The organism is Neorhizobium alkalisoli, from assembly GCF_007829835.1.
Taxonomy (GTDB): domain Bacteria; phylum Pseudomonadota; class Alphaproteobacteria; order Rhizobiales; family Rhizobiaceae; genus Neorhizobium.
Window position 1 is genome coordinate 225,126 of sequence record NZ_VIWP01000003.1, and the last position, 57,671, is coordinate 282,796.

Below are 57,671 nucleotides of genomic sequence, written 5' to 3' on the forward strand. Positions count from 1 at the left end.
CAGGCCGTCATGCCCATCGCTGCGCCCGAAAGCACCAACGAGACGAGCGCCAGCCTTGCTGTTTTACGCATTCCTACAGACTTCGCATTCGTCATTCGACAGTTCCCGATGTCCCGCCCATTCCAGCCGGCTGTGAGAGCAGGCCGTTTCTAGCCATAAAAGCAATGGCAGGGCAACGCAATGATGACGCATTAATGCATTTTTGTGGCGGGCGACCGCCCTATATGCCTGTCATCCAAGAAAAAACCGCTTTCCATCATGGAAAGCGGTCAAGGTTCACTGGAGGTGAATTCAGGCGAAGGACGGCGCCGCTTCCGAGACGCTGACCGGGACGAAGTCCCCTGCCCTCAGCCGCGCCACGCGCGAGGTCGGAGCCTCGACGATTTCATAGGCGGTCGGATCGCTCAGAAGAGCCTTCAGGGCATTGGCATTCATCTTGTGGCCGCCGCGATAGGAACGGTAGCAACCGATAAACTGGGCACCGGCAAGCGCCAGATCGCCAACGGCGTCGAGCGTCTTGTGGCGAACGAATTCGTCCGTGTAACGCAGGCCTTCGACATTGACGACCGAATCATCGTCGGAAATGACGACGGAATTTTCGAGCGAGGAGCCGAGCGCGTAACCGGCTGCCCAGAGGCGCTCGACATCACGCATGAAGCCGAAGGTACGAGCGCGGGAAAGTTCCTGCTTGAAGCGCGGCGCGGTGAGTTCGCCCTTCCAGCTCTGGCGACCGATCAGCGGCGAGGCGAAATCGATCTCGACTTCGAATCGCGTGCCGTCATGCGGGCGGAACTCCGACCAGGACGCACCCGAATCAATCCGCACCGGCTTGACGACGCGAATGTAGCGACGCTTGGCCGACAGGTTGACGATACCGGCCTGTTCGATCGCTTCGATGAAGGCAAAGGAGCTGCCGTCCATGATCGGCATTTCGCCGCCATCGACTTCGACCATGACGTTGTCGACGCCAAGCGCATAAAGAGCGGCCATCACGTGTTCGATCGTCGCGACCCAGCGGGACGGCGAGGTGCCGAGCACGGTGCAGAGATCCGTTGCGCCGACCTGCGAGGAAACGGCGCGATATTCGGCAGAGGTACCGTCGGCGAACTGGCGCGAAAACACGATGCCGGTGCCGGCTTCGACGGGCTGGAAGGTGATGCTGACGGGCGCACCAGAATGAACGCCGATGCCGGCCAATGTAACCGGGGCGGCGATGGTGGTCTGGAACCCGAGCAATCCGATGGTCATTCTCACTGCTTTCTTCTCGCGGCCCCCAATCATCGGGGCCGTATTTTCGAATGTCGCGGCGCCTGTATCCGACAGGCAATGCGACGTCTCTTAGCTTCCTACATACGCAGCGATTTGGGACATTCCAAATCACTGTTCGTTTCGGATTGTTACGGCGTTAACTCTGCCCTGCTAGCCGCCTCGCTCCGCGCTGGCGAATCGCGATTTCCGTTTCGCAAACCATTGATAAGAAATCGCTTATTCAGACCCTCGCGAGACCCCGCTCTTGTTCGGCGCAATGCTTAAACGCGCAAGGCCCGGGTCTGTCGACCCGGGCCCCATTCACAAATTTTATCGACCGTTAATTCAGTTCGACTGGCGGCGCAGGAAGGCCGGAATTTCGAGCTGATCGTCTTCGTGATGCGAGGACTGCGGCTGGGCACGACCATGATCGTCTAGGTTGCCGCGACGCGGTGCGTAGAGGCTTGCTTCCGGCGAAAGCGGGCGGCGCTGCTGCGGTGCCGGGGCCTGAGCCTGCGGCGCCTGATCAACGACGTCGTCTTCGTCACGACGGCCAAGCGAGTTGGTGATGCGCTTCAGGAGACCCATCGGGCCGCGCTCTTCCTGAACATGCTGTACAGGCTGCGTACGGTGATCCATCTCGGCCTTGACGACCGGCGGGAAGTCTTCGACCTTCGGCATGCGCACCGGTTCGATGACCGGCGAACGCGACATGACAGGCTCATGCTGCATCGGCTGTGCCATGCGCGGAGCCGGAGCCGGCTGCGAGATGACCGGAGCGGACGGCTGCATGTGCTGGACAGGCGCCGGCTGCGGGGCCGGACGCTGCATGACCGGGGCTTCGACCGGAGCGGACGGCGTGAACAGGCGGCTCTGCGGGCGGAAGGTTTCTTCCTGCATGACCGGCTGCGGTGCCGGAGCGACCGGCATCGGTGCCGGGATGGCCAGTTCGCGTTCCATTTCAGCTTCCGCCTGACGGATGGTGTCGGCGATCGGATCAGCGGCCTTGATGACCGGAGCGGCCTGCATCATGACAGGCTGGGGTGCGGCCGGAGCCGGAGCAACGGCCGCAGAAGGACGGATAATCGGCTTTGCGGCTGCGCGCATTTCAGCGGCACGCAGGTCGATATCACCATGGCCATGTGCACGGTCGATGCCGGTGGCAACGACCGAGACGCGGATGATGCCTTCAAGCGATTCGTCGAAGGTTGCGCCGAGGATGATGTTGGCTTCCGGATCGACTTCTTCGCGGATGCGGGTCGCAGCTTCGTCGACTTCGAACAGGGTGAGGTCGCGACCACCGGTGATCGAGATCAGCAGGCCCTGTGCGCCCTTCATCGAGGTTTCGTCGAGCAGCGGGTTGGCGATGGCAGCTTCAGCAGCCTGCATTGCACGGCCCTGGCCAGAAGCTTCGCCGGTACCCATCATCGCACGGCCCATCTCGCGCATGACCGAACGGACGTCGGCGAAGTCGAGATTGATCAGGCCTTCCTTGACCATCAGGTCGGTGATGCAGGCAACACCCGAGTAGAGAACCTGGTCGGCCATGGCAAAGGCGTCCGCGAAGGTCGTCTTGTCGTTGGCGATGCGGAACAGGTTCTGGTTCGGGATGACGATCAGCGTATCGACCGACTTCTGCAGCTCGGCAATGCCCTGCTCGGCAAGGCGCATGCGGCGCTGGCCTTCGAAGTGGAACGGCTTGGTGACGACGCCGACGGTGAGGATACCCTTCGAGCGTGCAGCCTGCGCGACGACCGGAGCAGCACCGGTGCCGGTGCCGCCGCCCATGCCGGCGGTGACGAAGCACATATGCGTGCCGTTCAGGTGATCGACGATCTCATCGAGGCATTCTTCGGCAGCAGCACGGCCGACTTCAGGCTGCGAGCCGGCGCCGAGACCTTCGGTAACCTGCACGCCCATCTGAATGATGCGTTCGGCCTTGGTCATGGTCAGTGCCTGGGCATCCGTGTTGGCGACGACGAAGTCGACGCCTTCCAGCCCGGCCGTGATCATGTTGTTGACGGCGTTGCCACCGCCGCCACCGACGCCGAATACCGTGATCCGAGGCTTCAGCTCGGTAATGTCAGGCTTTTGCAGCTTGATCGTCATTGTACCTGTCCTTCTTCTTCTGGCCGCGTCGCCGAGCTGGCCAATTCATTGCAACTTATCTGAGATGATCCCACCGGTAGCAAAAGCTGGGCGGCCGTCTCAAAAACTCTCTTTCAACCACTGTCCGACACGGGCGAGACGCCCGTTGCCGTTTCCGAGCGAGCCGATCAGGCCGCCCTGCGAAGCATGCGTTTCCATGTCGGCGACCTGCGGATAGATCATCAGGCCGACGGCGGTGGAAAAGGCCGGTCCCTTGGCAGCAGCAGGCAGGCCCGAAATTCCCATCGGGCGGCCGATCCGGACGTTGCGGGCAAGGATGCGCCGTGCGGTTTCGGAAAGGCCGGTCAGCTGGCTTGCGCCACCGGTCAGAACGACACGCTTTCCGACAATCGGGCTGAAGCCGGATTTCTGGATGCGGTCGCGGATCAGTTCGAGCGTCTCTTCGATACGGGCCTTGACGATCCGGGTAACGAGAGCGCGTGGCACCTGGGTCGGCAGATCGCGGTCGTCTTCGCCGATCGGCGGAACCGCGATGATGTCGCGCTCGTCGGCGCCGTTGGAAACGGCCGAGCCATGCACGACCTTCATCCGTTCCGCATCCTCGATGCGGGTGGAAAGGCCGCGAGCCAGATCGGTCGTCACATGATGACCACCGAGGCTGATCGCATCGGTATGGACGAGACGTCCTTCGGCAAAGACCGAGATCGTCGTCGTGCCACCACCCATGTCGATCGCGGCGCAGCCGAGTTCGACTTCGTCATCGACCAGGGCAGCAAGACCGCTGGCATAAGGCGTCGCGACCATGCCCTCGACCGAGAGATGAGCGCGGTTGACGCAGAGTTCGAGGTTCTTGAGCGTCGCACGTTCGGCCGTCACGACATGCATGTCGACGCCGAGAACGTCGCCGAACATGGCAAGCGGATCACGCACGCCGCGCTCGCCGTCGAGCGAAAAGCCGGTCGGCAGCGAATGCAGGGTGGCGCGGTCCTGGCGCAGCGAGCGCTGGCTGGCAGCGCCCAAAACCCGCTTCAGATCGGAAGCTTCGACTTCCTGGCCGCCGAGGTCGATCGTCGCGGTGTAGACATCGCTGGACAGACGACCGGCGGAAACATTGACGATCAGGCTGTCGACCGTGAGGCCCGCCATGCGCTCTGCCGCATCGACGGCAAGACGCACGACGCTTTCGGCCGCATCGAGATCGGCAACGACGCCAGACTTGACGCCACGCGAACGCTGATGGCCGATGCCGATGATCTCGACATTATGAGTGCGGCCCGGAAGGATCTGGCTTTCCTGGCGCGGGGTCAGACGGGCGATCATGCAGACGACCTTGGTCGATCCGATGTCGAGCACCGATACGATATGGCTCCTCTTGGAGGAGAGCGGCTTCATCCTGGGAAGCCCGAAATGGGAAGAACCGAATACGCTCACGACTCTCCTGCCTTCTTCAACGCCTTGGTTCTTGCTTCGACGGCATCATTGCGGCGTTCTGTAGCCGCAGCCGTCAGTTCGATTGTGGTCCGGTCCTGGAGACGAAGATCGACGGCGGCGATATCGCGCTCGAGGATCCGCTGTTCCTTTTCAAGGCGCGCCAGCACGGCGAGCGCCTTGTCGACATCGCTTTCCGGCAGCTTCAGCACGACGCCATTGTCGAGGTGCAGATCCCAGCGACGACCGGCGACCCGGACATAAGCCTTCACCCGCGACCGCAGGTCGGGCCATGCGGCCATCGAGTCAACGAAGCTCGCCGCCTGCTTTTCCGCATCACGGCCGACAAAGAGCGGCAAGGATGCAAACTTGCTGTCACGCAGGGGAGCAATCACTTCGCCGCCCTTTTCGATCAGCGACAGATCCGAGCCATGCTGCCAGATGCCGAACGCTTCACGCTCCTTCAGCATCACCTCGATCGTCTTCGGATAGACCTTGCGGACTTCGGCATAACGAACCCAGGGAAGCTCTGCGAGCTTGCGGCGCGCAGCATCGACATCGAGCGCCACGAGCGACGTGGTGCCGTCGAGGCCGAGGAGCTGGAGAATATCGATCTCGGACGTCTGGTCGTTGCCCGACACCTTGACGTCTTCGATCGCAAAACCGGCAGCTGCCGTGGTCGCCTGGGCGACGTCCTGCGTATGGCCGCCGAGCGACATGCCATAAAGGCCGACCACAGCGAAAAAGCCGAAGGTTGCGGCAGTGCCTGCATGCTCCGGAATATGGATCCGACCCGTTGCCAGGCTGATGCAGAAGCGAACGATGCGGCGCAGAGGACGCGGCAGGACACGACGGTCATCGGCGCTAAGATACTGCGCCTGACCATGCCCCCGCGGTCCGCCCGCTCTTTTGCCGTTCAACGCAAGCACGATGCGTCCTCCACCATCCAACGGACGAGTTCACCAAAGGAATGGCCAGCATGAGCGGCCATTTCGGGCACAAGCGATGTAGGGGTCATGCCGGGCTGGGTATTGATCTCCAGCCAGACAAGCTCGCCATTTTCCGAGAATCGGTCGTCGTAACGGAAGTCCGAGCGACTGACGCCACGGCAGCCCATCGCCTGATGCGCCTTGAGCGCCAATGTCTGACATTTTTGGTAAATAATCGGTGAAATTTGCGCCGGGATGACATGCTTCGAACCACCGGCTGCATATTTGGCGTCGTAATCGTAGAAGGCGTTACCCGTCGGAACCACTTCCGTGACACCAAGGGCGACATCACCCATGACACCGCAGGTCAGTTCGCGACCATAGATGTAACGCTCCACCAGAACCCGGTCGCCATACTTCCAGTCCGAAGAGGTAATGACCTGCGGCGGATGCGACTGATTCTCCTGAACGATAACGACGCCGAAGGACGAACCTTCGCAAACCGGCTTAACCACATAAGGCGGCTTCATCGGATGGACCGAGGTGAAATCGAACCGGTCCATGACCTTGGCCTCAGCAACCGGCACGCCGGCCGCTTTCGCCACATGCTTGGCCTGCCCCTTGTCCATGGCAAGCGCGGAAGCGAGCACGCCGGAATGGGTGTAGGGAATTTCGAGATATTCGAGGATGCCCTGGATCGTGCCGTCTTCGCCGAAAGGACCGTGCAGCGCATTGAATGCAACGTCAGGCCTCAACTCCGAAAGGACGGCAGCAACATCGCGCGAAACATCGACGCGCGTTACCCGATACCCCTCGCCCTCAAGCGCGGCAGCACAGGCATTGCCAGAAGACAGGCTGACAGGCCGCTCGGAGGAAAATCCTCCCATCAAAACGGCCACGTGCTTGTCTGTCATTCACCACTCCCAGGAAAAGGGCTTCAGTCTATCGATCGGCGCTTGCGCCAAACTTGCTCGACTGAGCGAATCCGGCACTTTGAACCACGACTTCATGGTGCACCGAAATGGTTAACAAATCGTTTATCTTTGTTAATCCGAAGTACCAAGCATATGAAAACAATGGCTATTTTTGATGATGAAATGGTTAACGCAAAAGCTTAGGACAGGATGCCCGCGTTAACCGGCGGCACCACATCCAGGGAATCGCTCATAAGGAACGAATTCAAAATGCGCGAAAAACTTGTATTTTATTGCGCGATTCCTGTTTTCTTCGTCAGAAAATTACTGTAATGCCGACCCGGTTCTTCATTAAAGATCCACATGAACATCCTTCTGAATTGGAATCAGTATGACAAACGCGATGCCCTCCGCCTCGCCGTCTGCTGAGCCGTTAGCGCCTGTTGCAACGAATTCGCCTGCACGCGTCCTGACGGCCAGCCTGGTCGGCACGACGATCGAATTCTTCGACTTCTATGTTTATGCGACCGCTGCGGTTCTCGTCTTTCCGACGCTGTTCTTCCCGAACAGCGATGCGACGACGGCGCTACTTGCCTCCTTTGCGACCTTCTCGATCGCATTCTTCGCCCGTCCGCTTGGCGCCATCGTGTTCGGCCATTTCGGCGACCGCGTCGGCCGCAAGACGACGCTGGTGGCAGCCCTCCTGACCATGGGTATCTCCACGGTCGTGATCGGCCTTCTGCCGTCCTATAGCCAGATCGGCGTCCTTGCTCCGCTGCTGCTTGCTCTGTGCCGCTTCGGCCAGGGTTTTGGTCTCGGCGGTGAATGGGGCGGTGCAGTTCTGCTCGCAACCGAAAACGCACCTCCGGGCAAGAAGACCTGGTACGGCATGTTCCCGCAGCTCGGCGCTCCGGTCGGCCTGTTCCTGTCTTCGGGTGTCTTCTGGATCCTTCTGCACTTCATCTCGCAGGAAGCGCTTCTCTCCTGGGGCTGGCGCGTTCCGTTCCTCGCCTCGATCCTGCTGATCGCCATCGGCCTGTGGGTCCGTCTCTCGATCACCGAAACGCCGGCCTTCCAGAAGGCCATCGACAAGCATGAGCGCGTCGAAGTTCCGGTTGCCGAGCTGTTCCGCAAGCACAAGCGCAGCCTGTTCCTCGGCACCTTCGTGGCGCTTGCCACCTTCGTGCTTTTCTACATCGGCTCGGCCTATCTTCTGTCCTACAATATCAAGGTCCTGAAGATGCCGTTCCTGGATGCACTGGAAGTGCAGATCCTCGGCTCCATCGTCTTCGGTCTGGCCATCCCGGTCATTGGCAAGCTCGGCGATCGCTTCGGCCGCCGCGAAATGCTGATCCTGACGACCGTCCTGATCGGCCTGTTCTCGTTCATCCTGCCGTCCCTGATGACCAATGGCGAAGGCGCGATCTTCATCTTCGTGGTTCTCGCCATGGTGCTGATGGGCATGACCTACGGCCTGATCGGTACGGCGCTTGCCGCTCCCTTCCCGACCGCGGTCCGCTATACGGGTTCGTCGATCACCTTCAACCTGGCCGGCATTTTCGGCGCCTCGCTAGCACCCTATATCGCCACCTACCTGCAGGCCAATTACGGCATGACCTATGTCGGCTACTACCTCGGTCTCTCGGCGGTCATAACGCTCGCCTGCATCCTGCTTTCGGGCAAGGACGAAGTCTGATCCCAGACTGAATCAACAGCATCGAAAAGCCCGCGAAGCCTTTGGCCTCGCGGGCTTTTTCTTTGGAGAATTGGACGGTTATTCGCCGGGATGAAGTCGATCCTTCCGGCGCTCCTGCCACTTGTCGTAGACAAGCCATACAAGGCAGGCTGCTGAAATCGCCAACGGCAGGATGTACATGTAAAAGGCTTGCAAGAAGGTCATAACCTCAGCTTTCCCAACATTTGCCTTGCGGTAAAATGTAATAGGAAAGCCGCAACAAGCCAAGTCAGCGTCGATACTGCGACCGACTGCGTAATCGCCGCCATGGAACCTGTCGCGGATGAAGATGCGATCGGCCCGATGAGGCCGGCAACGACCGACGCTGTCGAAAGCCGATCGAGCGAACCAGCGACCAGCTTGGTCCGCTCGTTGAAAACCAGTGCCTGGCGCCGTTCTATCCTTTCGAAAAGCTCGGCGCCCGACATGACTTACTCCGTCGTGACACCCTGGAAAGGCTTTACCTCACGACCCGGCATGAAAATGCCCAGCCGCTTGATTTCCCATTCCAGCTTGATGCCGGCATGTTCGAACACCCGCTGGCGGATCGTCTCGCCGAGATATTCGAGATCGTAACCGGTGGCATGGCCGATATTGATCATGAAATTGCAGTGCAGCGACGACATCTGTGCGCCGCCATTCATCAGGCCGCGACCGCCCGCCTCGTCGATCACCTTCCAGGCCGAATGATCCGGTGGGTTCTTGAAGGTCGAGCCACCGGTCTTTTCCTTGACCGGCTGTACCGTTTCTCGGTGCTGACGGACCGCGTCCATCTCGGCGCGGATCTTTGCGCGGTCTTCCGGATAACCTTCGAAGATCGCATGCGTGAAGATCAGGTCCGGGCTGACCGACGAATGGCGGTAGCTGTAACCCATCTCGGCATTGGTGAAGACGTGTTTATTGCCCTGGCGATCGACCGCATGCACTTCGACGACACGATCCTTCGTCTCGGTGCCGTTGGCGCCCGCATTCATACGCAGCGCCCCGCCGATCGAGCCGGGAATGCCATAATAGAAGGCGAAACCGCCAATGCCGTTATCCATCGCCATGGCGGCGATATACTTATCCGGGCAGATGGCACCGGCCTGGATGCGGTTTTCGCCGACCAGTTCGAGCCCGCCAAAACCTTTTGCCGAAAGACGGATCACAACGCCCGGAATACCGCCGTCGCGCACCAGAAGATTGGAGCCGACACCGACCACGGTCAGCGGCACATCCGCGGGCAGAAGTTTCAGGAAGGTCACGAGATCGTCGACATCATGCGGCTGGAACATCAGTTCGGCGAGCCCGCCGGCCTGGAACCAGGTGACACGATCCATCGGAGCATCAGGCGTCAGGCGCCCACGCAATTCCTTGACGCCGTCCCCGAGCGACGCCAGCAGCTTTTCCCCATTTACCTGCTTCATTCTCACTGTCCCGAAATACCCTCAAGTTCCCTTGGCAACGACGCAGCCCATTGCGTGATATTGCCAGCCCCCAGAAGAACCACGAAATCACCCGGTTTAGCAATGCCGGCAACGATAGACGCCAGTTCCGTCGGGTTCTCCATATAACGCGCATCGCGATGCCCGCCCGAGCGGATCCGCGACACCAGCGCCTCCGAATTCACCCCTTCGATCGGATCTTCGCCTGCGGCATAAACCGGCGCCAGAATGATGCTGTCGGCGTCATTGAAGCAATTGGCGAAATCCTCGAACAGGCTCGACAGGCGCGAGTACCGATGCGGCTGGTGAACCGCAATGATCCGGCCCTGGCACGCTTCGCGGGCGGCGCGCAGCACCGCCTTGATCTCGACCGGATGGTGGCCGTAATCGTCAAAAACCTGCACGCCGTTCCAGGTGCCGGTCAGCGTGAAGCGCCGCTTGACGCCGGAAAAGTTGGCAAGACCCTTGCGGATATCCTCTTCGGAAATCCCGAGCCGGTTGGCGACGGCGATCGCTGCGGTCGCATTGGAAACATTGTGGCGGCCTGGCATCGGCAGCACCAGATCCTTGAACGAAAACACCCGGCCGGTGCGGCGGCGACGGATTTCAACGTCGAAGATCGACTTCGTGCCTTCCATGCGGATGTTGGAGAAGCGTGCGTCGGCCTGCGGGTTTTCACCATAGGTGACGACCTTGCGGTCCTCGATCTTGCCGACCAGCACCTGAACTTCCGGGTGATCGAGGCAGAGCACGCCGAAACCGTAGAAGGGCACGTTCTCGACGAACTGCCGGAAGGCGGCGCGCACAGCATCGAAATTGCCGTAATGGTCGAGATGCTCCGGGTCGATATTGGTGACGACTGCTACGTCGGCCGGAAGCTTCAGGAAGGTACCGTCCGATTCGTCGGCCTCCACCACCATCCATTCGCCCTCGCCCATGCGGGCATTGGTGCCGTAAGCGTTGATGATGCCGCCATTGATGACGGTGGGGTCGAGATTGCCGGCTTCGAGCAGCGCACCGACCATGGACGTGGTCGTCGTCTTGCCATGCGTGCCGCCGATCGCGATCGCATTACGAAAACGCATCAGCTCGGCCAGCATTTCGGCGCGGCGAACGATCGGCAGCTTCTTTTCGCGGGCAGCAATCAGTTCCGGATTGGTCTTCTTGATCGCGGTCGAAACGACGACGACTTCGGCATCGCCGAGGTTGTCACCCTCGTGGCCGACAAAGACCGGAATGCCCTTGGCGCGCAGGCGCTGCACATTGGCGCTGTCCGACTGGTCGGAGCCCTGAACCTTGTGGCCGAGATTGTGCAGCACTTCGGCAATGCCGCTCATGCCGATCCCGCCGATGCCGATGAAATGGACGAGGCCGATGGCCTTCGGCATCTTCATGCCCTTACTCCCTTAAATTCCGATAGAGATTTGCGTTCCGCGACCGCTACGACGAGATCCGCCAGCGCCGCCGCCGCATTCGGCCGGCCCGCCTGTTTCGCGGCCGCCGCCATTTTTTCGAGCCGCTCCGGCTCCTTCATCGCCGAAGCGATCATCGAGGACAGCCGTTCCGGCGAAAGTTCTGACTGCGCCACGACTTCCGCACCGCCCGTCGCGACCAGTGCTGCCGCATTGGCCGCCTGGTCATGATCCAGAGCATAGGGATAGGGCACGAGGATGGCAGGACGGCCGATGACGGAGATTTCCGACACGGTCGAGGCGCCGGACCGGCAGATCACCAGATGCGCTTTCGCAAGACGCTCGGCCATGTCCGAAAAGAACGGCGAGATATCGCCGGATGCATTCAGCTTGCCGAAGCAGGAGGTCACCCGCGCCTCGTCCTCGGGACGGGCTTGCTGGGTCACCGAGAGCCGTGCGCGCTCCGTGGGCTCAAGAAGGCTGAGCGCCGTCGGCACGGCAGAGGAAAAGAACTGCGCGCCCTGGCTGCCGCCGAACACGACGAGCCGGAACGGATCATCTCCACGCGACGCGACATAAGGCGTCTCTGCCGCGTCGAGAACGGCGGGGCGCACCGGATTGCCGGTCGTCACGGTCTTTGCCGCAAACGGTCCGTTGGTCTCCGGCAGAAAGCCGCCGGCAATTGCCTGAACGCGGGATGCCAGCATTTTGTTGGCGCGGCCCATGACGGCGTTCTGTTCATGAATGAGGCTCGGCACGCCCATGCCGGTCGACGCCATCAAAGGCGGCACGGTCGGGTAACCGCCGAAACCGACGACGGCGATCGGCTTAAGTCGCGAAATCAAACGGCGTGCAGCGCGCATGCCGGTCCACAGCTTCCATCCGGTCTTCAGCATGGCGACCGGATTCTTCGACGCGAAGGTCGCGGACGGCACGACATGGATTTCGTCGGCCGGGAATTTGCCGGCAAAACGCTCGGCGCGGCTGTCGGTGACCAGATGCACGGAAAAGCCACGCGCTTTCAGCTCGTGGCCCAGCGCTTCGGCCGGAAACAGATGACCGCCGGTCCCGCCGGCGGCTAACAAGATAATACCCTTACTCATAGTCCTACTCCGCCGGAACTCCGGATGCGACGCGGAAGAGGCTTCGCTCCTGCGCCCGCCGTTCCGGCCGGTGACGTGTCAGTGCCAGAATGAAGCCTGCAGTCACACATATGGCGATCTGAGACGATCCGCCATAGGAGATCAACGGGAGCGTCATACCCTTTGCCGGCATCAACTCGAGATTGACGCCGATATTGATCATCGACTGCATGCCGATCTGCAGGACGAGGCCCGCGACCGCGAAGCGGTTGAAGTCGTTGCGCTCGTTGAAAGCGTGTTTCAGGCCGCGCAGAACGATGAAGGCGAAGATGGCGACCAGCGCCATGCAGAAGATGATGCCGAATTCTTCCGCCGCAACGGAAAACACGAAGTCGGTATGGCTGTCCGGCAGGATGCGCTTGACGATACCCTCGCCCGGTCCCTGACCGAACCAGTTGCCGCGCACGATGGCCTCATGCGCCGTCTCGACCTGGAAACGGTCGCCCTCGCCGGTCAAGAACTTGTCGAAACGGGCCGTGACGTGCGGCAGCATGTAATAGGCCGCGACCAGACCGCCCGCACCAAAACCGCCGAGAAGCACGATCCACAGCCAGGGCATGCCGGCCATGAAGAACATGCCACCCCAGACGACGCTGGTCAGAATGGTCTGGCCAAGGTCGGGCTGAGCGACGAGAAGTGCTGCGACGATGCCGAACAGGATGATGGCAAACAGATTGCCCGGAATTTCCGGCTGGCGCGCATGCTCGGAAAACAGCCAGGCGCAGACGACGACGAAGGCCGGCTTCATGAATTCCGACGGCTGTACGGAGAAAGCGCCAACACCGATCCAGCGGCGCGCGCCCTTGACCTCGACGCCGAAGAACAGCGCCAGCACCATCAGTGCCAGCGAGATGGTGAGCAGTACGATCGCCGTTCGGCGCACCTGACGCGGCGTCAAGAAGGAAAGCCCGACCATCACAATGATCGACGGAATCAGGAACATGGCGTGGCGCTGGACGAAGTGGAAATCGTCGAGGCCGATGCGCTGGGCCACCGCCGGCGATGCGGCGAAGGACAACATGAAGCCGATGCCCATCAACAGGATGAAGGCCGCCAGGAAGAAGCGATCGATCGTCCAGAACCAGTCTGCGAGCGGCCCACGGTCTGCGCGGCTTACCATCTTCAGTTTCCTTTTCCGGTGTCGATCAGCATTTTTATGCCGTCGAGGGCTGCGACCAGGCCGACAAAGGCATCGCCGCGAACTTCGAAATTCTTGAACTGATCGAAACTTGCGCAGGCCGGCGACAGCATGACCGCCGAGGCGGCACTGTCTTCTGCGGCATCTGCGGCGGCGTGCGTCACGGCCTGTTCCAGCGTGCCCGAAATCTCATAAGGCACCGCCTCACCGAGGGTCGCAGCAAACGCAGGAGCTGCCTCTCCGATCAGATACGCCTTCCTTATATGAGGGAAGAGTGGTGCGAGGCTTGCGATGCCGCCTTCCTTGGGAAGACCACCGGCAATCCAGTAGATCCGGTCGTAGCTGGACAGTGCCGGCGCCGCAGCATCGGCATTGGTCGCCTTCGAATCGTTGACAAACACGGCCTGCCCACGACGCCCGACAGGCTGCATACGGTGTTTCAGGCCGGGGAAGGATTTCAGGCCAGCACGGATATCGTCTGCAGAAACACCGACTGCGAGGCACGCGGCAATCACAGCGGCGGCGTTCTGGGCGTTATGGCTGCCCCTCAGCGTCGCGATGCCGTCGAGATCGATCAGCAGCGAAGACTTTCCACCTTCGGCCTCGATGATCCCGCTTCCCTCGGCATAGATCCCGTCGGCAACGACATTGCGCTTGGAAATCCGCTTCACCTTGACGCCGGCCCGCTCGATACGGTCGGCAATCAGCGCGCAAAATGTGTCATCGATGCCCACGACCGCGGTCTTCGACCCGGCCACCAGACGTTCCTTGATATCGGCATAATGCTGCATCGTCCCATGCCGATCGAGATGGTCGGGTGTCAGGTTGAGCAGGATGCCGGCGGTCGGGTTCAGCGTCGGGGCAAGATCGATCTGGTAGGATGAGCACTCGACGACATAATAGCGTTCCGCCTGCGGCGGATCGAGCGTCAGCACCGCCACGCCGATATTGCCGCCGAGCTGCGTGTCGCGGCCGCTCGATTTGAGGATATGCGCGATCAGCGCCGTCGTGGTCGACTTGCCATTGGTGCCGGTGATCGCGATCAGAGGGCAATCAGGGGCATGGGCACGACGTTCGCGGACGAACAGCTCGACATCGCCAATGATCTCGACATCGGCTGACCGAGCCAGATCCACACTCCAATGCGGTTTCGGATGGGTAAGCGGCACGCCCGGAGACAGAACGAAGGCAGCCTGTGCGGACCAGTCGATGGTCCGCAGATCAGCCGTCGTCACGCCCGCAGCTTGGGCCTTGGCCACGCTGTCGGGATTGTCATCCCAGGCCGTGACCTTGGCACCGCCGGCGACCAGCGCCTGCGCGGTCGCAAGACCGGAGCCACCAAGGCCGAAAAGGGCGACGTTTCTGTCCTTGAAGGTCGTGACCGCGATCATCGAGGTTTTACCGCAGCTTCAGGGTCGAGAGGCCGAGCATGGCGAGGCCAACGGCGATGATCCAGAAGCGGATAACCACCTGGCTTTCCGTCCAGCCGAGCTTTTCGAAATGGTGGTGGATCGGCGCCATCAGGAAGACGCGGCGGCCGGTCAGCTTGAAGAAACCGACCTGGATGATGACCGACAGGGTCTCCATCACGAACAGGCCGCCGATGATCGCCATGACGATTTCGTGCTTGGTGGCAACTGCCACCGAACCGATCAGGCCGCCGAGTGCCAGCGAACCGGTATCGCCCATGAAGATGGCGGCCGGCGGCGCATTGAACCACAGGAAGCCGAGCCCCGCCCCGATCACCGCTCCCATGATGACGGCAAGTTCACCGGTACCGGGCACGAAATTGATCTGCAGATAGTTCGCAAACACCACGTTGCCGGCGAGATAGGCGATCACGCCGAAGGAGGCGGCCGCGATCATCACAGGCACGATGGCGAGACCATCGAGACCATCGGTCAGGTTCACCGCATTGCCGGCGCCGACGATGACGAAACCGCCGAACAGGATGAAGAAATAGCCGAGGTTGATCAGAAAGTCCTTGGCGAAAGGGAAGGCGATCGAGGTGGCCAGCTGGTGGTTGGCTGACTGTTCGGTGACCATGGCAAGCCGCATCATGAAGAACACGGCGATACCGGCGATCAGGAACTCGATGCCGAGACGGGCCTTGCCCGAAAAGCCCTTGTCGGTCTGCTTGGTGACCTTGAGATAATCGTCATAAAAGCCGATCGCGCCGAAGCCGAGTGTTACAAGCAGCGTCGCGACAACGTAGATGTTGGAAAGGTCCGCCCAGAGCAGCGATCCACCGACAATGCCGGCCAAAATCATCAGGCCGCCCATGGTCGGCGTACCGGCCTTCTTGAAATGCGTCTGCGGCCCATCGGCACGGATCGGCTGGCCTTTGCCCTGACGCACGCGCAGGGCGTCGATCATCCGCGGGCCGAACAGGAAAACGATCAGCGCAGAGGTGAAGAGGGCAGCACCGGTCCGGAATGTGATGTAGCGGAACAGATTGAAGAATTGGAGTTTGTCCGACAGTTCGACAAGCCAGATCAGCATGGAAGCCCTTTCTCGAGCGGGGTATTCTTCACGGGTTGCGCTCCGTGTCGGCAAATGGAGGATAGTTGTCAAGCAAAGCGGCGATGATCTTGCCAAAACCAAGGCCGAGCGAGGATTTTACCATCACCACATCGCCCGGCTGGACGGATTGCACGACGAAATCGACGAGTTCGGCAGTTGTTTCGCGATACTGGCTGTCGACGCTGTCAGGCAGGGCATCACGTAATGCCGCCATTTCCGCGCCGGCCATCCAGACATGCTCGATGCCGGCAGCGAGCAGCACGCCTGCGAGCTCCTCATGCAGCTGCGGCGAAAACGTGCCCATTTCGAGCATGTCGCCGAGTACGGCGATACGGCGGCCGGAAATTTCCGGCTCGGTTGCGGCAAGCAGCGCGATTGCTGCGCGCATCGAGGCCGGATTGGCATTATAACTTTCGTCGATCAGGGTCAGGTGCCCCTCGCCGATGCCGAGCAGATGGCGCTCGCCCCTGCCCTTGACGGCCTTCAGCCCGGCAAGCGCTGCAATCGCACCTTCCATATGGGCGCCGACGAGGCTTGCAGCTCCGAGGACCGCCATGGCGTTTTCGGCGATGTGGCGGCCGGGAGCGCCGATCTGCACTTCCACCGTCTCGCCGCCAAGCACGGCCCAGACGACGGAGCCGGTCGCATTGCCTTCGTAATCCGCAAGCCGGAAATCCGCCTTCGCATGTTGGCCGAACGTATAGATCCGTTCGACGCCAACTTCTTGCGCGCGCTCTTCGAGAAAGCCGAACTGCGCATTGTCGCGGTTGAGAATGGCCGCGCCGCCCGGCTCAAGGCCTTCGAAAATCTCGGCCTTGGCGGCAGCGATCTCTTCGAGGTTCTTGAAATGGCCGAGATGGGCGGCGGCGATCGTGGTGATCACGGCCACATGCGGCCGCACCATCTTGACCAGCGGCCGGATCTCGTCGGCATGGTTCATGCCGATCTCGAACACGCCGAATTCGGTTTCCGCCCGCATGCGGGCAAGCGTCAGCGGCACGCCCCAGTGATTGTTGAAGGAGGCAACCGCGGCATGCACCTGACCTGAGGGCGATAGAGCATTGCGCAGCATTTCCTTGGTCGTCGTCTTGCCGACAGAGCCGGTGATCGCGACGATGCGGGCCAGGCTGCGCTCACGCGAGGCGATGCCAAGTTTGACGAGCGCCGCCAGCACGTCCTCGACGACGATCATCGGCACGGTAAGACGGCCGAGTGCGGGGATCTTGGCTTCGCTGACAACGATCAGGGATGCGCCATTGGCGACCGCGAGGCTGGCGAAATCATGCCCGTCGACCCGATCGCCCTTGATCGCGAAAAAGGCTTCGCCGGCGCCGACAGAACGGCTGTCGATGGAAATGCCGGTAATGCCGGTCGGCAACTGCCCGAAAGGCCGGCCGCCCATGGCAGCGACCATGTCCTGCGATGTCCAGAGCCAGCTCACGATGCGACCTCCTCGCCGACATCCGCCAGCGCCTTGCGGACCTCGACATGATCGGAGAACGGCAGAACCGTCGTACCGATCGTCTGGCCCTCTTCATGTCCCTTGCCGGCGACAATCAGCGTATCGCCGGATTTCAGAAGCGAGACGGCATGGCGGATCGCCTGCGCCCGGTCAGCGATCTCGATCGCGCCGGGTGCCGCCGCCATGATTTCCGAGCGGATCTGCTCGGGCACTTCCGAGCGCGGATTGTCGTCGGTGACGATGACGATATCGGCAAGCCGCGTGGCGATTTCGCCCATGATCGGCCGCTTGCCCTTGTCGCGGTCACCGCCGCAACCGAAGACAACAACGATGCGGCCGGTGGTGAAAGGACGAACCGAGGAAAGCACGTTTTCCAGCGCATCCGGCTTGTGGGCGTAATCGACGTAAGCGAGCGCGCCGTCCTTCGTCTGTCCTACCAGTTCGAGACGGCCGGGGGCGCCGACCAGCTTTTCGAGCGCCGCCATCGCCACCTTGGCCGAAACGCCGGTGGACATGGCAAGCCCTGCCGCGACCAGGGCATTCGCCACCTGGAAATCGCCGGCAAGAGGAATATCGACTTCAAAAATCTCGTCGCCGACGACGATTTCGGCAGTCTGCTTGTGACGGAAATGCTCGACGCGCTTGAGGCAGAGATAACCGCCCTTGCGACCGACCGTGCGCACATCGAGGCCGGAGGCGATCGCAACCTCGATCGCGTGTTCGGACCATTCCTCGTCATCGGCAAAGATGATCGCAGGCGCGCCGGATGGCGTCAGCGTATCGAACAGCCGCATTTTTGCAGCCATATAGTCGCCGACCGTCGGATGGTAATCCATGTGGTCGCGGCCGAGATTGGTGAAGGCGGAAGCGACAAGGCGCACGCCGTCCAGGCGGCTCTGGTCGAGACCGTGGCTGGAGGCTTCCATCGCCGCATGCGTGACGCCTTCCGACGCAAGCTCGGCCAAGAGCTCCTGCAGCTTGATCGGGTCCGGCGTGGTCAGTGAACCGTAGTCGTTGCGGGTCGGAGACACGACACCGGTCGTGCCGATCTGCGCTGCGGCATAACCGGCATGCGCCCAGATCTGGCGCGTGAAAGAAGCAACAGAAGTCTTGCCGGCAGTACCGGTGACGGCAACCATGGTTTTCGGCTGCGCACCGTAAAACCGAGCAGCGGCCAGCGAGAGAAAACGGCGCGGATTGGAAACGGCGAGAACCGGAATGCCGGCTTCGGCAATATGGCCGGAAACGGCGGCAACGGCGCCGCGAGCAGCAGCATCGCCGATATAACCCGCGCCATCGGCCTTGGTGCCGGCAAGGGCGGCAAACAGCATGCCCGGCTCGACCTTACGGCTATCCGAGGAAAGTCCGGTAATCTCGATATCGCCCGCGGGTCCTGCGATCAGTTCGGCGATCTCGGGAAAGTCATTTCCCGCCAGATCTCGCAATTTCATTGGTCTTGTTTCCATACGCACGGGCTCCCTGACGAATCGTCCCCGTCGTTTCTTATCGCTCAATAAGACACAAGCAGGGCAGAACCGTCATTGCCGAATTTTGGCTTTACACCGAGAATCGGGGCGGAACGGCTGATGATCTCCTTGACCATCGGTGCCGCAGACATCGCCGCAAGTGCCGCGCCATTGCCCTTGTCCGTCTTCGGTTCGTCGGAAAAGGACAGGACGACATATTGCGGATTGTCCATCGGGAAGGCGGCAAGGAAGGCGTTGAAATTCTTGTCGTGGGCGTAACGGCCGTTGACGACCTTGTCGGCCGTGCCGGTCTTGCCGCCGACGTCGAAACCGGCGACGCGCGCATTGCGGCCCGAACCGTTGATGCCGTTCCAGTCGAACAGGAAGCGCATGTCCTTGCTGGTCGTCGGCTTCAGAACCTGAACGGCCATTTCGTCCGCCTGCGCACGGCTACGCGGCAGGAAGGTCGGCGGCAGATACTTGCCGCCATTGACGAGCGAGACACCGGCAACGGCCGTCTGCAGCGGCGTCGTCGAGACGCCGTGGCCGAAGGAAATGGTGACCGAGTTGATCTTCTTCCATTCGCGCGGCTGGCTCGGCATCGCGACCTCAGGCAATTCGGTCTTCATGCGAGACAGAAGGCCAAGCCTGGTGAGAAACTCCTTGTGGTTCTCGATACCGACCATATCGGCGATCTTGGCCGTGCCGATATTCGACGAATACTGGAAGATTTCCGGAACGCTGAGGATACGGCCCTTGCCGTGAAAGTCCTTGATGGTGAAACCGCCGAGCTTGATCGGGAAACGGGCGTCGAACGTGCTCTGCAGGCTCATCTTGCCGGAATCGAGACCCATGGCGATGGTGAAGGACTTGAAGGTCGAGCCCATTTCGAACGTGCCGTTCGACATGCGGTTCATCCAGCCCTGCTCACCGCCGGCTGCGGGATCGTTCGGATCGAAGTCGGGAGCGGACGCCATGCCGAGAATTTCGCCCGTATGCACGTCGATGACGACGGCGCCGCCGGCGATCGACTGGTATTTCTTCAGCGATTCGACGACGACATCATGCACGATCGACTGGACGCGCAGGTCGATGGACAGCTTGACCGGTTCGAGCGGCTGGTCGGAAGTCATGCCGACAGAGGCGAGATCCGCCAGGCCCTGGGTGTCGATATAACGCTCCATGCCGGCGACGCCGCGGTTGTCGATATTGACGTAGCCGACAATGTGAGCTGCGGTCGAGCCACCCGGATAGAAACGGCGCTTTTCCGGGCGGAAACCGATGCCTGGAATGCCGAGTGCCAAGATCTGGCTCTGCTGCTTCGGCGTCAGCTGACGGCGCAGCCACTGGAAATGCGAATTGGATTTCAGACGCGAATAGGTCGTCTTGACGTCGAGATCCGGCAGAACCGTCGCAAGCTTTTCGATCACCTCGTCCGTATCGACGATCTTGTGCGGCTCGGCAAAGAGCGAAACGGTACGGATGTCGGTCGCAAGGACGGCGCCGTTGCGATCGACGATATCCGGGCGGGATGCCAGAAGGCGATCCGGCGGCAGTATGCTGGAGGTCACTTCCGGATGGGCCATGCCGTATTGCACGAGGCGGCCGCCGATGACGCAGTAGAACACCGCGAAACCGAGAATCAGCAGGCCAACGCGGTTTTTCGCCTGCGCCGACTTGCGCTTGCGAGTGCCTTCGAAAGCGGAATTATGGGACGGACGCGTACGGCCACCGGCCGAAAAATGCGCCCTGCTCTTCAAAACCATCACGCGCGAAAGAAAAGACATCAGCGTTTCACCGATCCGGTAGAGTTGATATCGACGGGCGAATGGCGGAGCGCCGGCACGGGGATTTTCGGCGCCGGCTTGGCCTTGGCGGCCTCGACGCCCTTCAGAGCGGCGGCAACCTCGGTATTCTTGCCGGCAATAATGTCCTCGATCGTCGTCGACGGCTGCGGCAGTGCCGACTTCAGCATCGGCAGTTCCTTCGGCATGGCGAGCTGCGTCGTATCGGTCGGCGCAAGGCTGAGTTCGCTGTCATAAACGCCGATCAGACGATTGAGCCGGTTCGGCTGCGTCAGCAGCGCCCAGTCGGCCTTCAGAAGGTCGATCGTGTCCTTCTCGAGCTTGATCTCGGATTCCAGATGCCGAACCTCGGCCAGCTTCTGGTCGGCACGGTGCTTGATCGAATAGGTCACGACCGCCGTCGCGGTCATGATGCCGATCAACACGAGGTCGAAGCTTCTCAGCATCCGTCAGGCTCCCATCTTGGCGAGGCTTGCGAGGTTGGGCAGGTCGAAGATCGACATGTCGGGAGCGCGCGAAGCAGCTTCCGTGCGCAGGCCGGCGCGCAGTTTTGCCGAGCGGGCGCGCGGGTTGAACTGCGCTTCCTCCTCGCTGGCGACGATCATCGACTTGCCGATCGGATCGAAGATCGCCGGCTTCGCTTCGACCATCGGCAGATGGCGCGAGCCGGAAGCCTTGCCGGAGCGGTCCGAGAAGAACTGCTTGACGATCCGGTCTTCGAGGGAATGGAAAGTGACGACGACGAGGCGACCGCCCGGCTTCAGCGCACGCTCGGCAGCAAACAGCGCCTCGGCCAGTTCACCCAGCTCGTCATTGACGAAAACGCGCAGCGCCTGGAAGACGCGCGTCGCCGGATGGATCTTGTCCTTCGCCTTGCGGGGATTGACGCTCTCGATCAGATTGGCCAGCGCCCGCGTGGTGGTAAAGGGCTCAAGCAGGCGCTTCTTCTCGATGGCGCGGGCAATGCGGCTCGCCTGCTTTTCCTCACCGAGAAGGCCAAAAATGCGGATAAGATCGCCGACCTTGGCATTATTGACGACATCCGCCGCAGACACGCCGGAAGCCGACATCCGCATGTCGAGCGGACCATTCTTCTGGAACGAAAAGCCGCGATCGGCTTCGTCGATCTGCATGGAAGAAACGCCGATATCGAGCACGACGCCGTCGAGCCCGCCTTCCGGTGCATGGTCTGTAAGCTGCGAGAACTGCGAGTGGATGAGCGAAAGCCGGCCACCATGCGCCGCGACCATCGGTTGGCCGGCGGCGATTGCCGTCGGGTCGCGGTCGAGCGCAATCACGTTTGCACCGGCGGAGAGCAGGGCGGACGTGTAGCCGCCCGCCCCGAATGTGCCATCCAGAATGACTTTACCCTGGCCGGGCTGAAGCGCCTCGACCACTTCTTTCAGAAGAACCGGAATGTGGCGTGTTGGTCCGCCTTCGGGCTCGGTTGTTCCTTCGCCTGAATTCGCCGCCATGCCGTTCCCCTGTTCTACAAGGGACGAAAACTCGCGCGCCCCTCTCTTGCTGCCGACTGCGCCTCGTGAAACGCCTTCGGCTGCCAAAGCTGAAAATGATCCGAACGCCCCACGAAGGTGACGTCCGAGCTTATTCCCGTGAAATCCCGGATGAAATCCGTGACCATCAAACGGCCCTCCGCATCGAGCCTCATGAAAACGCCGCCACCGTGAACCAGCAGCGACATCCGATTGGCTTCCGGCGAAAACGGATCCACGGAGGCGATCTGCCGTTCGTAACGATCGAGCAGCTCCGGCCCTCCGACGCTGATCGCCGGATAGACGAAATCCTGGAGACAATAAAGCTCCTGAATTCCTCGCTCCGAAAGAACCGAACGAAAGCCCGCCGGCACGGAAACCCGCCCCTTCGCATCGATTCTGTTCGTCGCATTCGACAGGAAGCGGCTCATGACGCCAAACATCCGCCCCATTCTGATCAGAGGCGAAAATCCGCCCGACAAAACGCTCCGCCCCAGACACAGCTTCGCCGCCCGGATGGACGCAAGGCCGTCCGGTCAAAAGACCGAAGCTCTGGGAAAGGTGGGCTTCCAAAGGCCCTATCGGAGTGCGATTTTGGGATACCATGGGACCATATGGGCGTCAATGGGAGAGGCCCCGCTAGCCTTCCCCAAACCGGATTTATTTATAAGCTGTTAAGTTTAACAAAGGGTTACCGACGCCCTTGGAGAAACTGCCTTGGCCGCCCCCGACAAGTCGCCTTTCACCACCCCTTAAGCGATGGAAATTGAAGGCGCATTCAAAGCCGCTGATATAATTTTCCGAGGCGGAAAAACGCCCGTTTTCGCCCGCGAGCAATCGCCCACGAACGCGTGGTTCGTTACGAATCAGGAGGCATTCGGAAGGTGATTTGACCAGTTGGCCTGTAAGCCGGGTTCTGTATGGCCCCGGTGCAAGCACCGGAACGTGGCAGCCATTCATCTGGGACGGTATTTGCATACCGCCTCGCGCAACCCACCCGGATGACTGGCTCGGAAACCAGCTGTAGCCCGGACTTGCGCCCAGACCCACGTCATCCCTATTCGGTCTTGCTCCCGGTGGGGTTTGCCTTGCCGCCGCTGTTACCAGAAGCGCGGTGGGCTCTTACCCCACCCTTTCACCCTTACCCCGCTATCTCTCCGCTGCGAAACCATGCAGCGGACAGAAAGCGGGGCGGTTTCCTTTCTGTGGCACTTTCCCTGGGGTCGCCCCCGCCGGACGTTATCCGGCACCGTGTTTCCGTGGAGCCCGGACTTTCCTCACCCTATCGCCTTTCGGCATTGATAAAGCGCGGCTGCCCGGCCAACTGGTCGGGCGTGCCATAACCGAGATGCAGCCGGATGGGAATAGCCGCCCGATAAATAGATCAGACGTAGTTGGCGGCAAAATCGACGGAATAGGCCTCGTCGACGATGCGGCCGTTGAAAATCAGCTCGGCGCCGAGCCTGCCGATCTCGTCGGAGCTTTTCGCCGCAGCCCCGCATCCGCCGGTCAGGACGCCGATCCGGTTGGCCTCGGTCATCGCGATCGCCGGATAGTCGGTCGGCGTGAACGAGGTCACGCAGGCCGCCATCGAAGACCGGGAAAGATCGAAATCCGGCATCAGCCGGCTCATCACCTCGGTCAGATGCCGTTTCGTCGACTCGCGTCCGCCGGAACGGAACCACTCGCGGATTTTAGGCTCGGTCGGCAGGATGAGATCATCCGGATCGCCGCCGATTTTGAGGTAGGTCTTGCCATCCGGATAACGCACCGGCGGCAGGAAATAGATGCCGTCCTGCTCTTCGTTCCATTTCCAGATCAGCGACGGAACGGCAGCCAAAGCCGGCAACTCGCTCTCGCTCACCTCGAAAAAAGCGACCGTGCGCGCATAAACTTCCAGATTAATTCTTCGCGGCAAGAGATTCTCGTTGATGGAGAAACCGCCGGCAGCGACCAGAACCTTGTCGGCCACAAACGTGTTGCCCTCGGCCGTCGTCACGGTCACGGTATCGCCGTCCTGCTTCATCGCCGAGACGGTCTCAGTGATGCGCTCCACGCCCTGGCGTTCGGCCAAAAGGTTCTGCGCCTTCACCAGCCGGCGGGGATTGATATGGCCGGCATTCTTCGCTTCCCAGACACCTTCGCTCTCTTTCGGGAATGAAAAATAATCAAAGCGCTGCGCCAGTTCCGGCTCGGTCAGCGTCTCGGTCGAGACACCCAGCCTTCCGGCGGCACCCAGCACATTGGCGACATAGGACGGACCTTCACCCCGCTTCGGGCCGACGATCAGGCATCCGACCTCGGAATAGAAGTCAACGCCGCTCTCGCTGGCAATCTCGCCGTAACGCTCGATCGAACGGTTGGCGAGGCGCGCCCAGACCGGATCGGAATCGATCGTCCTGGTAATCCGCGCCTCATCGTAATGGCTGGCGAAAACGCCCTCATGGCTTTCGTAGTTTGCAGGTTCGCCGGGGCCGATCAATGCGATGCCATCGGTCCACTTGGAGAGATGCCGCGCCGCCGCGGCACCCATCATGCCTGCCCCGACCACGATATACCTGAACCGCTTCGCCATGCCCTGCCCTTCCGATTCCATTGGTCAAAAATGCTTTTGCAATCAGCATTTCTAGCCGTTTCCGGAATCAGAATACCAGAGGCACCGTGGTTAAAAATGATGAAGACGGAAGCCCGTAGGCGATCGTTATGCCCAGCACCGGCGGCTCGTTTTTGGCGATGACCGCCTGAACCTTCTCGCAATACCGTTTCGAGGTCGGGTTCATCCGCTTCGCCGCATGGCCGGCATTGTATTTGAGGATCGTGCCGCAAAGCTTGCCGCCACCGAGATCATGCGCACCGGCCAGATATTTCATGCCGTAGCGGATATTGGTCTCGGGATCATAGAGGCCGTAATCGGGGCCGTCATAACCCATCAGCCGCGCCGTTGACGGCTTGACCTGCATAAGGCCGATCTCGCCGGCCTTGCCCTTCACGGTCGGGCGAAAATTGCTTTCGATCTGCACGACGGCATGCGCCAGATCATCCGGCACCCCATATTCCTCGGCGTATTTCGAAATCAGCCTCGTATAGTGGAGCCGCCGCACCAACCGCTTGTCCTCGTCATCCGGGGCGGCAAAGCCGGTATCCCGTGTTTCCCAGGGGGTGATCGCCTGGGGGATAGAAGTCGTGACCAGCGGCTTGGTGTAAATCACCGCCTCGCCACCATCTTCAGCGCATGCGGGCGCGCATTCCGCGACCAGCATGGCAAGGCCAGCCGCGACCAAAAAGGCAAAATTTCGCATTAAGAACAGTCGTCTCCGGAACAACAGGTCTGCCGGGCACAAAATACGCAAGTGCCCACCCGCCGCGCTGCCGGACTGACGGCGCGACGCTTCCGCAAAACCTGAGCGTTTATCTTGGCAGCCCCCGCCCTACACTGGAAGCCGCGTTAACAGCTCCTTTAGACCGGGCTAATGAGGTGAACATGTGGCGCCGCAGCAAAGGCCGGTTTTCAGGCCTTTCGGGGCAATTTGCGAAGCTTGCGCCTAGCTGTATTTCGGCAGTGCTTTCAGGAGCCGATGCAGCGTATCGATCGTCGAGAAATCAGCGATCCCGTCCACCTGCGCCGGCCGGAAATGCCGCTGGAAAGCTTCAACCACGCCTTTCGTGCGTTCGCAGAAGCTGCCTGAAATTTCAACATCGTAACCATAGAGGGACAGCATGGACTGCAGCGCCTCGATCGGCTGACCGCTTTCACCGAGCTGGAAGAAGCGACCGCCGCTGATCGGTGCCGGCTCGACAAAATGGCCGATACCGTCAAGATACAACTTCTGCCAGGGGAAATTTTCGCCCGGATCGACCTTGCGGATAGGGGCGACATCCGAGTGTCCAAGCACCCTTTCGGGCACGATATCCCAGCGTTTGCCGCAATCCCGACACAATTCGACGACCGCTTCGATCTGCTTTTCCGGAAAGGACGGCAGGCCGCCGGGATGGCCGGCATTGGCGATCTCGATGCCGATCGAACAGGAATTGATATCCGTCTCGCCGCCCCAGGCGCTTTTGCCGGCATGCCAGGCACGCCGGCTTTCCTCGACCAGTTGCACGATCCGGCCATCCTCGTGGACGAAATAGTGGCTGGAGACCTGGCTCTCGGGATTGCACAGCCAGGACAGTGCCTGCTCCGCAGACGGCATGCCGGTATAATGCAGGAGGATCATGTCGGGCCGCCGAGCCCCTGCCCTTTCGCCATGGTTCGGCGAAGGCTGCACGGATGCGCCGGGACAGTCGGCTGCAAAGGACGTCATGCGGCGCGGCGCTCTTTCTCGATCGCCTTGTAAGCGGCGTTCAGGGCGGCCATCCGCTCATTGGCGGCATGATGCAGCGTCGCCGGAACGCCGCGGGCGATCAGACGGTCGGGATGGTGTTCCGAAACGAGCAGACGATACTGGCGGCGGATTGTCGCGAAATCATCGTCACGCGACACGCCGAGCACGAGATAGGGATCACGGCCTTCGAGATGCACGTGGCGCGCCATGATGCGGCGGAAATGGTCTTCGTCGATCCGGAAGATTTCCGAGATGCGGGCAAGGAAAGCCAGTTCCTTCTCGTGCACTAGGCCGTCTGCCTTGGCGATGTGGAACAGGCCATCGACGACGTTTTCGAGCATCGGGCAGTTGCAGGCTTCACCGGCACCCGGGCTGCAGAGATTGGCGAGCTTCTTCGCATAGGCCTCGTAACCGGCGACGTCCTGACGCGCCAGATTGTAGAGACGCGCGACGTTGCGGGCTTCCTCGTCCGGAAAATCGAAGATCTGCTGGAACGCTTTCACCTCGGCCTCGGTGACGATTCCATCCGCCTTCGCCATCTTCGCAGACAGCGCAATGATAGCGACCGAGAACGACACCTGACGGCGGGTTTCCGGATCACCTTCGAACATGGTGCGAATGGCTTCGATGACGCGGTTAAGCGTGCTTTCGGCGGCATCGCCGATAGCGCCGAGCAGCCTTTCCCAGAGGGAGGACAATTGCAGGCAGGCAAAATCGAAAATCATGTCTGCAAATGACCAGAAATGGCGAAATTTTGCAAGCTGTGCGACCGCCCGTGCGACATTAAACTATGTTCATGTTTTTGGAACAATCAACGTCCTTAACCGCAAGCACCATCCCTGCCCGAACACTGGCGCGCATTGAAACGATTAGGACGGATCGACATTCATCGCAGCCATATCATTGCGGCCACCCTGTTCGCGCGTTGCTTCGAACGCCTCGCAGGCCAGGAGATAGCGCGAGAGCTGGTCGGTGACCGTCAAAGGGTAACAGTATCGACCGTTGCCCAGCTTGAACTCGCCCTTGAAATCGACGCACCAGAGCTCGTTGGGCATGAGTGACCGGCCCGTGGCGATCCAGGATGGCGTGGATCGTGCTTGTCGAGGGGATGCGCACGTCGCCAGCGAGTTTGCGCACCAGCAAGTTCCCGGATCTTGCGCGCGCCCCAATGCGGCTTGTTCTTCTTGGACGTGACGATCAGCGCCTCGACCTGAGCCGGCAACTGGTTGGCATAGCGCACCGGCCGCCGCGACCGGTCCGTCAGGGCCTCCAGCCCGTCAGCCTTGTAGCGATTGAAGATCTTGTAGCCGGTTTTGCGCGAGATCCCGAAATCCCGGCAAACCTCGCTCATCCCTTCGCCCTCCAGCAGTCGGGCGACAAAGCCTAGACGTTCCTCCATGACCGAAGTCTCTCTCCACGGCATCGACACGTCCCAAAAAGCGAAAAGTGTTACCCATGTCTCCGGTACAAAGCGTTACCTATCTCTTCGAACCGACAAAACCATGCGCCCATGACGCAATAGCGCAGCCAGTCGGCTGCCGCGCGAAACGCCCTATTGTGCCGCCACCGACAGGACATCCGCGGTCGCCGCTTCGTGCGCCACCGCGAAGCGGATCGTGCAGACGACGCCCTCCGGCGCCAGCCGGTGCTCCAGACGCCCGCGCATCTGCCTTTCGACCAGACGCGACAAGAGGCCGCTTCCTTCGCCTGCCCGGCGGCCGATGACCACGGGCGGCCCGCCCCGCTCCTGCCAGAGGACGGCGATACGGCCGGCCATGCGCGACCACGAAATCGCCACCGTGCCGCCCTCGGCCGACAGCGCCCCGTGCTTTAAGGCGTTGGTCGCCAGTTCGTTGATCGCAAGGCCGAGCGGCAAGGCCAGTTCGCCGTCGATCGTCAGCGCCGGTCCGTCCAGCAGAAAGCGCTCCGACCCGGCCAGCCGATAGGGCGAGATTTGCAGAGCGACGAGGTCGCGCAGATCAACGCCCGACGTCTTCGACAGCCGGTCGTCAAGAAAGGCCTGGGCCCGCGACAGCGCCTGGATACGGCCCGTCACCTCCTCCGAAGCCTGCCGCCCGAGCGACATCCTAACGAGGCTCTCCGCTCCCATATAGGCATTCTTGACCCGATGGCGCAGCTCGTCCCGGGCAAGCTCGGCCGTATCCAGAGCGGTCGACAAGGCGGCTATCAGCCGGACATTCTCGATGGCGGTCGCCGCAGCGCTGGCCAGCGCCTCGAGCATTTCCACTTCGGATCGCGACGGTGCATAAGGCATCGCCCAATAGGCGCCGATCGCACCGATCGGCTTGTCGCCACCGATCGGCGCCATCACGATCGCCCGCACAAACGTGCTGTGATAAAGTTCGTGTGGAACCCGCGGTTCGTCGTCGATATCGGGGATGACGATCGTCCTGCGCTCCGCCATCGCCCAGCCGCTGACGCAGGCCGAGGCCGGAAACTTCTGCCCCTTCCACAGCGCGCCGATCGCGTCTTCTTCGATATAGTGGCAGAGATCCGCGTCCTTGCGGATCACGGCAATGCCCTGGCATCCCATCATCCGCCTGGCCGTCGTGCGAAGGATCTCGACCACATCCTCCGCACCGCGCGCACCGGCCAGCCGGGCGATCGCGTGGGTGAGAACAGAAAGCGGCGTCGCCGCCGGCACAGATCCGCTGTCGGCCATCACGGCCCTCCCTTCCCGAAAGCAGCCATGATCAGCCGCGTGCGAATCAATATGTGTCTTTATATTACATTTTACTAAGTGAGCCGTAGGAAAAATTCCAGCGGACCCTAAATAGGTCCGGCTTGATGCGCAAAGCCTGTGCATGATCGATACAGGCAAGCTGGAAGCAAAGGATTTTCTTGAGAAATTCACTTTACACCGCGCCTTGCGTATCGCATCCATTCCTTCGGTTTTGAGTTGCGCTGAAAGCGCCAAGGAGGATCGATGGCGAAGCAGAAAATAGCCCTTTTGACCGCAGGCGGCCTTGCCCCTTGCCTGTCCTCGGCCGTGGGCGGACTGATCGAGCGTTATACGGATATTGCCCCGGAAGCGGAGATCATCGCCTACAAGTCGGGCTATCAGGGCGTCCTCCTCGGCGACAGGATCGAAGTGACGAAGGAGATGCGCGAGAAGGCATACCTTCTGCATCGCTTCGGTGGCTCGCCGATCGGCAATAGCCGCGTCAAGCTCACCAACGCGGCCGACTGCGTCAAGCGCGGCCTCGTCAAGGAAGGCGAAAACCCGCTGAAGGTTGCGGCCGAACGGCTGGCAGCCGATAGCGTCACCATCCTCCACACGATCGGTGGTGACGATACCAATACGACCGCAGCCGACCTCGCCGCGTATCTCGCCGGCAATGGTTACGACCTGACGGTCGTCGGCCTGCCGAAGACGGTCGACAATGACGTCGTGCCGATTCGCCAGTCGCTCGGCGCCTGGACGGCGGCCGAAGTTGGCGCACAGTTCTTCGAAAATGTCGGCAACGAGCAGACCGCCTCGCCGCGCACACTCGTTATCCACGAAGTCATGGGCCGCCATTGCGGCTGGCTGACCGCGGCAACTGCCCGCGCCTATATTCAGAAGACCCGCGACATCGAATATGTCGACGGCCTGATGATGAATGCCGACCTGAAGAAGATCGACGGCCTTTATCTGCCGGAAACGGGCTTCAATCTGGAACGCGAATCCGCCCGCCTGAAAAAGGTCATGGACCAGCGCGGCACGGTGACGCTTTTCGTTTCGGAAGGTGCTGCCCTCAATACGATCGTTGCCGAACGCGAAGCGGCCGGCGAAACGATCAAGCGTGATGCTTTCGGCCATGTGAAGATCGATACGATCAATGTCGGCAACTGGTTCCAGAAGCAGTTTGCCGACCTGATCGGCGCCGAACGCTCGATGGTGCAGAAGTCCGGTTATTTCGCCCGTTCCGCTCCGGCGAATGGCGACGACCTGCGTCTGATCCAGGGAATGGTCGATCTTGCCGTCGAAAGCGCGCTCAACAAGGTCTCCGGCGTCACGGGCCATGACGAAGACCAGAACGGCAAGCTGAGGACAATCGAATTTCCGCGAATTAAGGGTGGAAAACATTTCGATCTGACGGCAAAATGGTTCGGCGAAGTCATGGACTTCATTGAGCAGCCGATCGAGGCGGCATAAAGCGGGCGCATCAGGCGTTCGGGAGGAAATGAATGACGATGGATATCTGGTTCGCTTTTGCTGCGATCGTCCTGGTGTTCGTCCTTCTCCCGAACCCGCTGGCCCGGCTTGTGGCCAGCTTTTCCCGGCAGCGCGGTCGATTGAGCCTCTTTCTGACCGTGCCGCCAATGGTGATCGGGCTTGCGCTTGCCTTTGTGGCCGCTGCCGTGCCGCTTTCCCTGATCGCCACCTATGTGCCGGCCGTTTCCGAAGCGCTTGCCTGGATCGGCCTTGGCTATCTCATGCTTTATCTCCTGTGGCGGATGCAGAGCCCGCAGGCGCGTGTTCCGGCAGCCGACAATGACAACCTGCCCGAGCGCAAGGCATTCCGGATCATGGCGCATGTCCTGCGTCAGGCCTGCACTTTTCCAAATGCTCTGGTGATTGCCGCCATCATCTCGCAATTCCTCGATCCGGCGATTTCCCTGTCGTCGCAGCTGCCGCCGATGGCGGAAGCCTTTGTCGCCTGCACCCTCGCGTCAGGCCTCTTTCAGGCGCTTTTCCCGCGCTTTTTCCTCCGCCGCCGCAAATACGCCCCCCGGACACCAGCTTCGAACAAGCCTGGCACCGTATTCATTGCTCGCCGTGCTGTGACTGCCGGCTTCAGGCGCATTGCTGCTTAGGCAGCACCCGGCACAACGATACCGCCTATGGCTGCTTGCCGGTTGCCGCCTTATGAGTTAATGAAATTTCAGATTTGGGTAGGTTCGGCGGATTGGGGTTAACCTTTTCATGAAAGCAACCAGATGGTGATTGTCCGGTTCATCGGCCGCGGAGCGGCGGTGGCTGTTGCCATGTCTTCAGTTCTGGCTGGTTGCTCCAGCGTCGAACGGGATCAGAAGCTTGCGGCAGCGCAGGCTGGTGCAACGGACCCGAATGCAGCGACTGGGCAGACCGAGACGGCATCGGCCGACGGCCAGCATGTTGTCCAATACAATGCCTCTCTTCCCGTGAATCAGCAGGCCGTTCCGGTCGGCGCCGATGGCCAGCCGCTGGCTCAGGCCGCAGTGCTCGCCAAGACCGGCCGCCTGCCCGTCCCGGTTCCGTCCTCGGCTGAAACCGCCTCGGTCCAGACCGCCGCCATGGCCGCGCCGACAATGGCCCCGATCCTTGCGTTTACCCCGCAGCCGATCGCAGCCGCCGTCCAGCCGGCCAATGCCGCAACTGCCCAGCCGCTCGGCAAGGCGCCTGCAGGCATCCAGAATGCCTCGCCGACTCAGTCTCTTCTCCTGGCAAATGCCAACGTGTCGCCGAAATCCGGCCGTCTCGTTTCACCGGCCATAGCCCCGGCTGTCGCCGCCGGTCAGATCCAGCCGGCTGCTGCCGAAGCGATCGCGCTCGACGAGCCGGAACTGACGCCGGACATGGTGGCACTGCAATCCGTCATCCCGACACCGAAGCCTGTCTTCGGTTCCGGTGCAACGACACTTGCCTACGCATCGCAGCCGAAGACCGTTGCAGCCGTTTCCGCGATCGACAGCGGCATGGGTTTTCCGCCGGCTCCCGGTGATCCGATGCCCGATACTGCGGCCGAAGCACCGCCGGAGCTCAAAAAGCTGATCAAGCGTTATGCCGGCCTCTATGGCGTACCGGAATCGCTGGTCCACCGCGTCGTTCACCGCGAAAGCAAATACGATCCCAAGGCCTATCACAAGAATGGCTATTGGGGCCTCATGCAGATCAAGTATTCGACCGCCAAGTCGATGGGTTATCAGGGCAAGCCCGAAGGCCTGCTCGACGCCGAGACCAACCTCAAATACGCGATCAAATATCTGCGCGGCGCCTGGCTCGTTGCCGACAACAAGAACGACAACGCCATCCAGCTTTATGCGCGCGGCTATTATTACGATGCCAAGCGCAAGGACATGCTGCACGTCATCGACGGCAGCTCCAACAATCAGGGTGTCACGCCCGTCGCCTTCGCCACGGCACCGAACAGCAAGCCTGGGTCGTAACGCAGGCTGGAGGGCGTCAGCCCCATCCGGACAATCACGAGATTTCGTGACGGCATGACGGCAATCGTCTGGCCGTCATGCCCGCGCATATAAAATGTGTCGGGCGCCACGCTATTATCGCCCGCTTTTGGTAGCCAGGTTTGCATCTGCGAATAACGGCCGTTCGAATGTGCGCTCGGTGTCCCCATCAGCTGCACGAAACCTTCGGGCAGAAGCCGGTTTCCGTTCCACATCCCATCCTGCGCCAGAAACAGCCCCAGTCGCGCCCAGTCACGCGCCGTCGCATACATGTAGGAACTACCGACGAAAATGCCGACCGCATCGGCCTCCAGCACGGCGCTCGTCATGCCGAGCTGCGAAAACAGCGCCGTGCGCGGGTAACCGAGCGCCGCCTCCCCTCCTCCGGCCTTTTCCATCCAGATCCGCGACATCAGCACGCCATCGCCGGAAGAGTAATGAAACCTGGTGCCGGGATCGTTCTCCAGCTGTCGCGAGGCGACGAACTCTGCCATGTCGCTGGTCAGATAAAGCATGCGCGTCACATCGGCGAGCGCACCGTAATCCTCGTTGAAGGCGAGCCCACTTTCCATGGCCAGCATCTGGCGCAGCGTGATCTCGCGGCGCCGATCGCCCGCCCATGTGGGCGCGAGCTCAGCCGCATCCAGCTGCATCCGCCCGTCCTGCACAAGCCGGCCGATCAGCGTTGCCGTGACCGTCTTGGTCATCGACCAGCCGACCAGCGGGCTTTCCCTGGAAAACCCGTCCCCATAGGTTTCAGCAATGATACGGCCATCCTTGACGACAACGATCGCACGCATGCCCGGCCCTGCCAGCGCGGGGTCCGAAACGATCTGGGTGAGGTCGGCGCGCAGATCGACCTTCTCACCTTCCGGCCAGGAGAGTGATTCGCTTGATGCCGCGTCCTTCATCCCTTGCGGAACGGGAGATTGCATGGCAGCGACAGTCTCGACGCCATCCGGCGCCGTCGTGCATCCCATGCCGTCACGATAGACGGCGTCGTTCGGCGCAAAGCTGCCGAGCAGTGCCGCATGGACCCGTTTTGCCTCCCGATCGACGGAAACCCGCATCAGCCGCAACAGCGGATTTCCCGGCGCCTGCACATCGAGTGCCAGCACCTGATCGGGGTCGCGCCCGGCGAGAAAAACGTTAGAACAGACGATCTTAGCCGCATAACCGCTGCCGACCTTCAGCAGCGATGGCGGCGATGCCCAGAGCCACAGGAAAAGCGCTGCCGCTCCGATCAGCAGAGCCGCAAGCAAGACCGTCACAATTCCTCTTATCCAGCGCATGGCATCTCCTTTTCCGCGCGCCATGCAAACAGTTTTTGCCCCTTTGGCAAGGCACTTGTTGTTGACCGCAAAGCCTGCGGCAAATGCCCACAATGGGCGTCATGCGATTGTTGCAAGCCGGGTTTAAATGCACCGGAATTCTTAAAACTCCGCGGAGACCATGATGGCAGAGATCGTAGAGGAAGCCCGGTTCGGCAAGAATCAGAAGCTCAAGGACGCGCTTCTGCAACATGCCCCCCTGTCCAAGGCGGGATTGTCCGAACGCCTCTTCAGCCTCCTCTTCACCGGCCTCGTCTATCCGCAGATCTGGGAAGACCCGGATGTCGACATGGCAGCGATGGAGCTTTCCTCGAACCATGCGATCGTCACGATCGGCTCCGGCGGCTGCAACATGCTGGCCTACCTTTCGAAGAGCCCGAAGTCGATCGACGTCGTCGATCTCAACCCCCACCATATCGCGTTGAACCGGCTGAAGCTTGCCGCTTTCCGCCATCTGCCGAATCACAACGAGGTCGTGCGTTTCCTCGCCGCCCAGGGTTCAAAATCGAACGGCAAGCGCTTCGACACGCATATTGCCGGCCATCTCGACGCCTTCACCCGCGCCCACTGGCAGAAGCGCTCGCTCGCCGGCCGCCGCCGCGTCGAAGTGTTCAACCGCAGCATCTACCGCACCGGCCTGCTCGGCCGCTTCATCGGCATCGGCCATGTCATCGCCCGCGTCCATGGCGTCGACCTCACCGAAATGGCCGAGATGACATCGCTGCGCGACCAGCGCCGCTTTTTCGAGGAGCGCATCGCGCCTTTGTTCGACAAGCCGCTGATCCGCTTCATCACCGCCCGCAAGAGCTCGCTTTTCGGCCTCGGCATTCCGCCACAGCAATATGACGAACTGGCAGGCCTCGCCGATGACGGATCGATCGCACCAGTCCTGCGCCAGCGTCTCGAAAAGCTCGCCTGCCATTTTCCGCTGCGCGACAACTACTTCGCCTGGCAGGCTTTCATGCGCCGTTATCCGGCCGCTCATGAAGGCAATCTGCCGACCTATCTCAAGGCGGAAAATTACAAGGCGATCCGCGCCAATACCGAACGCGTCACCGTCCATCACGAGAGCTATACCGCGCTTCTCGGCCGCAAGGATGCCGGCAGCGTCGACCGCTTCATCCTTCTCGATGCCCAGGACTGGATGAACGACAAGCAGCTCAACGAGCTCTGGTCGGAAATCACCCGCACCGCAGCGCCCGGCGCCCGCGTCATCTTCCGCACGGCTGCCGAAAAGAGCGTCATCGAAGGCCGCCTGTCGCAGGCGATCGCCGACAACTGGACCTATCAGGAACAGCGCTCGCGCGAACTCAACCTGCAGGACCGTTCTGCCATCTATGGCGGCTTCCATATCTATGTGAAGGCCGCCTGATGACGGGCGCGGTGGCAGGCAAGCCGCAATCCGGTTCCAAGACCGGAAGCCATGCAGCTCAGATGGACCGGATGTATCGCTATCAGCGACACATCTATGACCTGACCCGCAAATATTACCTTCTCGGCCGCGACCGGACGATTGCGGGCCTTGCCGTACCGGCTGATGGCACTCTTCTCGAAGTCGGCTGCGGCACGGGCCGCAACATGCTGCTGGCGCACCGCCACTATCCGGCGGCAAAACTCTACGGGCTCGATATTTCGGCGGAAATGCTGGAAAGCGCCAAGGCGAACTTTCGCGGCGCATCCGTCAAGCCGGTGTTTGCGGTTGCCGATGCCACCGCTTTCAGGCCGCAGGATTTCGGCATTTCCGGCGAAGGTGCAGGCTTCGACCGCATCCTCATCTCCTATGCCCTGTCGATGATCCCCGACTGGGAAAAGGCGATCGACGCAGCGCTTGCCGCACTCGCTCCGAATGGATCCCTGCATATCGTCGATTTCGGCCAGCAGGAAAACCTGCCGGGATGGATCGGGCGCGGGCTGAAACTCTGGCTGGCGCGTTTTCACGTCACGCCGCGGGCAAACCTCCAGGAAGCCCTGGAAAACAGGCTTCAAGCCGCCGATTGCGACATGATTTTCGAGCAGATCGGCCGCGGCTATGCCTGGCACGCCGTGCTGCGCCGCAGGTCCTGAGCCCGGCAGCGCATTCCGACCGATGCTGCCGCCTCTTGCATCCTAACCGTTTTTTTACGAGGGTATGGTAAATAAGGAGTTCGTGCCTCCCCTGTATTGCGTAAGCGGGGCCGGAGGCTTCTGCATCGGCATCAATTCGGGATTTCCATGCTCCGTCTCCTTTCAGCTCTCCTGGCCATCTCGCTCCTGACAACGGCTTGCACGTCGACCGACTACGACATGATGAAGACGGCTTCGATCGGCAAGACGAAGTTCAAGGACAATGACCCGCAGGATTTCGGCAAGGATCATCCGGGTCGCCATGAAGTCCACGGCATCGACCTGTCGAAGTGGAACGGTTCGGATATCGACTGGCCGACGCTCAAGAAGTCGGGGGTCAGCTTCGTCTTCGTCAAGGCGACCGAGGGCAAGGACCGTATCGACCCGACTTTCGAGGCAAACTGGCGCAATGCCGCTGCCGTCGGCATTCCCTTCGCGCCCTACCATTTCTACTATTTCTGCTCGTCGCCGGATGAACAGGCCGACTGGTTCATCTCCAACGTGCCGAAGGCATCGATGAAACTGCCGCCGGTTCTCGACGTCGAATGGAACCACGCATCCAAGACCTGCAAGCTCAAGCCGGATGCGGTTACCGTCCGCGCCAACATGAAGCGCTTCATGGACCGGATCGAAGCCTATTACGGCAAGCGGCCGATCATCTATACCTCGGTCGATTTCCACCGCGACAACCTCGTCGGCGCCTTCAACGATTATCCGTTCTGGGTCCGCTCGGTCGCAGCGCATCCCGGAAAGATCTATTCCGAGCGCCGCTGGGTGTTCTGGCAATATACCGCGACCGGCGTCGTGCCGGGCCTCAAGGGCGAGACGGATATCAACGTCTTTGCGGGAACCCAGAGAAGCTGGAACCAGTATCTGGCGAGCATCAACACGCCGCCCTCGGCAACGGTTGCGGCAAGCGATGCTCCTGGCCAGTCGCCGGATCATATCATCGTTCCGGCCAAGGCGCTCGCCTATTCCAACAACGAACCTGCAGCATTCGCTCAATAAGGCGTCTGGCATTGTCGAAGTTGTTGGGCTAGAAGCACGCTGGCTTGTTGACGCCTTTACTGCAGTTTCTTCCCGTTACGACAGGCCGCCCTCTCTGATGTCAGGAACGCCGATGAAAACTACTTTGCTTCCCCGCCTCGTTTACGGCTGCCTTTTCTCGGCGGCCCTGTCTTCCGTAGCTTTGGCGCAGACGCCCGCGACCGCGCCCTGCGGCGGCGATCTCGGCGCCTTTCTGGCCGGTGTGAAGGCGGAAGCGGCCACCCAGGGCGTTCCGGCCAACATTGCCGATCAGGCGCTTGAGGGTGCTGTGATCGATCCCAAGGTTCTTGCACGTGACCGTGCTCAGGGCGTCTTCCGCCAGACTTTCCTCGAATTCTCGCAGCGCACCGTCAGTCAGGGCCGCCTCGATATCGGCCGCAACAAGATGAAGCAGTATGCCGACGCCTATGCGCGCATCCAGAACGAGTTCGGCGTAGCGCCGGGCGTCGTCACCGCTTTCTGGGCGATGGAAACCGACTTCGGCACCTTCCAGGGCGATTTCAACACCCGCAACGCGCTGGTGACGATGGCGCATGACTGCCGCCGCCCGCAGATTTTTCGCCCGCAGCTGATTGCCCTGATGGAAATGGTTCAGCACGGCGATCTCAACCCGCAGACCAATACGGGCGCCTGGGCCGGCGAAATCGGCCAGGTGCAGATGCTGCCGAAGGACATTATCGAGCACGGCGTCGATGGTGATGGCGACGGTCATATCAACGTCAAGGCAAGCTCTCCGGACGCGATCCTGACCGCCGCAAAATTCATCCAGAGCATGGGTTTCGTTGCAGGCCAGCCCTGGCTTCAGGAAGTCACACTGCCGGAAAACCTGCCTTGGGAAAAGAGCGGCCTCGGCAACGAGATCCCCGCCAGCGAATGGTTCAAATATGGCGTCACACCGCGTGACGGCGACACCGCATTCGGCAATCTGAAGGCAGCGCTCATCCTGCCGCAGGGCCGCAAGGGGCCGGCCTTCCTGACCTATCCGAACTTCAACGTCTATCTGCAGTGGAACCAGTCATTCATCTACACGACGTCGGCCGCCTATTTCGCCACCCGTCTGTCCGGCGCACCGCCCTACCTGAAGGGCAATCCGGAACCCGGTCTCGACGATACCGGCATGAAGGCGCTGCAGACCAAGCTCGAAGCGCTCGGCCACGATATCGGCAAGGTCGACGGCATTCTCGGCTCCGGCACCCGCGTTGCCGTCCAGACCGAACAGAAGCGCCTTGGCCTGCCGGCCGATGGCTGGCCGACCCAGGCGCTGCTCTCGGCGCTTCAATAAGGCCGGCCTTCGATCATATCGGTTGATTGCGCATAAAACGGGTGGCGGCCTGCCGCCGCCCGGACTATCGGTTGATCCTGCAATCATGAGGAGCAACCGGTGACCCCATCGACACCCGCCGTCAGACTGAGCCCGCTCGCCTGGGTGCTCCTTTTCATTCTCGGCCTGCTCTGGGGCGGTTCGTTTTTCTTTGCCCGCATCGCCGTTCATGAAGTGCCGCCTTTCACGCTGGTCCTCGCACGGCTTGGCCTCGCAGCGATAGCGCTGCACATTTATCTTCGCGGCCGCTTCAACACCTATTCGATCCTGAGAGAGCACTGGCGCTCCTTCCTCATCCTCGGCTTCGTCAACAACGCCCTGCCGCATACGCTGATCTTCATCGGCCAGACGCAGATCGGCGCCGGCCTCGCCTCCATCCTCAACGCCACGACGCCGATCTGGACCGTGCTGATCGCCAATGGCTGGACGCAGGACGAAAAGCTCAGCGGCGCGAAAATCGCCGGCTGCCTGTTCGGCCTTGCCGGTACGGCCATCCTGCTTGGTCCGAGCGCCTTCACGCACACATCCGCACCGCTTTGGGCGCTGCTGCTGCCGATCGGCGCGGCAATCTCCTATGGCGTTGCCGGCACTTATGGAAAACGGTTCCGCGGCATCCCGGCGCCGGTCACCGCGACAGGCCAGCTCACCGCCTCGTCGCTGATCATGCTGCCCGTCTCGCTCGCGGCCGACCAGCCCTGGACGCTGGCACAGCCTTCCGCCTCCGCAATCGCCGCCATCCTTGCACTCGCGCTTCTATCGACGGCACTCGGTTATCTTCTCTATTTCAGGATACTTGCCCTTGCCGGCGCCACCAATGCCTCGCTGGTCACCCTGCTCGTGCCACCAAGCGCAATCCTGCTCGGCGCGGCCTTCCTCGGAGAGCGGCTGGGCTGGACGGACATTGCCGGCATGGCGGTGATCGGTATCGGCCTGATCGTTCTCGACGGCCGCCTGATCAGTCGCGCTCAGAAGCCTGCCTGAATCAGTAGAATCGCCGAGAGCGATCACGAACCATGTCAGCCGGTCGCAAAACCGGCATTCACGTTAATTTTCCGACCGCAAATTTCACTGCGGCTTAACCAAGCAAATTCAGCTCATTACGAAAATCTGCTGAAGCAATCGGGCCCCTCGTCGTCGCGCTGCAGCATAGAATCCGCTTTTCATCCGTCAAAAAACGGACATAAAGTTTAACGGTCAACGCAAGGAGGCAGATATGGGACGCACATATCCTCTGAATGTCCTGGTGGTTGGTGCAGCATTTGTCTTCGTAGCCTCGATGCTTTTCATCTAGGCCACCTGGTGCACCTTAAGGTCATTGGCATCCAAGACCGCTTGATATGATCCGCAATTAGAAAAGCGCATGTTCCGGGGTTGGAGCATGCGCTTTTTTCTTAGATCTCGATAAATCAGGACCAGATCAGGCCGCGGCGACGACCTTGGCGTCGGCGCGCTTGCGACCTAGCTGCTCCAGCACGGCGCCCACCAGCGGCGAGCGGTTCATCGTGTAGATGTGGAAATCCTTGAGGCCACGGCGCATCAGGTCCTCGATCTGCTCTGCTGCAACGTCGGCCGCCACTTCGGCGCGCTGTTCCGGCTTGTCATCCAGACCTTCGAAACGGCGATCCAGAAACTCCGGCACGGAGGCACCACAGCGTTTGGCAAAACGCTTCAGCTGCGTCAGGTTCTGGATCGGCATGATACCCGGCAGAACCGGGATCTTGATACCGGCCTTATGGACACCCTCGAGATAACGCTCGAAAACATCATTGTCGAAGAAGAACTGGCTGAGCGCCCGATGCGCGCCGGCATCGGCCTTGCGCTTCAACGTATCGATATCGGCAGCCATATCCGGGCTTTCCGGGTGCTTCTCCGGATAGGCCGAGACGGAGACGTCGATATCGCCATACTCGACCAGCATGCGCACCAGTTCCGACGTGTCGGTGAAACCTGCGGGATGCGGCGTATAGGTCGTACCGATACCGGTCGTCGGATCACCGCGCAGGGCAACGATGCGGCGCACGCCGGCGGCGCGGTATTCATCGACGACGGCACGAACCTCATCCTTTGACGCATCGACACAGGTCAGGTGCGCCGCGGTCGAGAGGCTCGCATCGTCGATCATCCGCCGGACTGCGGCAAGCGTCGGCTCGCGGGTGGAACCGCCGGCACCGTACGTGACGGTGACGAAACCGGGCTGCCAGGCGGAAAGTTCGCCAACGGCTTCCCAGAGCTGCGCCTCCATCTCTTCGGATTTCGGCGGAAAAAATTCGAAGGAGAGGCCGAATTCATCGCGGGCAGCGGTCTTGGTGTCCATGATGGGGCTCCTATACGGATTCAGTTTCGGCGGCACGGGCGCCGGCAATCAAAAGGCGTCTGTCGCGAGCGAGCCAGACGGTGACGGTCAAGGCACCTTCGCGGCCGGGGCTGAGATCGATCACCTGTTCGACATCGAGCCCGAAGCGGTTCAGCCATTCGCTGACGGCCTGATGCGAGAAGCCGAGGCGCACATGCGCATGCTCGTCCCGCAGGTGTTCCAGCGCATGCGGCGCGAAATCGACGATCAGCAGGCGCCCGCCGGGCCGCAGAACGCGGGCCGCCTCGGCGATGGCGAGATCCGGCCGATCGAGAAAGTGCAGGACCTGATGGATCGTGACGAGATCGAAATCCTGCCCTTCGACAGGCGGATTGAGAATATCACCATGCCGGACGGAGGCTTTTACGATGCCTTCACGGTCCAGATTGGCGCGAGCGACGGCCAGCATGTCACGGCTGGCATCGACACCGATCGCCCGGCGATATTGCTTGGCGAGAAGCTGCAGGATCCAGCCGGTGCCGGTACCAAGGTCGAGCAGAGAATCGACCGGCGACGGGCCGACCAGACGCAGCAACGCCTCTTCCACGGTCTCGTCGCTGGCATGCAGGCGGCGAAGCTCGTCCCACTGGGACGCGTTGCGGCTGAAATAGGCTTGTGCGCGGGTAGCACGCTGCGCCTTGACGGCGGCCAGACGCTCGCCATCGCGCATCAGGATCGGATCGTCGACGGAAACGGCCGCGAGCAGCGTGCGGATCAGCGCCGCCGCCTCGCCTTCCTGCCGCAGCCGGAAATAAGCCCAGGCGCCTTCCTGGTAACGCTCGATCAGCGCCTCTTCGGTCAAAAGCTTCAGATGCCGCGAGATACGGGGCTGCGACTGGCCGAGAATTTCGGTAAGATCAGTGACCGTCAGGTCACCCGCTGCAAGAAGCGCCAGAAGACGGTACCGCGTCGGCTCGCCTGCCGTCTTCAAGACGTCCACCAAAATGTCGAGACCCAGTCCCAAAGCGCCCTCACTCCTTAATCAACATATAAAGATATGTTTATGTGATTTTCGGGAGTGACGCAAGAGCCATCCGCAAACGAAACGGGCAAAGCTCACATGAAAAGACCCGGCCGAGCCGGGTCCCTTCGAATGTCATCGGTTGTTTTGGCTCAGCGCGTCAGGCGTTTGTGAGCCTGGCTGCCGGGGTTCAGCGCATCCGGGCCGAGACGGCGAACCTTGTCTTCTTCATAGTCCTCGAAGTTGCCTTCGAACCATTCGACATGGCCATCACCTTCGAAAGCGAGGATGTGGGTCGCCAGACGGTCGAGGAACATGCGATCGTGGCTGATGATGATCGCGCAGCCTGCAAAGGCTTCGAGCGCGCTTTCAAGAGCGCCGAGCGTTTCCGTATCAAGGTCGTTGGTCGGTTCGTCGAGCAGGAGAACGTTGCCGCCGGCCTTCAGCATCTTGGCAAGGTGAACGCGGTTGCGCTGACCACCCGAGAGATTGCCGACCTTCTGCTGCTGATCGCCACCCTTGAAGTTAAAGGCACCGCAATAGGCACGGGAGTTCATGTCGAACTTGCCGAGCTTGATGACTTCGGCGCCACCGGAAATTTCTTCCCAGACGGTCTTGTTGCCGTCCAGCGCATCGCGGCTCTGGTCGACATAACCGAGGTGAACCGTGTCACCGACGCGGATCGTGCCGGCATCCGGCGCTTCCTGGCCGGTGATCATCTTGAACAGGGTCGACTTGCCGGCACCGTTCGGGCCGATAATGCCGACGATACCGCCCGGCGGCAGCTTGATCGACAGGTCGTTGATCAGCGTGCGGCCGTCAAAGCCCTTCTTGATGCCTTCCAGCTCGATGACGACATTGCCGAGGCGCTCGGAGACCGGAATGATGATCTGCGCATCGCCGGGCCGGATGTTCTCGGCCGCGTCAACCAGCTGTTCATAAGCCTTGATACGCGCCTTGGACTTGGCCTGACGGGCCTTCGGGCTGGATGCGATCCATTCCTGTTCGCGCGACAGAGCCTTCTGGCGGCCGGCTTCTTCGCGGGCTTCCTGCTGCATGCGCTTGGCCTTGGCACCCAGATAGGCGGAATAATTGCCTTCATAGGGAATGCCGCGGCCGCGGTCGAGCTCGAGAATCCAGCCGGTGACGTTGTCGAGGAAGTAGCGATCGTGGGTGATCATCATCACGGCGCCGGGGTAATCGCGCAGGTGCTTTTCCAGCCAGGCGATCGTTTCCGCGTCAAGATGGTTGGTCGGTTCGTCGAGCAGCAGCAGGTCCGGCTGCGACAGAAGCAGGCGGCAGAGTGCGATACGGCGGCGTTCACCACCCGAGAGATTTTCGACCTCGGCATCCTTCGGCGGGCAATGCAGCGCTTCCATCGCCATCTCGACCTGCTGTTCCAGGTCCCAGAGGTTCTGGCTGTCGATGATGTCCTGGAGCTTTGCGCCTTCTTCGGCGGTCTCGTCGGAATAGTTCATCATCAGTTCGTTATAGCGGTCGAGCACAGCCTGCTTGTCGGCCACACCTTCCATGACGTTTTCGAACGCGGTCTTGTTCGGGTCGAGCTTCGGTTCCTGCTCCAGGTAACCGACGGTCGCACCTTCGGCGAGCCAGGCTTCGCCGGTATATTCCTTGTCCTGGCCGGCGATGATGCGCAGCACGGTCGACTTACCGGCGCCGTTCGGGCCGAGAATACCGATCTTGGCATCCGGGTAGAAGGACAGGTTGACGTTCTCGAGGATCTTCTTGGCGCCGTAAGACTTGTTCAGTCCCGACATGTGGTAGATGAATTGGCGTGCCATGGGTTGAATATGCTCCGGGGCGAATTTCGACTGGCGTAATGGGTTTGCCGCTATGTAGGCGAAGATGTGCCGCGGGGCAACGCCAGCCATGCCGAAAGCCGCGCTTTCAACGCCTTAATCCATATCATTGCAGCTTCGCATGGTCGATGCGGAACAGCTGGAACGGATTGCTGGGATCATTTGACGCAGGATCGGGGTCGCCCGTCATCATCCCACTCATTCCCCATCAAATTCATCCATAAATGCAAGCTTTTAAGATTGCGCTACATCAGGCCGTCTGCAACAAGTCCATCAGGAAGCGACCACGGAACATTCCGGATGGCCGCCGGAGGAAATATGTTCGAAAAGACTGAACGTCTGAAGAGCCCGACCGGCGCAAGCATTGCCTATCGCCATCATTCGGCAAAGGATCTGCCACGCGGCATTTTGATCATCTCGCATGGTCTGGCAGAACATTCCCGACGTTACGCATCCTTCGCCTGCGGCATGGCGGAACACGGTTTTCAGGTCTACGCCTTCGATCATCGCGGCCATGGCGAAACCACGGCGAGCGACGCGCCGATCGGCCGCTTTGCGTTACGAGAAGGTGAAAACCTTGTCATCAGCGACCTCATTGCGATGCGGGATCTAGCGGCACGCGCTCACCCTGGCCTGCCCGTGGTTCTTTTCGGCCATTCCATGGGCGGCCTGATCGCTCTCAATGCCGCCATCAACCACCCGCGCAGTTTCGACGCGCTCGCCATCTGGAATTCGAATTTTCATCCCGGCGCGGCCGGCCGTGCCGCCCAGGTGATCCTGCTTGCCGAACGCGCGCTGAAAGGCTCGGATGTGCCAAGCGGCCTTTTGCCAAAACTCACCTTCGAAGCCTGGGGCAAATCGATATCCGGCCACCGGACGCTGTTCGACTGGTTGAGCCATGATCCGGCAGCGGTAGATGCCTATGTCGGCGATCCGCTCTGCGGCTTCGATGCCAGCGTTTCGCTCTGGCTCGATCTTTTCCGGCTGACCTTTCGTGGCCCGAAGATGATCGACCGGCTTGACCGAAAGCTGCCGATCCACCTCGTCGGCGGCGAAGACGATCCGGCGACCAATGGTGGTCAGGAGATCGCCTGGCTGGGCAGGCATTTCGAAAAAAGCGGATTCTCCGACGTATCGGTAAAAATCTGGCCGAAAACCCGGCACGAAACGTTGAACGATACCGTTCGGCGCAAGGCAGTAGCGGAATTCGCCGCCTGGGCAACAAGCGCCCTGCCACAAACCGCAGCGACGATCAGAGCCTGAACAAGCTCGCGCTACCATTTTACCTATGGCGGAAAAGCGCTGGAGCCGACGAATTCGCCGGATATCCGAGCGGCTGATACGCGAACGGAATGAGTTCATGACATTTCATCAAGTGCACCCGGCACGGCTCGCGGCTATAGCAGAAACATGAGCGCCGCATCGCCCCATCCCGCTGTTTCCTCCGCCCCCGGAATCACGACCGGGCTTGGCCTGATGATCGTCGCCATGATTTTCGCGCCGGTCATGGACATTTTCTCGAAGCTTGCCGCAGCCGATGCATCACCGACCCTGATCACCGCAGCGCGGTTTTTCTTCCAGGCGCTCTGCATGGCACCGATTGTCCTGTGGACCGGAACCTGGCGAAATTTTTCGCTCCGAAAAAACCTCAGCCACGCGATCCGCGCAGCCGTAATCACGCTGTCCATGATCTGTTTCGTCGCGACCCTTGCGGTCATGGATGTCGCGGATGCGGTGGCGATCTTCTTTGTCGAACCAATCATCCTGACGGTTCTCTCCAGCATATTCCTGAACGAGACGATCGGCTGGCGACGTTATACCGCCTGTGGTGTCGGTTTTCTCGGCGCCATGATCATCATCCGTCCGAGTTTTCAGGAAATCGGCTACGTCGCGCTGCTGCCGATCGTCACCGCCTTTTGTGTCGCCATCTTCGCCTTGATGACCAAGGCGCTTGCGCACAAGGAAGATCCCTGGTCGATGCAATTCCAGATGTCACTCTGGGGCGTGCTGATCTGCGCCGTGCTGCTGCTCGGCGGCTGGGCTGCCGATATCGGTTTCCTTGCCCCGTCGCTGCCACATCCGACGACCTTTATCTGGCTGGTCTGCGTCGGCATTTTTGCCGCCCTGTCCGGCATATTTGCGGTCTATGCCTATCGGGCGGCCCCAGCCTCGGTCATTGCACCGCTGCAATATTTCGAGATCGTCTCGGCGACCCTGTTCGGCTGGCTCGTATTCGACGCGTTTCCAGACGCGATAAAATGGCTGGGCATCGCAATCATCATCGCCTCCGGCCTCTATATCATCTGGCGCGAGCGCAAGGTCGCCTCGATGAAACCCGTGACCAATACCGCCAACAGCTCGATTGTTCCCTGACATGACAAACACCGACAAGAAGCCGCCGCTCGCCGGCATCCGTGTCCTCGAACTTGCCCGCGTGCTGGCCGGTCCCTGGGCGGGCCAGATGCTCGCCGATATGGGCGCCGACGTGATCAAGGTGGAAAATCCCGATGGCGGCGACGACACCCGCGCCTGGGGCCCACCCTTCGTCGAAAGCGTCGACGGCGAAAATCTCTCGGCCGCCTATTATCACTCCACCAACCGCGGAAAACGCTCGATCGCCGTCGATCTGAAGACAGAAGAAGGCCAGGACATCGTGCGGCGTCTGGCGGCACAGTCGGATGTGGTGATCGAAAACTTCAAGCTCGGTGGCCTCAAGAAATACGGGCTCGACTATGAGAGCCTGAAAGCCGTCAATCCAAAACTGATCTACTGCTCGATCACCGGCTTCGGCCAGGACGGCCCCTACGCCAATCTGGCGGGTTACGACTATATCGTCCAGGGTATGTCCGGCTTCATGTCGATCACCGGCGAGCCGGATGGCCAGCCGATGAAGGCCGGCGTTGCCATCGCCGACATCTTTACCGGCATCTATGCCGTCACCGCCATACAGGGCGCGCTCATCCATGCCATGCGCTCAGGCGAAGGCCAGCATGTCGATATGGCCCTGCTCGACGTCATGTCGGCCGTGCTTGCCAACCAGAACATGAACTATCTGATCTCCGGGATTGCGCCGGTCAGGCTCGGCAATGCCCATCCGAACATTTCGCCCTATGAAGTGATCCCGGTTCTGGATGGCCATATCATTCTTGCGGTCGGCAATGACGGCCAGTTCCGCCGCTTCTGCCGCATTCTCGGTATCGAGGCCGTTGCCGACGACGAGCGTTACGCGACCAACAAAGCCCGCGTCGCCCACCGCGTCGAGGTCCGCAGCCTGCTGCTCGCCGAAACGGCGAAATGGACGAAGGTGGATCTCCTGAAGGCCTGCGGCGAAAATGCCGTACCGGTCGGCCCGATCAACACGATCGGCGAGATGTTCGAGGATCCGCAGGTCAAGGCACGTGGCCTGCGTGTCGATCTCGAGGCAGCCGATGGCACCGTCATTCCGGGCGTCAGGACACCGATCGTCCTGTCGGAGACCCCCCTATCCTACCACCGCCCAAGCCCGAAGGTGGGAGAACATACTCAGGAAATCCTGGCAGAACTGAATGCAATCGAGGAGGAGAAAAATCGATGAAGACCGGCGGAGAACTGATCGTCGAGGCATTGAAGGCGAATGGCGTCAAACGCGTTTCCTGCGTGCCGGGAGAAAGCTATCTCGCCGTGCTCGACGCGCTGTATGAAAGCGGCATCGAAGTCCTCGTCTGCCGCCAGGAAGGCGGCGCTGCCATGATGGCCGACAGCTGGGGCCGGCTCACCGGCGAACCCGGCATCTGCATGGTCACCCGCGGCCCCGGCGCCACCAATGCGTCGGCCGGCCTGCATGTCGCCAAGCAGGATTCGATCCCGATGATCCTGTTCGTCGGCCAGATCGGCCGCGACATGAAAGAGCGCGAGGCGTTTCAGGAAGTCGAATATCGCCGTGCCTTCACCGAATTCGCCAAATGGGTCGGCGAAATCGACGATGCCCGCCGCATTCCGGAATTCGTTACCCGCGCCTTTGCGGTCGCAACCTCCGGCCGCCCTGGCCCGGTCGTGCTGACCCTGCCGGAAGACATGCTGACCGAAGCCGTCGAGGCCGTGCAGGCGCGTCCCTACACGCCCGTTGAAAGCCATCCCGGTCAGAGCCAGATTGCCGAATTCGAGAAGATGCTGAAGGCAGCCCAGCGGCCCATGGTCATTCTCGGCGGCACGCGCTGGAACGAACAGGCCGTCGCCGATTTCCAGGCCTTTGCCAGCAAGTTCAAGCTGCCGGTCGGATGCTCCTTCCGTCGCCAGATGCTGTTCGATCACCTGCATCCCTCCTATGCGGGCGATGTCGGCATCGGCATCAATCCGGCGCTGGCAAAAGAGATCAAGGATTCCGACCTGCTGATCCTGATCGGCGCCCGCATGTCGGAAATGCCCTCCTCCAGCTATACGCTGCTCGACATTCCCTATCCGAGCCAAAAACTCGTACATGTCTTCCCTGACCCGGAAGAACTCGGCCGCCTCTATCGGCCGGATCTGGCCATCTGCGCTGCGCCGGCTGAATTCGTCGCAGCCCTCAATGATCTCGAACCGCCGGCCCTGCCGCTCTGGGCAGAGCGCAAGTCGGCCATGCACGACGCCTATCTGAAATGGTCGACGCCGCCGGAAAGCGGCCCCGGCCCGGTCAAGATGGGTCCGATCATGGACTGGATCGAAGCGAACGTGCCCGACAACGCCATCTTCACCAATGGCGCCGGCAATTACGCCACCTGGCTGCATCGTTTCCACCGTTTCCGGAAATACAACACCCAGTCCGCACCGACCTCCGGCTCGATGGGTTACGGGCTACCGGCCGCAGTCGCCGCAAAACAACTGTTTCCGGAACGCGAAGTCGTCTGCTTTGCCGGTGACGGCTGCTTCATGATGCACGGGCAGGAATTCATCACCGCCGTGCGTTACGGCCTGCCGATCATCACCGTGCTGGTCAATAACGGCATCTACGGCACGATCCGCATGCATCAGGAGCGGGAATATCCGGGCCGCGTCAGCGGCACCGATCTCGTCAACCCGGATTTCGTCGCCTATGCCAAGGCCTTTGGCGGCCATGGCGAGCTGGTGGAAAAGACCGAGGATTTCGGCCCGGCTTATCTTCGCGCCCGCGAAAGCGGCCTGCCTTCCATCATCGAGGTCAGGCTCGATCCGGAAGCGATCACCCCTGCCCGCACGCTGACGCAGATCCGCGAACGCCGTTGATACCTTGAGCAAATGCTCAGAGATCGAAGGAACTTTTCATTTGCCATGTCGTTGATACGGCATGGCAAATGATACGAAACGAAAAGCTCTCGGTGGCATGTCGACCTTCGTCGCGGTCATCTTCCTTATCGCTCTCGCCCTGGCTGCCTTTTATCTTTTCGGCATGACCCCGGGCGAGGCCTGATCGAAAGACATGAAAAAGGGCCCGGCGAAAAATCGCCGGGCCCTTTTTATTATCCGGGTGATACCGGAAAAGAATCAGATCGCCGCGGTGACGACGAATTCAACCTTGTACTTCGGTGCAGCGAGCTTGGCTTCGCTGGTGGCGCGGGCCGGCGTGTTGGCCGGGTCGACCCAGGCTTCCCAGGCAGCGTTCATTTCGCCGAAATAGGACATGTCGGAGAGGTAGATGATCGTCTGCAGGATCTTCGACTTGTCGGTGCCGGCAGCCGCGAGCAGGCGATCAACTTCGCCGAGCGCGTCCTTGCACTGTTCGGTGACGGTTTCGCCATCGCCGACCTGGCCAGCGAGGTAGACCGTGTTGCCGTGGACGACGGCGCCGCTCATGCGGACGCCCGGTTCGATACGCTTGATGCTCATGGATATGCTCCTGAATGCTGAGCTTTGGGGATGCACGACACGCTTAAGGCGCCGTGCGCGAAAAGAAAATCAGCCGCGCAGGCGCTGGCTCTGTTCGTAGATCGCGGTCGAGCGGGCGCCGGAGCGGCAATAGCCCAGCATCGGCTTCTGAAAGTCTTCGACGGCATCGACCATTTCGGTCACGCCTTCCGGCGTCAGGCCCATGCGGCCGACGGGGATATGACGGATCTGGATGCCGAGTTCTTCGGCCCGTGCGGCGATATCGGCGAAATAGGGCTGGCCCGGCTCTTCCTCGTCAGGACGGTTGCAGACGATGGACTTGAACCCATCGGCCTTGATCTGGTCGAGGTCCTCGACGGTGATCTGGCCGGAAACGGAATACTCATCGTTGATCTTGCGGATATCCATGTCGGAACCCTCCATTTTTTGATGCGGCGCCAGCTTTACGATGGCGATCCGGAAGCGTCAATCAGGCGCCGGGAACTTAGACGAAGCTGAAGCACAAGCCGTATTCGATGCTCTGCCCAGGCTGAAGAATGACGAACTCTCCTGCCTCCTCAAGTTCGGCACGGCTCGCCAGCCGATGCGAGACCGGCTCGATGCCGAGCACATGCGCCGGCGCCTTCTGGTTTCGCCAGACCTGCAGGTAAGGCAGCGTATCGGTGCGGAACCTGACCTTGAGCGACAGACCATCCAGCGCCGCTATCGGGCCCAGCACGACCTCCGCCCAGGGCTCACCCTCTTCCCGTGCAGGGACACAGAAGACGCTGCCCGGTTCCGGTCCGAAATTCCACGGCAGGCTCCCGCCCTCGATCATCGATCCCGACAATTTCACACCATCGTCGAACAGCCAGGCTCCGATATTCATGTGGTACATGTGGAAGAATGGCAGCGGCCGGTCCTCGGTATTGACGACCCTGTCGGAAAGCCAGACCTCGCCCGTCTCCGCATCGATCCGCCAATGGCGCTCCAGAACGGCCTCGCCGCCATCCGCACGAGAAACCCTGATCTGCGCATGGCAATCCGCATCTCCTTGCGCGTCCCAGAAGAGGATTTCAGCCGGATTGGAGGAGAAGGATCCATGCAACGGGTATCTGGCACCATCGCTGCGTCCCACGATCGGCTGCGGATGGCGGATGTGATCTGGCCCGCAGGTGAACAGAAAACCTTCCAGCGAGTGATCGATCCTTGGATCGCCGTCGTCCGGGATGGCGCGCCCCGGCGCAATATCTACCCCTGCGACCAGACATGCTCCGATATCGAGAACGGAACTCTCGTCGAGATGGATGACCGGCCCCTTGCCGCTCGATAATGCCTTCATGACCATGCTCCTCCCCCTGAATTCATCAAACTTATACCGGCATCAAATCCGTCTCGCCGGATCGTGATTAAATTTAACGGTACATTCATGACGAATTCACTTTTTTCACACTACCGTCAAATTTACCTTGTCTGAGCAAATCGACACAGGACGGGAACCACGCACAAGGTTTTTGGCTTAAGTGTAGACGCAAATTGTTACTTTCGGTGAAAACGTGAAGCGCCTCATTCTTGCAACGATCAGCCTTTCCATCTCGACTGCCGCTTTCGGCGTGCAAATGGCGCAGGCACAGAGCGGCGGTTATTATCGCGAACCGCAGTCCACCGTGCTGGTCGCGCCCGACGGCGCCATTCTCGATTACATGCCGGATCGGCGCGACGTCATCATCAGCCGTGACGGCATGGGGCGGCGCGTCTATATCGACCGTTCCGGCAATATCGTTGCCACCGAGATGCGGCAGGACACGCGCCGGCCGGTCGCCGCCGACCAGTATCCGCCGGCACCCGGCGGCTACCGCAACATGCGCAATCTCGGCGGCTATCAGCCGGGTTACGCGGACCAGAACACCAATGGCGGCGGTTATCGCGACTACCGGCAATATCGCGGAGAACCCGGTGATGTCACCGGCGGCATACCCGGCCAGGGTTCGGTGACCCGCCTGCCGCTCGATGGCCAGCAACAGCAGCAGCAAGGTCTCGACCCGAACTATTCGCAGGAAGCTTCGATCGATCCGGACCAGCAGCCGGCGCTGGAGCCGCAGCATGACGCAAAGCCGGTCATCACGGTCAGGAACAAGCCGCAGGCCGAAATTGCAGCGCTGCAGGTCTTTCTCGACCGCGAAGGCATTTCGCCCGGCGTGATCGACGGTCATCTCGGTGACAACGTCAACAAGGCGATCGCCGCCTGGCAGGAAATGACCGGCGAGACGCTGGACCCGAACAATTCCGAAGAGATCATGCAGCGCCTGACCTATTCCGGCGGCCTGCCGATCATCGACTATACGATTTCGCCCGCAGACGCGGCCGGCCCCTATGTCGCCTCCATTCCGGAAGATTACGCCCACAAGGCGCAGCTGCCGGCCATGTCATATACGTCGGTCACCGAAAAACTGGCCGAGCAGTTCCATATGGACGAGGGCTACCTGAAGGCGCTCAACCCGAATGTCGATTTCACCATTCCCGGCACGACCATCAAGGTCATCAATCCCGGCAAGCCGAAGACCGGTCAGGTCACCCGTATTCTTGCCGACAAGGGCAAGAAGCAGGTTTTTGCCTATGGTGCCGACGGCCAGCTGATCTCCGCCTATCCGGCAACGATCGGTTCCACCGACACGCCCTCGCCGAGCGGCATGCACACGGTCGAGCGGATCGCGTTTGATCCGGGCTACACCTACAATCCGAAGATCAACTTCACGCAGGGCAACAATACCCAGATCCTGCAGATCCCGCCGGGCCCGAACGGTCCGGTCGGCTCGATCTGGATCGCGCTTTCCAAACCGACCTACGGCATTCACGGCACGCCGGAACCGTCGAAAATCGGCAAGACCAACAGCCATGGCTGTATTCGCCTGACCAACTGGGATGCGACGGAACTGGCCAAGATGGTGAAGCCGGGAACAACGGTCGAATTCGTCGACTGACGAAAGAAACATCCCCATAAACGAACGGGGCCGGCATCGCTGCCGGCCCTGTTTTCGTTGAAGCTGCGGGCTGAACGCAGCTTCCGAAATCATTTTGCGATCAGGCAGCCCTGCGACCGAATGGGAAGACGCGCGAGGTGGACCGGATGATCCGCACCGGCATCAGCCGCATCACTTCCTGTGCGAAGGAAAGCGCGTTGTCCCTGGCTTTTTCCAGATTGCCCGCCTTTTGCGGATCGAGCGTGTGCAGCGTGCCGCCGGTCTCGAACAGTTCCTTGAAAGCGATGCGTTCGCCGATCGGCGTATCGAGCACGTTAACGCCGCGCGAGGCGAGCAGGCCCTTGATGGCGAGAAGCGCCTTGGTGGTGACCATGGATGTGACGCGGGTCAGGACGACGGAATGGGCGATATCGAGATTGGCCTTTTCCTTCATCAGCGCGAGCAGATCGAGGATCTGCGCACCGCCCTTGGCATCCATGGCCGACCCCTGCACCGGGATCATCACGTGATCGGAGAGGCCGATCGCCGTCGTCACCAGCGCATCACGGGCTCCGGCGAGATCGATGATGAAATAGTCGGTGCGGGATGCCATTTCCCGCAAGTGACATTGCAGCGAGGCAATCGTTATTTCCGAGATCACCTCGATATTGCGCACCGGCCCGGAGATTTCCTTCCATTGGGTGATCCAGCGCTGCGGATCGGCGTCGATGACGGTGATGCGATAACCCTGCTGGGCAAGCTCGGTGGCGAGCAGAAGTGCGGCGGTGGTTTTACCGGCACCACCCTTGGCATTGGCGAACGAAATTACTGGCATTTCTGTCCTCGAAGGAAACCTGAGCCGCATCGCTCGCGAGGACACCTCAAAAGCATGGTGTCGTAAGCGCATCCTTTCCAAACATGGTTAACGGATGATTAATTTGCACCCACCTACAATTACTCCACAAGATTATGGCACCGATAAAAACGCATAAAACCCAGAGGCTTGCGCCTCCGGGTTTCGTTAATGGCCAGGCTTTCGATGTTCAGAAGCAGTCGAGCAGCAGCGCCCTGGTGTTCTCCAGCGTCATCGGCACCGGATTGCCGCCGCAGCTCGGGTCTTCGATCGCCATGGCCGCCAACTCGTCGATTCGGTCAGGCTTGATCCCCATCGCCGTCAGATTGTCCGGCACCCCGAGCTCGGAACGAAGTGAAAGCACGTAATTATAAAACCCGTCAAAGCCGCCCGAAATGCCGAGATACGCGCTGGCGCGGGCGATCTTCTCCTCGATTGCTGGGCGGTTGAAACGCAGCACGGCCGGCATGACGACGGCATTGGTCATGCCGTGATGGGTGTTGTAGACGGCGCCGATCGGGTGCGACAGAGAATGGATGGCGCCAAGCCCCTTCTGGAAGGCAACCGCGCCCATGGCCGCGGCCGACATCATGTTCGTGCGTGCTTCCAGATCCTGCCCGTCCCTGAAGGCGAGCGGCAGAAACTCTTTCACCAACCGCATGCCTTCGAGCGCAATGCCGCCCGACATCGGGTGATAGAAAGGCGAGGAATAGGCTTCCAGGCAATGGGCAAAGGCATCCATGCCGGTACCGGCAGTGATCGCCTTCGGCATGCCGACCGTCAGTTCCGGATCGCAGATCACCACGCCGGGCAGAAGTTTTGGATGAAAAATGATCTTCTTCACATGGGTTGCGGAATTGGTGAGCACCCCTGCCCGGCCGACTTCCGAACCGGTTCCGGCAGTCGTCGGCACGGCGACGATCGGCGCAATCTTCGAAGCATCGGCACGCGTCCACCAGTCGCCGATATCCTCGAAATCCCAGACCGGCCGTGTCTGCCCTGCCATGAAGGCGATCAGCTTGCCGAGATCCAGGCCCGAGCCACCGCCGAAGGCAACCACACCGTCATGGCCCCCATCCTTGAAGGCCTTGATGCCGGCCTCAAGGTTCTTCTCGTTCGGATTGGGATCGACATCTGCAAAGATCGCCCGGCCCAACCCGGCCTCATCGAGAATATCGAGCGCATGGCCGGTGATCGCCATCGCCGCCAGTCCCCGGTCAGTGACCAGAAGCGGGTTTTTCAGGCCAAGCGTCTTGCAGGCATCCGCCAATTCCTTGATGCGGCCGCGGCCAAGCTTGATCGCGGTCGGGTAGCTCCAGTTGGCTGTGATGTTCATGACGTGGCCTTCTTCAGATGATAGGATTTCGGGCGGGTGAGATTGTGGAAACCGAGAACCGAGAGCGAACCGCCGCGCCCGGTTTCCTTGACGCCGGTCCAGACGAGCGCCGGGTCGAGATAGTCGCAGCGGTTCATGAAGACGGTACCCGTCTCGATCTCCGCGCCGATCCGCCCTGCCCGTTCCGCATCCTTCGTCCAAAGCGATGCCGTTAGCCCGTAACGGCTGTCATTCATCAGCTGGATCGCTTCCGCATCATCCTTCACCTTCATGATGCCGACAGCCGGCCCAAACGTCTCCTCGCGCATGAACGGCATGGAGTGGTCGACATCAACGAGGACCTGCGGCGCGAGATAGGCGCCGCCATCATCTGCCGGGAACAGTTTGGGATCGACCAGCGCCTTGGCGCCCTTCGACACGGCGTCGGAAATTTGCTCGCGCACCGCCTTAGCGAACCGCTTGTTGGCCATCGGTCCAAGCGTCGTCTCCGTATCGAGCGGATTGCCGAGCCTGTAGTTCGACACCCAGGCGACCGACTTTTCGACGAAGGCGTCGTAGAGCTTTTCGTTCACATAGATGCGCTCGATACCGCAGCAGCACTGGCCGGAATTATAGGTCGCGCCATCCATCAGCGTGTCGACGGCAGCGTCGAGATCGGCATCCTCCATCACATAGCCCGGATCCTTGCCGCCGAGCTCCAGCCCGATACCGGTAAACGTGCCGGCCGCCGCCCGCTCGATCGCTCGTCCGCCTTCGACGGAGCCTGTAAAGTTGATGAAGTTGAAAAGCCCCTCGCCGATCAGCTTTGCCGTCGTCTCGTGATCGAGAAAGACATTTTGGAACACGTCTTCCGGCACGCCGGCCTCGACGAAGGCGCGCACCATGCGCTCGCCGACCAGCAGCGTCTGCGCCGCATGCTTAAGGATGACGACATTACCCGCCATCAGCGCCGGCGCCACCGTGTTGATGGCCGTCATATAGGGATAGTTCCAGGGCGCGATGACGAAAACGACGCCATGCGGTTCACGCTCGATCCGGCGCTCGAAGGACGCGCTGTCTTCGATGCGCAGTGGTGCCAGCGCATCCGCCGCGATCGACGCGACATAGTTCGAGCGCTCGTTAAACCCCTTGAACTCGCCGCCGTAACGCACCGGCCGCCCCATCATCCAGGCGAGTTCCGGCACGACCTCGTCGACCATTTCGTTGAGCCGGGCGACGCCCTTCAGCACCAGCTGCACCCGCTCCTCCAGCGGCCGTTTCGCCCAGGCTTTTTGCGCCTTGCGGGCTCGCCCGACGGCGGCCGAGGCCTCTTCATAAGGCATCGCCGGCCGCTCGGCATAAACCGAGCCGTCGACCGGCGAAATGCATTGGATGATTGTCATGAAACTCCTCCGGATAAATCAGCAGGCCAGCGTGCGGACATGGCCCGCAGCGCCGTAATCGAGAATAGCGCGGTCGCGCGTGATGATGGTGAGGTCGTGTTCGCGAGCGGTGGCGATCAGGATGCGGTCAATCGGGTCCTTGTGAATCGGCTTGGGCAGAAAGGAAGAGGCGATGAAGATCGCCGAACTGACCGGTTGCTCGACAAAACCTGCATCGCGCAGATAGTCGTCATACCATTGCTGGGCCGGCCTGCTTTCATGGATACGCCCCCTCGCCAGCAGCATACCCATCTCCCACGCTGTCGCCGCGGATACGAAGGCAGGAATGCCACGTTCCCGGCTTTGCCCCAGAGAAGACAATGCCTCGGAGGCCAGATCCTGTTTCTGGGACATCCAGATCACGAAACACGTATCGACGAGAAACGGACTATTCATTGTAGAGCTTCTCGCCCCATTCATAACCGTCCCAGTCCATCGGCGCGGTCAGATCCACGCCCGGCATGACGGTGATCGTCCCCTTCATGCAGCCATAGGCGGGATGCAGCTCAACGAGTGTCCCATCCTCTTTTTCCATCCAGCGCTTGCCGTCCTTGTAGATAATGTCCTCTTCGCCGAACATCTTCCGAGACGGATCCGGATCCGGCGGACCGCTGCCCGCAGAATACGATTCCTGCTTTCGCTCGCCCAAGCCGTAAAACTCTCCCTCGCCGCGGCGATGGATCGCGACGACTTCCAAAGGAACACTCAGAAAAGCAGAAACCCCATCCTGCTCCTCGGCGCTCATCTTGCGCTCGCCCTTCAGCATGCGCGAGACGGAACTCGGGTCGAGGTTCAGGTAGCGGGCAAGCTCGCTGGCGGAAGAACCGTTTTCCTTGAGCTTTTTGTAGAACCAGTCGCTGTCGATCTTTGCCATGGCATCAATCTCCGATAAGCAGAATTCAACCTAGGCGATTATCGAGAAAAACTCAACAATCACACCGCCGAATTGCGATTATCTCAAGCCCTCTCGAAGCCACGCGCCACTTCCCAATCGGTCACCCGCCGGTCGTATTCCTCCTGTTCCCAGCGTGCGGCGCGGACATAATGGTCGATGACATCGTCGCCGAAAGCGCCGCGCAGCAGTTGCGAGCCATCGAGCAATGCCGTTGCATCACGCAGCGTTTTGGGGATTTCGCGGATTTCCTTGCCCATATAGGCGTCGCCGACAAAGGCAGGTTCCAGCTCCAGCTTCTTCTCGATGCCGTCCATGCCGGCCGCAAGAAGGGCTGCCATGGCGAGATAGGGATTGAGATCCGAGCCGCCGACCCGGCATTCGATGCGGATTCCCTTCGTCTCCTCGCCGCAGAGACGATAACCCGCGGTGCGATTGTCCTTCGACCAGACGGCCTTGGTCGGCGCGAACGTGCCGGCCATGAAGCGCTTGTAGGAATTGATATAGGGCGCGAGGAAATAGGTGATCTCGCCGGCATGGGCGAGCAGGCCTGCAATATAGTGGCGCATCACATCCGACATGCCGTGCTGGCCAGCCTTGTCGAAAAACAGCGGCGTCGTGCCGTCCGCGCTCCAGAGGGACTGGTGAATATGAGAGGAACTGCCGGCCGCCGAGTAATTCCACTTAGCGAGGAAGGTGATCGCTTTGCCCTTGCCCCACGCGATCTCCTTGGCGGCATTCTTGATGATC

At 60.8% G+C, this 57,671-nt stretch carries 50 protein-coding genes, 1 other RNA gene and 2 pseudogenes (2 of these 53 cut by a window edge); 15 read left to right on the forward strand and 38 right to left on the reverse strand.

Annotation, left to right across the window (positions count from 1 at the left end; genetic code table 11):
* The 6 genes from FHW37_RS11935 to FHW37_RS11960 all read right to left on the reverse strand — a co-directional run.
* Positions 1-95, reverse strand: partial view of an outer membrane protein assembly factor BamD gene (locus FHW37_RS11935; RefSeq protein ID WP_186458233.1) — the 5' end (the start) only. 772 nt of this gene lie to the left of the window's left edge; the window shows 95 of its 867 coding nt (coding positions 1-95); the start codon lies at positions 93-95; its stop codon lies beyond the left edge, outside the window.
* A 196-nt stretch (positions 96-291) separates the two neighbouring features.
* Positions 292-1,248, reverse strand: coding sequence for a UDP-3-O-acyl-N-acetylglucosamine deacetylase (gene lpxC / locus FHW37_RS11940; protein WP_145636534.1), 957 nt, complete (start codon positions 1,246-1,248; stop codon positions 292-294).
* Positions 1,249-1,593: 345 nt separating this feature from the next.
* On the reverse strand, positions 1,594-3,357 hold the full coding sequence (gene ftsZ, locus FHW37_RS11945) for a cell division protein FtsZ (protein WP_145636536.1): 1,764 nt from the start codon (positions 3,355-3,357) through the stop codon (positions 1,594-1,596).
* 99 nt (positions 3,358-3,456) lie between these two features.
* Entirely contained in the window at positions 3,457-4,788 is a 1,332-nt protein-coding gene (gene ftsA, locus FHW37_RS11950; RefSeq protein WP_145636538.1) for a cell division protein FtsA, read from the reverse strand.
* Positions 4,785-5,714 carry a cell division protein FtsQ/DivIB gene (locus FHW37_RS11955; RefSeq protein WP_186458234.1) on the reverse strand — a complete coding sequence of 310 codons (930 nt, stop codon included), beginning with the start codon at positions 5,712-5,714 and terminating at the stop codon, positions 4,785-4,787. The genes ftsA and FHW37_RS11955 overlap by 4 nt, the downstream gene beginning before the upstream one ends.
* The gene (locus FHW37_RS11960) at positions 5,702-6,628 is read right to left on the reverse strand and encodes a D-alanine--D-alanine ligase (RefSeq protein WP_145636543.1); all 927 of its coding nucleotides are present in this window, start codon (positions 6,626-6,628) and stop codon (positions 5,702-5,704) included. Before FHW37_RS11960 ends, FHW37_RS11955 begins: the two co-directional genes overlap by 13 nt.
* A 391-nt stretch (positions 6,629-7,019) precedes the next feature.
* Between FHW37_RS11960 and FHW37_RS11965 the strand changes: the two genes are divergently transcribed.
* Entirely contained in the window at positions 7,020-8,324 is a 1,305-nt protein-coding gene (locus tag FHW37_RS11965; protein WP_145636545.1) for an MFS transporter, read from the forward strand.
* A gap of 470 nt (positions 8,325-8,794) precedes the next feature.
* Here FHW37_RS11965 and murB read toward each other — a convergent pair whose 3' ends face one another.
* From murB to FHW37_RS12060, 19 genes and pseudogenes are all read right to left on the reverse strand, one after another.
* A complete protein-coding gene (murB, locus tag FHW37_RS11970) occupies positions 8,795-9,769 on the reverse strand; it encodes a UDP-N-acetylmuramate dehydrogenase (protein WP_145636547.1) in 975 nt (324 codons plus the stop codon).
* A 2-nt stretch (positions 9,770-9,771) separates the two neighbouring features.
* Positions 9,772-11,181 carry a UDP-N-acetylmuramate--L-alanine ligase gene (murC, locus tag FHW37_RS11975; protein ID WP_145636549.1) on the reverse strand — a complete coding sequence of 470 codons (1,410 nt, stop codon included), beginning with the start codon at positions 11,179-11,181 and terminating at the stop codon, positions 9,772-9,774.
* Complete coding sequence (gene murG / locus FHW37_RS11980) at positions 11,178-12,302, reverse strand: undecaprenyldiphospho-muramoylpentapeptide beta-N-acetylglucosaminyltransferase (RefSeq protein ID WP_145636550.1); 1,125 nt, start codon at positions 12,300-12,302, stop codon at positions 11,178-11,180. The genes murC and murG overlap by 4 nt, the downstream gene beginning before the upstream one ends.
* 4 nt (positions 12,303-12,306) lie before the next feature.
* Positions 12,307-13,461, reverse strand: coding sequence for a putative lipid II flippase FtsW (gene ftsW / locus FHW37_RS11985; protein WP_145636552.1), 1,155 nt, complete (start codon positions 13,459-13,461; stop codon positions 12,307-12,309).
* Positions 13,462-13,463: 2 nt separating this feature from the next.
* Complete coding sequence (gene murD, locus FHW37_RS11990; protein ID WP_145636553.1) at positions 13,464-14,870, reverse strand: UDP-N-acetylmuramoyl-L-alanine--D-glutamate ligase; 1,407 nt, start codon at positions 14,868-14,870, stop codon at positions 13,464-13,466.
* A 7-nt stretch (positions 14,871-14,877) separates the two neighbouring features.
* The gene (mraY, locus tag FHW37_RS11995; RefSeq protein ID WP_145636555.1) at positions 14,878-15,981 is read right to left on the reverse strand and encodes a phospho-N-acetylmuramoyl-pentapeptide-transferase; all 1,104 of its coding nucleotides are present in this window, start codon (positions 15,979-15,981) and stop codon (positions 14,878-14,880) included.
* A gap of 28 nt (positions 15,982-16,009) precedes the next feature.
* Entirely contained in the window at positions 16,010-17,443 is a 1,434-nt protein-coding gene (locus FHW37_RS12000; RefSeq protein ID WP_145636557.1) for a UDP-N-acetylmuramoylalanyl-D-glutamyl-2,6-diaminopimelate--D-alanyl-D-alanine ligase, read from the reverse strand.
* The gene (locus FHW37_RS12005; protein ID WP_145636559.1) at positions 17,440-18,915 is read right to left on the reverse strand and encodes a UDP-N-acetylmuramoyl-L-alanyl-D-glutamate--2,6-diaminopimelate ligase; all 1,476 of its coding nucleotides are present in this window, start codon (positions 18,913-18,915) and stop codon (positions 17,440-17,442) included. The genes FHW37_RS12000 and FHW37_RS12005 overlap by 4 nt, the downstream gene beginning before the upstream one ends.
* A 59-nt stretch (positions 18,916-18,974) precedes the next feature.
* Entirely contained in the window at positions 18,975-20,717 is a 1,743-nt protein-coding gene (locus tag FHW37_RS12010) for a peptidoglycan D,D-transpeptidase FtsI family protein (RefSeq protein WP_145636560.1), read from the reverse strand.
* The gene (gene ftsL / locus FHW37_RS12015) at positions 20,717-21,181 is read right to left on the reverse strand and encodes a cell division protein FtsL (RefSeq protein WP_145636562.1); all 465 of its coding nucleotides are present in this window, start codon (positions 21,179-21,181) and stop codon (positions 20,717-20,719) included. The genes FHW37_RS12010 and ftsL overlap by 1 nt, the downstream gene beginning before the upstream one ends.
* A gap of 3 nt (positions 21,182-21,184) precedes the next feature.
* Positions 21,185-22,210 carry a 16S rRNA (cytosine(1402)-N(4))-methyltransferase RsmH gene (gene rsmH / locus FHW37_RS12020; protein ID WP_145636564.1) on the reverse strand — a complete coding sequence of 342 codons (1,026 nt, stop codon included), beginning with the start codon at positions 22,208-22,210 and terminating at the stop codon, positions 21,185-21,187.
* A gap of 14 nt (positions 22,211-22,224) precedes the next feature.
* Complete coding sequence (gene mraZ, locus FHW37_RS12025) at positions 22,225-22,659, reverse strand: division/cell wall cluster transcriptional repressor MraZ (RefSeq protein ID WP_246690745.1); 435 nt, start codon at positions 22,657-22,659, stop codon at positions 22,225-22,227.
* A gap of 458 nt (positions 22,660-23,117) precedes the next feature.
* An RNA gene (gene rnpB / locus FHW37_RS12030) (RNase P RNA component class A) lies at positions 23,118-23,556 on the reverse strand.
* A gap of 56 nt (positions 23,557-23,612) precedes the next feature.
* Positions 23,613-24,803, reverse strand: a complete 1,191-nt coding sequence (locus FHW37_RS12035; RefSeq protein ID WP_145636567.1) for an NAD(P)/FAD-dependent oxidoreductase — start codon at positions 24,801-24,803, stop codon at positions 23,613-23,615.
* A 67-nt stretch (positions 24,804-24,870) separates the two neighbouring features.
* On the reverse strand, positions 24,871-25,527 hold the full coding sequence (locus FHW37_RS12040; RefSeq protein WP_186458235.1) for a lytic transglycosylase domain-containing protein: 657 nt from the start codon (positions 25,525-25,527) through the stop codon (positions 24,871-24,873).
* Between the two features lie 243 nt (positions 25,528-25,770).
* Positions 25,771-26,532: an N-acetylmuramoyl-L-alanine amidase gene (locus tag FHW37_RS12045; protein ID WP_145636569.1), complete on the reverse strand. Its 762-nt coding sequence runs from the start codon at positions 26,530-26,532 to the stop codon at positions 25,771-25,773.
* Positions 26,529-27,278, reverse strand: coding sequence for a J domain-containing protein (locus tag FHW37_RS12050; protein WP_186458236.1), 750 nt, complete (start codon positions 27,276-27,278; stop codon positions 26,529-26,531). Before FHW37_RS12050 ends, FHW37_RS12045 begins: the two co-directional genes overlap by 4 nt.
* A gap of 189 nt (positions 27,279-27,467) precedes the next feature.
* Positions 27,468-27,976 (reverse strand): annotated as a pseudogene (locus FHW37_RS12055) (helix-turn-helix domain-containing protein); the annotation flags it as partial.
* Between the two features lie 129 nt (positions 27,977-28,105).
* Positions 28,106-29,236: a sensor histidine kinase gene (locus FHW37_RS12060; protein WP_145636570.1), complete on the reverse strand. Its 1,131-nt coding sequence runs from the start codon at positions 29,234-29,236 to the stop codon at positions 28,106-28,108.
* A 264-nt stretch (positions 29,237-29,500) separates the two neighbouring features.
* Here FHW37_RS12060 and FHW37_RS12065 point away from each other — a divergent pair, with 264 nt between their 5' ends.
* From FHW37_RS12065 to FHW37_RS12075, 3 genes are all read left to right on the forward strand, one after another.
* On the forward strand, positions 29,501-30,712 hold the full coding sequence (locus FHW37_RS12065) for a pyrophosphate--fructose-6-phosphate 1-phosphotransferase (RefSeq protein WP_145636573.1): 1,212 nt from the start codon (positions 29,501-29,503) through the stop codon (positions 30,710-30,712).
* Positions 30,713-30,744: 32 nt separating this feature from the next.
* A complete protein-coding gene (locus FHW37_RS12070; protein WP_145636575.1) occupies positions 30,745-31,374 on the forward strand; it encodes a hypothetical protein in 630 nt (209 codons plus the stop codon).
* Positions 31,375-31,545: 171 nt separating this feature from the next.
* The gene (locus FHW37_RS12075; protein WP_246690746.1) at positions 31,546-32,706 is read left to right on the forward strand and encodes a lytic transglycosylase domain-containing protein; all 1,161 of its coding nucleotides are present in this window, start codon (positions 31,546-31,548) and stop codon (positions 32,704-32,706) included.
* Here FHW37_RS12075 and FHW37_RS12080 read toward each other — a convergent pair.
* A complete protein-coding gene (locus FHW37_RS12080) occupies positions 32,649-34,007 on the reverse strand; it encodes a serine hydrolase domain-containing protein (RefSeq protein ID WP_432442858.1) in 1,359 nt (452 codons plus the stop codon). The two genes, FHW37_RS12075 and FHW37_RS12080, sit on opposite strands and share 58 nt — an antisense overlap.
* Before the next feature lie 172 nt (positions 34,008-34,179).
* Here FHW37_RS12080 and FHW37_RS12085 point away from each other — a divergent pair, with 172 nt between their 5' ends.
* From FHW37_RS12085 to FHW37_RS12105, 5 genes and pseudogenes are all read left to right on the forward strand, one after another.
* Positions 34,180-35,427 (forward strand): DUF3419 family protein, encoded by a 1,248-nt coding sequence (locus tag FHW37_RS12085; RefSeq protein ID WP_145636579.1) that lies wholly within the window; start codon positions 34,180-34,182, stop codon positions 35,425-35,427.
* Positions 35,427-36,119, forward strand: coding sequence for a class I SAM-dependent methyltransferase (locus tag FHW37_RS12090; protein WP_145636581.1), 693 nt, complete (start codon positions 35,427-35,429; stop codon positions 36,117-36,119). The genes FHW37_RS12085 and FHW37_RS12090 overlap by 1 nt, the downstream gene beginning before the upstream one ends.
* A gap of 147 nt (positions 36,120-36,266) precedes the next feature.
* A pseudogene (locus FHW37_RS12095) lies at positions 36,267-37,046 on the forward strand (glycoside hydrolase family 25 protein); the annotation flags it as partial.
* A gap of 232 nt (positions 37,047-37,278) precedes the next feature.
* Positions 37,279-38,487, forward strand: a complete 1,209-nt coding sequence (locus FHW37_RS12100; protein WP_246690747.1) for a lytic murein transglycosylase — start codon at positions 37,279-37,281, stop codon at positions 38,485-38,487.
* A gap of 99 nt (positions 38,488-38,586) precedes the next feature.
* Positions 38,587-39,507 (forward strand): DMT family transporter, encoded by a 921-nt coding sequence (locus FHW37_RS12105; RefSeq protein ID WP_145636587.1) that lies wholly within the window; start codon positions 38,587-38,589, stop codon positions 39,505-39,507.
* Positions 39,508-39,943: 436 nt separating this feature from the next.
* Here the strand turns inward: FHW37_RS12105 and metF are convergent, their stop codons facing one another.
* The 3 genes from metF to ettA all read right to left on the reverse strand — a co-directional run bounded on the left by metF (position 39,944) and on the right by ettA (position 43,642).
* Positions 39,944-40,840, reverse strand: a complete 897-nt coding sequence (gene metF, locus FHW37_RS12110; protein WP_145636589.1) for a methylenetetrahydrofolate reductase [NAD(P)H] — start codon at positions 40,838-40,840, stop codon at positions 39,944-39,946.
* Positions 40,841-40,850: 10 nt separating this feature from the next.
* A complete protein-coding gene (locus FHW37_RS12115; RefSeq protein ID WP_145636592.1) occupies positions 40,851-41,843 on the reverse strand; it encodes an ArsR/SmtB family transcription factor in 993 nt (330 codons plus the stop codon).
* Positions 41,844-41,992: 149 nt separating this feature from the next.
* Positions 41,993-43,642, reverse strand: coding sequence for an energy-dependent translational throttle protein EttA (gene ettA / locus FHW37_RS12120; protein WP_145636594.1), 1,650 nt, complete (start codon positions 43,640-43,642; stop codon positions 41,993-41,995).
* Between the two features lie 336 nt (positions 43,643-43,978).
* Here ettA and FHW37_RS12125 point away from each other — a divergent pair, with 336 nt between their 5' ends.
* From FHW37_RS12125 to FHW37_RS34470, 5 genes are all read left to right on the forward strand, one after another.
* On the forward strand, positions 43,979-44,923 hold the full coding sequence (locus tag FHW37_RS12125) for an alpha/beta fold hydrolase (RefSeq protein WP_145636596.1): 945 nt from the start codon (positions 43,979-43,981) through the stop codon (positions 44,921-44,923).
* 147 nt (positions 44,924-45,070) lie between these two features.
* Positions 45,071-46,033 (forward strand): DMT family transporter, encoded by a 963-nt coding sequence (locus FHW37_RS12130; protein ID WP_145636598.1) that lies wholly within the window; start codon positions 45,071-45,073, stop codon positions 46,031-46,033.
* Between the two features lies 1 nt (position 46,034).
* Positions 46,035-47,234 (forward strand): CaiB/BaiF CoA transferase family protein, encoded by a 1,200-nt coding sequence (locus FHW37_RS12135; RefSeq protein ID WP_145636600.1) that lies wholly within the window; start codon positions 46,035-46,037, stop codon positions 47,232-47,234.
* A complete protein-coding gene (locus tag FHW37_RS12140) occupies positions 47,231-48,880 on the forward strand; it encodes a thiamine pyrophosphate-binding protein (protein ID WP_145636602.1) in 1,650 nt (549 codons plus the stop codon). Before FHW37_RS12135 ends, FHW37_RS12140 begins: the two co-directional genes overlap by 4 nt.
* Before the next feature lie 61 nt (positions 48,881-48,941).
* Entirely contained in the window at positions 48,942-49,064 is a 123-nt protein-coding gene (locus FHW37_RS34470; RefSeq protein ID WP_281407247.1) for a hypothetical protein, read from the forward strand.
* Between the two features lie 74 nt (positions 49,065-49,138).
* Here the strand turns inward: FHW37_RS34470 and FHW37_RS12145 are convergent, their stop codons facing one another.
* The 3 genes from FHW37_RS12145 to FHW37_RS12155 all read right to left on the reverse strand — a co-directional run bounded on the left by FHW37_RS12145 (position 49,139) and on the right by FHW37_RS12155 (position 50,801).
* A complete protein-coding gene (locus tag FHW37_RS12145) occupies positions 49,139-49,480 on the reverse strand; it encodes a RidA family protein (RefSeq protein WP_145636605.1) in 342 nt (113 codons plus the stop codon).
* Between the two features lie 69 nt (positions 49,481-49,549).
* Positions 49,550-49,888 carry a TIGR01244 family sulfur transferase gene (locus FHW37_RS12150; protein WP_145636607.1) on the reverse strand — a complete coding sequence of 113 codons (339 nt, stop codon included), beginning with the start codon at positions 49,886-49,888 and terminating at the stop codon, positions 49,550-49,552.
* 76 nt (positions 49,889-49,964) lie between these two features.
* Positions 49,965-50,801 (reverse strand): DUF4432 family protein, encoded by an 837-nt coding sequence (locus FHW37_RS12155; protein ID WP_145636609.1) that lies wholly within the window; start codon positions 50,799-50,801, stop codon positions 49,965-49,967.
* A gap of 214 nt (positions 50,802-51,015) precedes the next feature.
* Between FHW37_RS12155 and FHW37_RS12160 the strand changes: the two genes are divergently transcribed.
* A complete protein-coding gene (locus FHW37_RS12160) occupies positions 51,016-52,440 on the forward strand; it encodes a L,D-transpeptidase (RefSeq protein WP_145636611.1) in 1,425 nt (474 codons plus the stop codon).
* A gap of 100 nt (positions 52,441-52,540) precedes the next feature.
* Here the strand turns inward: FHW37_RS12160 and FHW37_RS12165 are convergent, their stop codons facing one another.
* The 6 genes from FHW37_RS12165 to FHW37_RS12190 form a co-directional block, all read right to left on the reverse strand.
* Positions 52,541-53,254 (reverse strand): ParA family protein, encoded by a 714-nt coding sequence (locus FHW37_RS12165; RefSeq protein ID WP_145636613.1) that lies wholly within the window; start codon positions 53,252-53,254, stop codon positions 52,541-52,543.
* A gap of 208 nt (positions 53,255-53,462) precedes the next feature.
* On the reverse strand, positions 53,463-54,608 hold the full coding sequence (locus tag FHW37_RS12170) for an iron-containing alcohol dehydrogenase (RefSeq protein ID WP_145636615.1): 1,146 nt from the start codon (positions 54,606-54,608) through the stop codon (positions 53,463-53,465).
* Complete coding sequence (locus FHW37_RS12175; RefSeq protein ID WP_145636617.1) at positions 54,605-55,990, reverse strand: aldehyde dehydrogenase family protein; 1,386 nt, start codon at positions 55,988-55,990, stop codon at positions 54,605-54,607. The genes FHW37_RS12170 and FHW37_RS12175 overlap by 4 nt, the downstream gene beginning before the upstream one ends.
* Positions 55,991-56,008: 18 nt before the next feature.
* Positions 56,009-56,425: a type II toxin-antitoxin system VapC family toxin gene (locus FHW37_RS12180; RefSeq protein WP_145636619.1), complete on the reverse strand. Its 417-nt coding sequence runs from the start codon at positions 56,423-56,425 to the stop codon at positions 56,009-56,011.
* Positions 56,418-56,903, reverse strand: a complete 486-nt coding sequence (locus tag FHW37_RS12185; RefSeq protein WP_145636622.1) for a helix-turn-helix domain-containing protein — start codon at positions 56,901-56,903, stop codon at positions 56,418-56,420. The genes FHW37_RS12180 and FHW37_RS12185 overlap by 8 nt, the downstream gene beginning before the upstream one ends.
* Before the next feature lie 83 nt (positions 56,904-56,986).
* Positions 56,987-57,671, reverse strand: the final stretch of a protein-coding gene (locus FHW37_RS12190; protein ID WP_145636624.1) for a glutamine synthetase family protein. 686 nt of this gene lie beyond the right edge of the window; the window shows 685 of its 1,371 coding nt (coding positions 687-1,371); its start codon lies off the right edge, out of view; its stop codon occupies positions 56,987-56,989.

Bases quoted from the DNA above. Each gene is read 5' to 3' on its own strand.
- lpxC (WP_145636534.1), bottom strand. From the start codon at position 1,248: ATGACCATCGGATTGCTCGGGTTCCAGACCACCATCGCCGCCCCGGTT.
- ftsZ (WP_145636536.1), bottom strand. From the start codon at position 3,357: ATGACGATCAAGCTGCAAAAGCCTGACATTACCGAGCTGAAGCCTCGG.
- FHW37_RS11960 (WP_145636543.1), bottom strand. From the start codon at position 6,628: ATGACAGACAAGCACGTGGCCGTTTTGATGGGAGGATTTTCCTCCGAG.
- FHW37_RS11965 (WP_145636545.1), top strand. From the start codon at position 7,020: ATGACAAACGCGATGCCCTCCGCCTCGCCGTCTGCTGAGCCGTTAGCG.
- murB (WP_145636547.1), bottom strand. From the start codon at position 9,769: ATGAAGCAGGTAAATGGGGAAAAGCTGCTGGCGTCGCTCGGGGACGGC.
- murC (WP_145636549.1), bottom strand. From the start codon at position 11,181: ATGAAGATGCCGAAGGCCATCGGCCTCGTCCATTTCATCGGCATCGGC.
- murG (WP_145636550.1), bottom strand. From the start codon at position 12,302: ATGAGTAAGGGTATTATCTTGTTAGCCGCCGGCGGGACCGGCGGTCAT.
- ftsW (WP_145636552.1), bottom strand. From the start codon at position 13,461: ATGGTAAGCCGCGCAGACCGTGGGCCGCTCGCAGACTGGTTCTGGACG.
- murD (WP_145636553.1), bottom strand. From the start codon at position 14,870: ATGATCGCGGTCACGACCTTCAAGGACAGAAACGTCGCCCTTTTCGGC.
- mraY (WP_145636555.1), bottom strand. From the start codon at position 15,981: ATGCTGATCTGGCTTGTCGAACTGTCGGACAAACTCCAATTCTTCAAT.
- FHW37_RS12005 (WP_145636559.1), bottom strand. From the start codon at position 18,915: ATGAAATTGCGAGATCTGGCGGGAAATGACTTTCCCGAGATCGCCGAA.
- FHW37_RS12010 (WP_145636560.1), bottom strand. From the start codon at position 20,717: ATGTCTTTTCTTTCGCGCGTGATGGTTTTGAAGAGCAGGGCGCATTTT.
- ftsL (WP_145636562.1), bottom strand. From the start codon at position 21,181: ATGCTGAGAAGCTTCGACCTCGTGTTGATCGGCATCATGACCGCGACG.
- rsmH (WP_145636564.1), bottom strand. From the start codon at position 22,210: ATGGCGGCGAATTCAGGCGAAGGAACAACCGAGCCCGAAGGCGGACCA.
- mraZ (WP_246690745.1), bottom strand. From the start codon at position 22,659: ATGAGCCGCTTCCTGTCGAATGCGACGAACAGAATCGATGCGAAGGGG.
- FHW37_RS12035 (WP_145636567.1), bottom strand. From the start codon at position 24,803: ATGGCGAAGCGGTTCAGGTATATCGTGGTCGGGGCAGGCATGATGGGT.
- FHW37_RS12040 (WP_186458235.1), bottom strand. From the start codon at position 25,527: ATGCGAAATTTTGCCTTTTTGGTCGCGGCTGGCCTTGCCATGCTGGTC.
- FHW37_RS12045 (WP_145636569.1), bottom strand. From the start codon at position 26,532: ATGACGTCCTTTGCAGCCGACTGTCCCGGCGCATCCGTGCAGCCTTCG.
- FHW37_RS12050 (WP_186458236.1), bottom strand. From the start codon at position 27,278: ATGATTTTCGATTTTGCCTGCCTGCAATTGTCCTCCCTCTGGGAAAGG.
- FHW37_RS12060 (WP_145636570.1), bottom strand. From the start codon at position 29,236: ATGGCCGACAGCGGATCTGTGCCGGCGGCGACGCCGCTTTCTGTTCTC.
- FHW37_RS12065 (WP_145636573.1), top strand. From the start codon at position 29,501: ATGGCGAAGCAGAAAATAGCCCTTTTGACCGCAGGCGGCCTTGCCCCT.
- FHW37_RS12070 (WP_145636575.1), top strand. From the start codon at position 30,745: ATGACGATGGATATCTGGTTCGCTTTTGCTGCGATCGTCCTGGTGTTC.
- FHW37_RS12075 (WP_246690746.1), top strand. From the start codon at position 31,546: ATGTCTTCAGTTCTGGCTGGTTGCTCCAGCGTCGAACGGGATCAGAAG.
- FHW37_RS12085 (WP_145636579.1), top strand. From the start codon at position 34,180: ATGGCAGAGATCGTAGAGGAAGCCCGGTTCGGCAAGAATCAGAAGCTC.
- FHW37_RS12090 (WP_145636581.1), top strand. From the start codon at position 35,427: ATGACGGGCGCGGTGGCAGGCAAGCCGCAATCCGGTTCCAAGACCGGA.
- FHW37_RS12100 (WP_246690747.1), top strand. From the start codon at position 37,279: ATGAAAACTACTTTGCTTCCCCGCCTCGTTTACGGCTGCCTTTTCTCG.
- metF (WP_145636589.1), bottom strand. From the start codon at position 40,840: ATGGACACCAAGACCGCTGCCCGCGATGAATTCGGCCTCTCCTTCGAA.
- ettA (WP_145636594.1), bottom strand. From the start codon at position 43,642: ATGGCACGCCAATTCATCTACCACATGTCGGGACTGAACAAGTCTTAC.
- FHW37_RS12125 (WP_145636596.1), top strand. From the start codon at position 43,979: ATGTTCGAAAAGACTGAACGTCTGAAGAGCCCGACCGGCGCAAGCATT.
- FHW37_RS12130 (WP_145636598.1), top strand. From the start codon at position 45,071: ATGAGCGCCGCATCGCCCCATCCCGCTGTTTCCTCCGCCCCCGGAATC.
- FHW37_RS12135 (WP_145636600.1), top strand. From the start codon at position 46,035: ATGACAAACACCGACAAGAAGCCGCCGCTCGCCGGCATCCGTGTCCTC.
- FHW37_RS12140 (WP_145636602.1), top strand. From the start codon at position 47,231: ATGAAGACCGGCGGAGAACTGATCGTCGAGGCATTGAAGGCGAATGGC.
- FHW37_RS34470 (WP_281407247.1), top strand. From the start codon at position 48,942: ATGGCAAATGATACGAAACGAAAAGCTCTCGGTGGCATGTCGACCTTC.
- FHW37_RS12145 (WP_145636605.1), bottom strand. From the start codon at position 49,480: ATGAGCATCAAGCGTATCGAACCGGGCGTCCGCATGAGCGGCGCCGTC.
- FHW37_RS12150 (WP_145636607.1), bottom strand. From the start codon at position 49,888: ATGGATATCCGCAAGATCAACGATGAGTATTCCGTTTCCGGCCAGATC.
- FHW37_RS12155 (WP_145636609.1), bottom strand. From the start codon at position 50,801: ATGAAGGCATTATCGAGCGGCAAGGGGCCGGTCATCCATCTCGACGAG.
- FHW37_RS12165 (WP_145636613.1), bottom strand. From the start codon at position 53,254: ATGCCAGTAATTTCGTTCGCCAATGCCAAGGGTGGTGCCGGTAAAACC.
- FHW37_RS12170 (WP_145636615.1), bottom strand. From the start codon at position 54,608: ATGAACATCACAGCCAACTGGAGCTACCCGACCGCGATCAAGCTTGGC.
- FHW37_RS12175 (WP_145636617.1), bottom strand. From the start codon at position 55,990: ATGACAATCATCCAATGCATTTCGCCGGTCGACGGCTCGGTTTATGCC.
- FHW37_RS12180 (WP_145636619.1), bottom strand. From the start codon at position 56,425: ATGAATAGTCCGTTTCTCGTCGATACGTGTTTCGTGATCTGGATGTCC.
- FHW37_RS12185 (WP_145636622.1), bottom strand. From the start codon at position 56,903: ATGGCAAAGATCGACAGCGACTGGTTCTACAAAAAGCTCAAGGAAAAC.